Raw genomic sequence first — 57,671 nt, 5'->3', positions numbered from 1 at the left:
ATAATATTTTGTCATACTAAAAGACATCCCGGTTTGCTTTCTATTTACTGCAACTCCAGTAATAATACCTAAATAGTCATGAATTTTATGTCCTTCGATAGTGTTTGTTGTGGTTAGAATCATGGTTTCCTTTTTTATGTGGTTAATAATGTATTTGTAATATCGTGCTATTCTATGAAATCCCTTCCACTACCAATACTTTTTATTAGTTGTTGGTTTGGTTAACATGTTACTTTTTAAAAATAAAAAATGCTATTCTCGTAACAAAACAAGAATAGCATTCGTTAAATTATTTTGGTATTAATTTTATGCTTCCGCTTTACCTAGTAACTCGAAATCTAAGTGACGTTTAATTAAATCTGCTTGTTTTACTTTTACAATAATCTCATCACCAAGTTGGTACATGGTTTTTGTATCGCGACCAACCAGTGCAAATTGTTCTTGATCAAACTCATAGTAATCGCCTTTAATATCGCGAGTTCTAATCATACCTTCACATTTATTATCGATAATTTCTACATAAATTCCCCAATCGGTAACCCCAGAAATAACCCCTTTAAATGGTTCGTCTAAATGATCTTGCATAAAACGAATTTGCATGTATTTAATAGAATCTCTTTCGGCTTTTGTAGCTAAATATTCCATATTACTAGAATGTTTACAACGTTCTTCGTACACTTCTGCATTTGCAGATTTTTCGCCATCTAAATAGCGTTGTAATAATCGGTGTGCCATGACATCTGGATACCTACGAATTGGTGATGTAAAGTGACTATAATAGTCGAATGCTAAACCATAGTGCCCAATATTCTTAGTGGTATATTCTGCTTTAGACATGGTACGTATTGCTAAAGTATCTACTAAGTTTTGTTCTTTTTTACCTTGTACATCACTTAATAACTTATTTAAAGAAGATGCTATACCTTCTTTACTGTTGAAGTTAAGCTTGTGTCCAAATTTAGATACAATGCCTTGTAAAGCCATTAATTTTTCTTCATTTGGCTCATCATGCACTCTATATATAAAAGTTTTTTCTGGTTTTTGTTTTCCTACAAATTCCGAAACCTTTCGGTTAGCTAATAACATGAATTCTTCAATTAGTTTATTCGCATCTTTACTCGTTTTAAAGAATACGCCAACTGGATTTGAATCCTTATCTAATTCGAATTTTACTTCTACTTTATCAAAGCTAATTGCTCCAGATCGCATGCGTTGTCCACGCATAATTTTTGCAAGTTCATCCATTTTTAAAACAGCGTCTGCAATTGCTTGATCTGTTTGATATGCTTCACCAGTTAAAGAAACTTCAGCAGGAATTAAATTTGTTTTACTTTCAATAATAGCTTGCGCTTCTTCGTATGCAAAACGCGCATCGGAATAGGTCACCGTTCTTCCAAACCATTCGTTTTTAATTTCGGCTTTATTATTTATTTCAAAAACTGCAGAAAAGGTATATTTTTCTTCATGTGGTCTAAGAGAACATGCGCCATTACTTAATACTTCAGGAAGCATTGGTACTACTCTATCTACTAAATACACAGAGGTTGCACGCTCATACGCTTCATCATCTAAAATAGTTCCTTCTTGTAAATAATGGGAAACATCTGCAATATGAATTCCTATTTCATAATTACCATTTTCTAAAACGGTAAATGATAAGGCATCATCAAAATCTTTTGCATCTTTTGGATCAATGGTAAAGGTTAAATCTTTACGCATGTCTCGACGTTTTGCAATTTCTTCTGGCTTAATTTGTAAGTCTATTTTGTTTGCGTAGTCTTCTACTTCTGGTGGAAATTCATATGGTAAACCATAATCTGCTAGAATAGCATGGATTTCGGTATTATGTTCTCCGGCTTTACCAAGTACTTTAATTACTCGTCCGTTAGGAGAATCGGCTTTTTCCGGCCATTCTTCCATCGTTACTAATACCTTATCACCATCGTTGGCATTCATGGTTTTACCAATTGGCACAAAAATGTCTGTTTTCATTTTGTTACCATCCACTACTACAAATGCAAAGTTCTTTTTTGCGTGAATTTGTATAATTCCTACATATTCGGTTTTTGCACGCTTAATAATTTTAGTTATTTCCCCTTCATGTTTACCATTTTTTCTACGTTTATACACATAAAGTTCTACTTCATCTCCATTTAATGCTTTGTTAACATTATTGGAAGCAATGTAGATATCCTCATCAAAATCATCACAAATTACATAGCCATTACCACGTTGTGCGGCATCAAAAATTCCGGTATGATATTCTGTATTACTATTTATTTGAAACTTACCACGATCGATTTCTTTAATTTCTTCTTTCGCTTTAAGTTGTTGTAGTTTTTTTATAATCTGATTTCGGCTACTAGCGTCATTAACACCAATTATAGCACCAATTTGTTTATAGTTGAATGTTTTGTTTCTGTCTTTTTTTAAAATACTTAATATAGTATCTGTAAGGTTGGAAATCTTGTTATGTGAAGGTTTCCTGTGTTTCTTTTTTGTCATTTAATTTAATTGTAATCTTTTGAATTTCTAAGTTATGCGAAATTCTGTTATTATCTAGCGTTTTAAGTGGAGAAATTTCGCTAATTATTTTCACAAAGTTACAATTTTAATATTAAATGGATATTAAGAGAATATTAATAACTAAAAAAGGAAAGTAAATTTTATAAAAGGGAAAAGGGATAAATGAGTTTAAAAAAGGAAAATTAGTAGTTATAAACATATATATACATATTCATCTTTTTCTTTTAAAAATTTAAAAAAATAATAATGGTTATTATAGCTTGTTAATAACGGTATAACTTTTTCAGGTTTTAGTTTGATTGCTTTAATAAGTAACTCTATTAACAAGTTGTTAGTTACTTAAAAGCTTCATTTTTAAAGGATTTAATTTCGCTATTAACAGTTGTTAATAACTACTATTCACATATAAACTTTAATAAGTATTTCATTTTTTAATGTTGGTATGTACACTTTTTGGTCTGAAAACTTCTCTGTAAAAAAGGGCTAACTTTTTTGGTGGTTCACTTTACGTTTTGGTTTGGAAAATTAACTGGATAATCCTAATTAAAGTTTTAAAAAACAATAAGAAGATATGAACAAGTTATCCTTATTATTTTGGAAGTTATTAAGATGCTTCGCTACTACTTTTTTTTATTAACAAAAGAAATATAACTATCATTAAATCAGTAGTTTAAATATTATTTTGTATATTTACAGTTCTCTCCCAGTTTTTAGAATATCAGTTAATAGTTTCCGTTTCAAAACGGAATATAAATTACGTCTAATTTAAACTATTAACGCATGAAAAAAATGTACCAACTTTTATTTTGTTTGCTATTTATTCACCAAATACATGCACAATACACATTAATTCCTGACCCTGCGTTTGAACAACATCTAATAGATCAAGGGATGGACAGCGAGGGGACACACGACGGACAAGTATTAACAATAGATATAGCAGTTGTTAATAACTTAGATATTTCTTATTCTAATATATCTAATTTAACTGGTATTCAAGATTTTACCGCATTAACATCTTTAAAATCGGTAAATAATACCAATTTAATATCTTTAGATGTCAGTGGTTTAACTGCTTTACAAGATTTAGATCTCGCTTTAAATTATACTTTGGTAAGCTTAAATGTTACTGGTTGTAGCGGATTAGTAGATCTAGATATTAAAATATCTGGATTGCATAGTTTAGATTTAAGTACTTGTTCTTCGTTAGCTACTATAGATATGTATAAAAGTTATTTAACAGATTTAGATGTTCATGGTTTAACGACTTTAACATCTATTAGAGCGAATGAATCGTATTTACAAACCTTAAATGTAGCTGGTTGTACTTCTTTAAGTAGTATTAATATTGATGAAACTTTAGTTTCTACTTTAGATTTAAGTAATAATCAAGCATTAATAGGTTTAGGTTTTTATGATTCTGGTATTCAAAATTTAAACTTGTCTAATTGTAATAATTTAGAAAGTTTATTTGTAAACCAAAGCGGTAGTTTAAGTAATCTAGATTTAACAAATTGTACTAGTATTAAAAATATTACTTTTTTAGATTCCTTTAGTAATCAGATTACAAGTTTTGATACAAGTAATTTTCCTGATTTAGAAAGAATAGATTTAGAAGGAGTTTCTTTTACAGATCTAGATCTTACTTCTAATGTAAACTTAAGTTATATAGGTATTAGTAATTCGGCAGTAAGTAGTTTAGATTTAAGAAATGGAAACAATACCAATATCACTAATTTTTATGTGTATAGTACCAATTTAAGCTGTATTAGTGTAGATGATGAAAATTATGCTACCGCAAATTGGGATATTGATATCAATTCTTCTTATGTTTTTAGTAATGATTGTCAAAATTTAAGTACCATTGAAAACCAAATAAATAGCATAAGTATCTACCCAAACCCTGTTGTTAATAACTTGCATATTGGTTTAAAAAATAATCAAATATTACAGGAAGTTACTATAGTAGACCTACAAGGAAAGCAGTTGTTAACAACTACTGAAACTACTATAGATTTATCGCATTTAAGTACTGGCTATTATTTTGCTATGATACTTACAGATCAAGGAAGAAGTGTTAAAAAGATATTGAAAAAGTAATTCAAGTCACTACATTCTTTTATTATTATAAAACATAACTATCCATATATCAGTATTTTAAATATTTTTTATATATTTACAATTCTCTCTATATTTTATAATACCTGTTAATAGTTTTCGCTGTACAGCGGAAAATAAATTACGTCTAATTTAAACTATTAACTCATGAAAAAAATTTACATTCTTTTATTTAGTATTGTATGTATTCACCAAATAAATGCGCAATACACATTAATTCCAAACTCTGCTTTTGAACAATATCTAATAGATCAAGGGATGGACAGCGAAGGAATCCATGACGGACAAGTATTAACAAGTGATATAGCAATTGTTAATAGCTTAGATATTCCATATACGATATCCGATATTACAGGGATTCGAGATTTTACTGCATTAACCTATTTAAAAACATCTGATATTACAGCGCTTGATGTAAGTGGTTTAACAGCTTTACAAGAATTAGATCTATCCATAAATACTGGTTTACAAACATTAAATGTTACTGGTTGTACAGGATTAGTAGATCTAAATATTAAACTTACTTCTTTAGATACTTTAGATTTAAGCACGTGTACTTCGCTTGAAACTATAAACATGTATAAATGTACTATACGCCACTTAGATCTTCAAGGTTTAACTTCTTTAAGATCTATTAATGCAGATGAATCCTATTTAAGTACTCTAAATGTTACTGGTTGTACTTCTTTAAGTGGTATTAATATTGACGAAACCAGTATTCGTAGTTTAGATTTAAGTAATAAACCAGCATTAATAAATTTTGGTGTATTTGATGCTAATCTGCAAGAATTAAATGTAACCAATTGTATCAATTTAGAAAGATTAAGTTTTAGGTGGAATAGTAGTTTAAATGCTATAGATTTAACTAATTGTACTAAAGTTAATACTATTATTTCCGATGGTAGGATTACATTAACAAATTTAGACACAAGTAATTTAATAGACATAGAGAGTTTCTATTTAGAAGGTGTTTCCGTTAACCATCTAGATCTTTCTAATAGTAACAATTTAACTTCTGTTGGTTTTAATAATTCTACTATTGGTAGCGTAGATTTAAGAAACGGAAACAATACTAATATTACTAGTTTTAGTCTATATAATGTAAATATAGATTGTGCTAATGTAGATGATGAAGTGTTTTCTACTGCTAATTGGACAAATATTAATTATTCTTCTGTGGTTTTTAGTAATGATTGTCAAACTTTAAGTACTAATGAAAATCAATTAAATACTATTAGTATGTACCCAAATCCAGTGGTTAATAACTTGCATATTGGTTTAAAAAACAACCAAATTTTAAAGGGAATTACTATAGTAGACCTACAAGGAAAGCAGTTGTTAACAACTACCAAAACTGCTATAGATTTATCGTATTTAAGCTCAGGATATTATTTTGCTTTAATAAACACCGATCAAGGAAAAAGTGTAAAAAAGATATTGAAAAAGTAAATATAATAACGACATAAATTTTTTAAAAGTCTTGTTTCATTTTATAACAAGGCTTTTTTTATTTTAGTACCTTTATAGTGTTAAAAACAACCAACTTTAATACTTAAAAAAATGAAAATTTCTATCGGAAACGATCACGCTGGAACAGATTATAAATTTGCTATAATCAAGCATTTAGAAGCAAAAGGAATTACAATAAAAAACTACGGAACAGATAGTAATGATAGCGTAGATTATCCTGATTTCGTTCATCCTGTAGCAAATGATGTAGAAAACAAAAAAGCAGATTTTGGTATTATTATTTGCGGAAGCGGTAATGGTGCAAACATGACAGCAAATAAACATCAAGGTATTCGTTCTGCATTATGTTGGACCAAAGAAATTACCGCACTAGCAAGACAGCATAATGATGCTAATATTTTAAGTATTCCTGCAAGGTACACAGCATTACAACAAGCTATTGAAATGGTAGATACTTTTTTAGAAACTAAATTTGAAGGAGGTCGTCACCAAAATAGAGTAAATAAAATTCCTGTGAATTGTTAAAATGAGTCATGTACACTCACATAACCATGCGCAGGATACAAAAGATCTAAAAGGGCAAAAGCTGTTAATTACTATATTTTTAAATATAATAATTACTGTAGCACAAGTTATAGGAGGTTTAATTTCTGGAAGTCTATCTTTATTAAGTGATGCATTACATAATTTTAGTGATGTTATATCATTAATAGTAAGTTATATAGCAGCAAAATTATCTAAAAGAAAAGCATCTATACATAGAACTTTTGGTTATAAACGTGCCGAAATTCTTGCTGCTTTTATTAACGCTTCCACCTTAGTTATTGTGGCTATTTTATTAATTATAGAAGCGGTTAAACGTTTTAATAATCCGCAAGAAATAGAATCAAATTTAGTAATATGGTTATCTATTATAGCAATTTTAGGTAACGGATTTAGCGTTTTACTACTTAAAAAAGAGGCTAAAAATAATATAAATATGCGTTCTGCTTATCTGCATTTATTTACAGATATGTTGGCTAGTGTAGCCGTATTAATAGGAGGATTGTTAATGAAATATTTCCAATTATTTTGGGTAGATAGTTTACTAACTTTATTAATTGCTTTGTATTTAATTTGGGTGGGCTATGATTTATTAAAAACATCCACTCGAATGTTAATGCTATTTACACCAGACGATATTAATATAAAAGAGGTAGTAAGAGCTGTTAATAAACTACCTAAAGTCAATAAAATACATCACGTACATATCTGGAATTTAAGTGATCACGAACTACATTTAGAAGCACATTTAGACTTAACAGAAGATATTTCTACAACTGCTTTTAATGATTTACTTATAGATATTGAAAAGGTATTACATGACCAGTTTAATATTAACCATGTCACCATTCAACCAGAGTTTAATAAAGAAGATCCTAAAGAAGTAATTGTACAAGATTAATGTATCTATTCCTTAAAAAAAAGAATCTCATTTAATTAGAGAAGCAATCCAGCTCCAGAAAATAATATAAAACCATGTTAAAAATTATAACCAAAACCTTTAAAGAACTTAACACACAAGAGTTATACGAAATATTGCAATTACGATCCCAAGTTTTTGTAGTAGAACAGGATTGTGTGTATCAAGATATAGACGGAAAAGACCAGAATGCACTACATGTGATAGGTTTTAAAGACGATAAAATAGTTGCATATACGCGTATTTTTAAACCAGGATTATACTTTGATGAAGCTAGTATTGGTAGAGTAGTAGTGTCAGAAAATGAAAGAAAACATAAATATGGTTATACTATTATGGAAGCTTCTATAGCTGCTGTTAAAACGACTTATGACCAAACTATTATTAAGATTTCTGCACAATGCTACTTAAAAAAATTCTATAATAATTTAGGGTTTCATGAAATAGGAGCAGAGTACCTTGAAGATGGAATACCACACATTGCAATGCTGAAAAACTAGCGTTTTTCGGCAACATGTGTAATTAAAATTTCTACGCGTCTATCAAATTTAGGATCGCCACCAAGTGGAAATTTTCTACGCATGCCAATAAAACGCATGCGTCTTTTACTTACTCCTTTTTTAATAAGATAATCGTAAATAAATTTTGCGCGAGCTAACGATAAATTACGCTGATTTGTTTTCCTATTTACTGCATCTCTAGAGTTTTGTGTGCAACAGACATGCCCTTCAATAGAAAAGTAAATATTATCTTCTGCTAACAATATATTCGCAATCTCTTCTAAGGTACCTTTAGAGTCTTTTGCAAGCGTAGCATAACCTGTTTTAAAGTAAATATTTTCTAATCTAATCTTATCTCCTTCCTTTACATTGTGATTGGCAATATCTTGTGTCGTTTTTTGATTTTTAGCTCTAGGAATACTGTCTTTAGCGGTTTCTACAACAATTTCTTCTTTCGCTTTTGGTACTTGTTTTGTTACTATAATTTCTACTTTTCGGTTTAAACCTCGTATTTTATCTACTTGATCTTCCTTTATAATTTTTAGTAAAACTTCGCCTTTTCCATCTACATTACTAATTAGAGATTCGTCTAATTCATTATTAGAAAAAACGGTTTTAATAGCGTTTGCTCTGTTTTGTGATAAGGTTAAATTGTAGTGGGCACTTCCTCTATCATCACAAAAACCATAGATGGAAATCTTTTCAATATCAATGCCATCTAAACCAGAAATAAATAATAATAATCTATTTTCTTCGGTAGATAAAACATGGTAATCATCGGTTTCAAAATAGACTTCGTGTGTTAATTTTTCTTGTGCTAAGACACAAAAAGAACCTATGAAAAGGAATAGATATGTAATTATTTTTTTTATCATAGTGTAACGTTTCTGATCGCTTTCAGAAAAAATCTAGATTTTAAATATACACGTTTTATATTTATTTTAAATAACTCGCATATTTAGAAGGGTTTGCTAAAATTTCGGTAGCTTTTTTAATTTCTAGATTGTGTGTTTTATAGTATTCATATAAACCTTCTCTGTAGCTATGACGTTTTACAATTTCGTCGGTTATCAACCCAAGAATCTGCTCTTTATTTTCGTCAATAGCCTTATTTTTAGATTTGTTTAAATTAGCTAACAACGTGTTGTAATCTTTTTGAATATCATCATCCAACGCTTCTTTTTCTGCTTGTATTAAAACTTCAGATAAAGATTTTTCTGTTTCCGTTTCAAAATTAAAATTATTAGAACTTAAAAAGTTTTTAAAGTCGGAGAAGTCTCCATCTTTCAATAAGAAACTATTAATATCTTCTATATTATTTTTGTAATAATAATCGGTAGCAAAATCAAAAATTAAGAAATTACTACTAATAGCTTTCGTTATTGGTGAGCTTTTAGTGATCGCTAAATCTTCATCTGGAAAAACACCGCCACCATCAAAAACCTTTCTACCGTTTTTCGTTTTAAAGGCATGATAATTTTCTTGTTTTACACGCACAGCATTTCCTTCGTCATCGCGATTCCAATAATCTAATGCCTGTATACAACGTCCGGAAGGCGTGTAATATCTTGAAATAGTAACCTTTAATTGTGTACCATACGTTAGGCTTTTAGGTCGTTGTACTAAGCCTTTACCAAAACTTCTAGAACCTACAATTACCGCTCGGTCTAAATCTTGTAAAGAACCAGAAACAATCTCACTAGCAGAGGCGCTAGAACCGTTTATTAAAACCACTAATGGAATTTCGGTATCTACAGGTTCTGATTTTGTATAGTACGTTTTATTGTATTTTTTCACCTTCGATTTTGTAGTAACTACCAATTGTCCTTTAGGTACAAAAAGGTTTACAATACTTATCGCTTCACGAAGTAATCCTCCAGGATTGTTTCTTAAATCTAGAATAATACGTTCTGCTCCTTGCGTTTTTAAATCTTTTAAAGCATAAGCGGTTTGCGTAGTTGTTTTGGTATTAAACTTACTCAGCACAATATAGCCTGTTTTAGCATCTATCATAGAAAAGTGAGGCACCGCATTAATTTCTATTTCAGAGCGCATAATAGACGCTGTATTTTCTTTTCCTTGACGTACATAAGTAACAGAAACCGATGAATTTGCAGCTCCTTTTAATAAGTTTCCAGCTTCCTCTTTATAGTCTGCAATAGATACGTTGTTAATTTTAATTATTTCGTCTCCAGCTTTTAAACCAGCTTTGTCTGCAGGATAATCTTTATACGGCTCAATAATGATTAACTTATCTTTTAAAGTTCTAACGTTAGCACCAATTCCTGTGTAATCTCCTGTACGTTTAATACGTTCTGCTTCTACATCTTGCTCGTTGTAAAAACGGGTATACGGATCTAAATTAGAAAGCATGCTTTTTATGGCAGCATCCATTAAATCTCCTGGATTGGTTTCATCCACATAATTCATGTTGATCTCTTTAAACAAGGTTGTGAAAATTTCAATCTGTTTAGCGATTTCAAAAAAATCATTTTTAAAAGCAGATCCTGTAAAAAGTATCGTTGCTGCAAATATTGGAATCAGTATTCTCTTTATAAGTCTTGTTTTCATCTGCATTATTGTTTGTTTTTCTTAGTAAGCCATCTTTTAAAGAAAAATATAGCGAAACCTAAAATAAGTATAAAAGGCCATATATGTAATACGCCTAGAAAAAATAAAGATATACCATTAAATCCGGATTTAATAGCGTTAGCCATTTTTGTTCCATACGAAATGGTTACACCGCTTTCTGCTGTTTCTTTGTAGAAGTCAATGTTTATAGTACTTAAGGATACGCGGCTTTGTAAGTATTTTAATCGGCCTTGTTTCGATTCTATTTCTTCTCTAAGGACTGAAAGTTCGCGTTCTATTTCTAAAATTTCTTTTACATTTTTTGCTTTGGAAAGTAATTCTAGATATCTAGTTTCTAGGGTTCTTTTGGCTTGTAAACGCGCTTCAAGGTCTATAAAATCTTCGGTTACGTCTTTGGAAGAAATCCGTTTCGAATCAAAATAAGCAACCTGATTACTTATCGAATCTATTGTTTTTTGAAAACCATTAGATGGCATTCTAATAATTAAACTTCGTGTGATTGTGTTATACGATGTACTAGAATTATCCTCTTGAATAAAACCTTTATTCTGATTTACGAAGCTAAATATTTCCTGATATGTTTTTTCTAAATCTTGGGTTTCAAAACGTAGAAAAGATTCTTTGATAACCTTTTGTTCTATGTTTTCCTTTGAAAGTGAAACGGCTACTTGTGTGTTTGCCCATGTTTCAAAAACCATTTCGTCAACCACAGGAAAACTACCATAAGAAGTTTCTTTACTGCTATTAGAATTAGAACAAGCTAAAGGAAGCGCGAGAATTAATAGAGCAGTTAGAAATTTCATTTTATATGTTATTTGTTTTCGGCGATTTTAATCAAAAACTTGTCAAACATCTTTTTGGTTGCCGTTTCTAATATGGCGTAGGTTGGTTTTTCTTTACCAACATACAAAATCATAAACGCAAAGGATGTTGTAATGTTGTTAAAAACCATGTGTTTATTAAGTCGGTAAGCTTCTCGCATTACACGTTTGATTCTAATTCTATCTACGGCTTTTTTAAAATTCCGTTTAGGAACCGAAACTCCTGTTTTAAGAGGAACCGCTTCCAAAAAGGTTGTTTCTAAATACACAAGACGTAAAGGATATGCCGAGACCGAGTCTCCTTCCGTAAAAAGTTTGGTGATCAGCTTTTCGCTTTTCAGCTTTTCGGATTTGTTATAAGTAAATTTCAAGTATGCTATTTTATGAGTCAAAGGTAATAAAAGGGAATAAAAAGAATGCATCTCATTTTCGTTTAAAAACAAAAAGACGAAATACACGTAATAAAAAAACCACCTGAAGCGATATCAAGTGGTTTTATAAAAGAAGTAAAGGTATTCTTTATTTCTTGTTGTTTTCTTTATTAATGTCAGCCATCATTTCTTTAGGATCTATTAGTACGCTGCTTATTGCTTTAGTACCTTCAAAAGTATAGGTTGGATACGCCCAAGCCCAATCTGCTTTAATAGTAGCAGTGGTTGGTTTTTCGCCACGCATCATTTGTAACGGAATGTAAATGTCTTCGGTGGTACCATCTACATACGTTAGGGTAACGTCTAAAGGCATTGGCATAACACCAATTCTTTCTAGGGTTACTTTGTTTCCATCAATAGTGTTTACCGCGTAATCTATAGTATTTGTAGTTTGCGTAAAATCGATTAAATACCAATCCAGTTCTAATCCAGAAATTTTTTCTGCAGAACGAATAATATCTATTGGTCTTGGGTGTTTGAAAGCAAAATCATTAAAGTATTTTTTAATGGTCTTTTTTAAATTTTCTTCTCCAATAACATAACCTAATTGTGCCATAAAAACCTCTCCTTTACTATAAGCAGAAGCGCTATAGGCTCTGTTATAGTTGTAGCGATCTGCATGTGTACTTAAAGGTTGTTCTTTACCAGATGTTGCTAAACCTAAATAACTTCTATATGCTCCAGAAGTTGGGTTTTCTTTATTGCTATTCATTACAGTGTTCATAGCGTGATCGCTAATATAGCTTGTAAAACCTTCATCCATCCATTCGTGTTTAGACTCGTTTGTTGCCAATAAAAACTGAAACCATGCATGTGCCATTTCGTGAGCTGTTACGCCAATAAGGCTACCAAAGCTACGTTTTCCAGTAATTAAAGTAGACATAGCATATTCCATTCCTCCATCTCCTCCTTGAATAATAGAGTATTGATCATAAGGGTATTTACCGATGTTTTCTGAAAAATATTGCATCAATTCAACAATTTTAGGTTGAAATTCTTTCCAAAATTTAAGGTTTTCTGCTGGTAAATCTTTTTTGTAATAGAAATTTAGCAATGGTCCATTAGGTACTTGCATGGTGTCATGAATGTAATCTGGATCTGCTGCCCAAGTAAAATCATGCACATTAGGTGCTTTAAAACGAAGTGTTTTTTTGTTTCCGTTTACTTCTGGATTTCCTTGTAAATAACCTGTTCCACCAACTACATAATCTTTATCGATAGTTAGATTTACATTGAAATCTCCCCAAACACCGTGAAATTCTCTTCCTATATAAGGATCTGCATGCCAACCTTCAAAATCATATTCTGCAAGTTTAGGATACCATTGTGTCATGGATAAGGCAACTCCTTCTTTATTATTTCTTCCAGAACGACGGATTTGCGCAGGAACTTGTGCGTTAAAAATCATATCGAAAGTTACTTTTTCTCCTGGTTGAATTGGTTTAGCTAAATCTACTTCTAAAACGGTACCAACGGTTTCATAACTTAAAGATGTTCCGTTTTGTTTTAAGGAAGAAACCTTAATATATCCAATTTCATTTGGACTTAATTTACTAATTCGGTCTCCTACACGAGGATCTGGATCTGTAATGGTACGGGAACGTACATCCATTTCACTTCCTGGTTGAAATGCATTAAAGAATAAATGATAGTATACTTTGGTTAAAACATCTGGAGAGTTGTTGGTATATACTAAGTTTTGTTTCCCTTGGTATTGAAAGTTGTTTACATCCATATCAATATCCATTTTGTAATCTACATGTTGTTGCCAATATGTGGATTGCGTAATAGAAGTTGTTGGAGTCGTTGGTGTTTCTGGTATGGAAGAAACAGAATTAGTAGAACCACAAGAAACAAGTGAGATACCAAGTGCGACAAGAAATAATTTTTTCATCTGTATAAATTATTAAATAAAAAAGGCATCAATTATCTTGATGCCTTTTTTGTTAGTTTGTATTATTTAGATAATTGCTGTGCCATAATTAAGGCGTTATATACATTTACCATTTTTCCGGATTTGGATAAGGTACCAAAATCTCTTACGTCACTAGCGTCTCCACCAACAACTACTTTTTGATTAATCGGTAAACCAGAATCCATAATGATTTGTTTTACTTGTGCAGCAGTTAATTTTGGATATTGAGACCAAATTAAAGCAGCAACACCAGCAACAGCAGGAGAAGCCATAGACGTTCCGCTTATCGCTTTATATTCATTATTTGGGAATGTAGAATAGATTTGAGATCCTGGAGCAAAAACATCTACGTTTTTATTTCCGTAATTAGAAAAACCAGAAACCATAGAAGAACCATATTTAGATGCTAATGAACCAACACGAATGTAAGTGTTACTAATTTCTACATAGTTTACGTTATCATCTGGAAAATTAGCTTCCGTATCTACATTTTTGCCATCGTTTCCTGCAGCGTGTACAAAAACAACATTATTATCACTAGCATATTTAATAGCATCTCTTACCCAGTCACTATGTGGAGAAAAGCTTTTACCAAAACTTCCGTTAATAACTTTTGCTCCATTATCTACTGCATAACGAATTGCTTTTGCTACATCTTTATCATACTCATCCCCATTAGGTACGGCACGAATACTCATGATTTTAACATTATTAGCAACACCATTTGCTCCTTTACCATTGTTGCGTACTGCTGCTATAATTCCAGTAACGTGCGTTCCATGAATTTCGTCATCTGCAATAGGTAAAACATTTGCATTTCCATAACCAGGCTTATCGTTAAAGTCATCTGGATTATCACTAGTTTTTCTTCCTTTAAAGTCTACGTTATAGTTGGTGTTTAATCTTCCGACTAAACCGTCTAAGGCACCTTTTAATTCTTTTTTAGCTACTTGTATACTTGGTAAACCAAAACCTACCATTTGTGCAGCAACACCTTTGTGTTCTGTTAACTTTTCGTCTGTAGTTTCTAAATTTTTAACTTGATCACTTGTGTAATCAGCAGTTTTAAAATGTGCAGTAAAATCTTTATCTGCTTCTACTAATGACGCATAAATTTGTTCATAACGTGTTTTTGTTGGAACCATTCCTGCAATTCCTTCTTCTAAACCAGCTTTAGCTTCCGCAAAATGAGGCACACTTGTATCTCCTTTTGCCACTATTCTTGTCATTTCTAATTGCTCATCATAACCATCACCTAGAAAATTCCAACCATGGATATCATCTATATAACCGTTTTTATCATCATCAATTCCGTTTCCAGCAATTTCTTTAGTATTCGTCCAAATTACACCATTTAAATCTTCATGATTAATATCAATTCCAGAATCTATAACAGCAACAATTACTGTTTTTCCAGATTTTCCTTTTATAATTTCAGCGTACGCTTTATCTACGCTCATTCCTGGAATAGTATCTTTTACAAGATCCAAATGACTCCAGTTATTTTTTTCGTTTTCGGTTAAGTCTGCTTCTTTTAAAGAAACAGTATCAATGTTTTCAAGAGGTGTAGATAAAATTTCTGCTCCACCACCACAGCTAGTTAAAACAAGCGCTAAGCTTCCTACTAGTAAAAAAGGTTTAATAATTTTCATAATTAGGTTTTAGTTTTTAAAATATATCATTACAGGTAAAAAGGCTGTCTAGTCGTACTCCTTTTTCTGTATGTTTTACTGTAATAATTTCGTTGTTTGCATCGTGTTCCAAAAATAGGTAATAATTATTATCTGCCGCTAAATTGAGGAAATTTTCTTTTTCGTCTAAAGTCAATAAAGGTCTCGTGTCATAACCCATTACAAACGGAATTGGTAAATGACCAACGGTAGGTAATAAATCTGCCATAAAACAAATGGTTTTTCCTTTATACTGAATCATAGGAATCATTTGTTTGTCGGTATGACCGTTAGCGAAAAAGATATCAAAACCTAAAGCAGAATTTTTTAGAATTTCTTTTTGCGGAAGTGCAGTAAATTTTAGTTGACCACTTTCTTCCATAGGAAGAATATTTTCTTTTAAAAAGGAAGCGACCTCTCTTTTATTAGGCTGTGTTGCCCATTTCCAATGGTCTTGATTACTCCAAAAATGCGCATTTTTAAAAGCAGGCTCATAACCTGTTTTGTATTTATTCCATTGTACACTTCCGCCACAATGGTCAAAGTGTAAATGCGTCATAAAAACATCTGTAATATCATCACGATGAAAACCATGAGATTTTAAGGATTTGTCAATAGAGTCATTTCCCCAAAGGTGGTAGTAACCGTAAAATTTTTCACTTTGCTTGTTTCCCATTCCTGTATCAATGAGAATTAGGCGATTTCCGTCTTCAATTAATAAACAGCGTGCTGCAATATCAATCATATTGTTGGCATCTGCAGGATTGGTTCTGGTCCATAAAGATTTTGGAACAACACCAAACATGGCACCACCATCTAGCTTAAAATTTCCGGAATTTATAGGATATAGTTTCATGTGTTTATGTTTATTGTTTTTCAATGGTCACATGTAGCATCCATTAAACATTATTCTTGGGTATCCAATTTTAGTTATGGATGTTTCCATAAGTATGCAAATTACTAAATAGGAATCGTTATTTATAAAACGTTAAGAATTTATTAAGAAATAACTTGTTTTAAACGTTTACCAAAATCGAAAAGGGCTTTAATTTCTTTGATACTTGCGTGTCTTTCTTTACTAAAAACGAGCAATGCTTTTCCGTTAGATTCCACGTGATAATACGGATTGCTTTCAAAAAAATGGGTAATGTCATCATTAAAATACTGTTTAATTGCTTGTTCGTCTTCGCCAAGCAGATAAAATCGTTTTGAAAAATCGTCATGATCTTGAATAGGAATATCCTTAAAACCAGCAAAAGCATATACTTTTTCAAGAAAGCCTTCTCTATCTAAAGTAAACTCCGGAATGTTGGTATCTAATTGGATATGAAGCATGGTCGATCTAACGACTTCTTTTGCTATAAATTCTCCTTCAGAAAATTCGATATCAAACATGGTTAATTCTTTGTTTTTAGAACAAAGTTGGTTGTTTATATGATTGACATGCTTTGTTTTAAAAAATAGAAAATGATCTAAATAGGAAACATTTTTTTCTTTTTTAGACACATAACTTAGCGCATAATCTTCGGCTAAAGTTTCAATACTCGTTTGTCTTTTTGTTAAACTTTTTTTAATAACATTTGGCACAGGAAGTAAACGTCTTAATGCAAATGGGTGCTTAGAATCGGTATCGTGAAGATCTAAACCTACAACTTCAAAATGGCCTCCTCTTTTTGAAAAAAGTTCTTGATAGTTATTCAAGTTTTCCATAACCGTATGATCTACAAAATCACAAAGTGAAAAGTCTACAATAATATCTTGGTTTTCAGGAACTGCATTTAGTTTTTCTTTTAATCGGTAATAATTTAAGAAGCTGCAAAAATGCTTTACACTTACGTAATAATTACCTGCGCTATCTTCCTCTTTATACATTAAAACATTCGGTTTTAATACGTTTCTTGCGAATAAAGAAAAACTTTTATTGATAAATATATGTATTAAAAAGGTGACTAAAACACCAGAAAGAATTCCTGTTATTAAGCCAACTTTAAGTGTTAAAATAAGCGTTACAAAAAAGATGATTAGTTGCTCTCTACCAATAGAAAATATTTTCTTAATGTTTTCTGGCGAAGCTAATTTGTAACCGGTATATACTAAAATAGCCATTAAAGCAGGCAGCGGTATTCTGGTTAACTGTGTGCTAAAAAGAAGAATGAATATTACTAAAAAAGTAGCATGAAAAAAGTTAGAAGAACGGTTAGTACCACCGTTATTAACGTTTACAGAGCTTCTTGCTATTACAGTTACCACGTTTAAACCACCAAGAAAACCAGAACCAATAGTTGCTAAACCTAGCGCTTTTAAATCTCTATTCACATTAGATCGTCTTTTTTCTGGATCTAATTTATCTACCGCTTTAATACTTAAAAGGGATTCTATACTAGAAATAAGCGTTAATGCTAAAACACTAGACCAAAATGGCAGACTTCCTATTTTACTAAAGTTAACCGTTGGTAATTGTGAAATGATTTCTTGAAAGGAAGGAATGCCAGAAATCATGTATTCTGAAGCAATAGGATTGTTTTCAAGTGCAACCAATTCAAAATAATAACTAAAGCCAATAGACAAAATAACGATCCACATGGGAGCAGGAATGAGTTGAAAATATTTATTTCTAATTTTTCCGTAAAAGGCCATTATAATAAGACTTAGTACTCCAGCTAAAGCAGCAAAAATAAGCCCAGTTTTATCATAATGTATAGCATCATTTATGGTAACCGGTATTTCTAATAAGTAATCTATAGTATCATCACGTTTAATTTTATGCGCTAGCATAATATGAAATTGCTTGCCAAGAATAATGAGTCCGATAGCAGCAAGCATCCCTTGAATTGCAGAAGAGGGAAAGAAATCTGCCAGTTTACCTAAACGTAAAAAACCTAGAACCAGTAAAAAGACACCAGAGCATATAATAGCGGCGTATGCACTTTCTAAACCTAAGGTGGTAATCGCTACTAAAAGTACACCAACCAAACCGTTGCCAGGACCAGTAATAGTAACATTACTTCCTCCTAATATAGAAACAAGCAGCCCACCTACAACGGCTGCGATTATTCCTGAAATTGGTGGCGCATCACTAGCCATTGCTAAACCTAAACCTAATGGTAAAGCAATAAGACTTACCACAAAACCAGAAAAAATGTTTTTTGGTAATGCTTTAAAAAAAGACATTATTTTCTTTTCTTTTTTTATCATTGAATGATGAGTACGTCTGTTGGTAATTCGGTTAAAATATGTTCTATATCGTGCGGAAATAATCGATCCCAAAAAGTCATTTTACTTGGCGCATTCATAATCAACAAATCTGCTCTAGCAATTTGTGCATAATGACCAATAGAATATCCTTTGGTTCCAAAAATGGGTTGTGATTTTATAACAATGTCTTTGGTATGATCTACCGGTATATTTTTTATAATACTATTTACTCTAGCAGTTTCACGTAGTTTTAAACGTTCTTTTACAATGTTGGCTTTTCTTAAAGACTTGTCATCATCTACCTTAACCGTTATTTTGTCTTGCGTAATTTCTTCAACTATCGTAATTTTTTCAGAACCTAAACGGTTGGCAACATAAAAAGCGGAAGCAATCGTGTTTTCCGTTTTTGGATCCTTTAAACCATTTACAACGACGTGGTTACAAGGCATTCTTTCTATGGAAGGCTTGATAAGCAACAATACAGAACATTTTGCCTGACGTGTTATTTTTCTAGCAATAGAACCTACATAATATTTTAAAAAGTTTTCTTGTTTTAAAGCGCCCAAAATTAGAAGGTCTATTTTTTTTTCTTCAGCAACAGATAAAATAACATCTACAGGATCTCCCGTTTTAAAAACAATATCATACGTTAAAGACTGCGAAACAAAAGGTTCCAAGAGGTTTTTAAATTTCTTAATTTTTTCTGAAGACTCCGCGCCAACATGAATAAGCGTTAGTTTACTTTGAAAAATTAGCGCTAAACGAGATGCTTCAAAAACATTAGCTTTTAAATTTGGGGAAAAGGTGACGCCAATTCCAATAGTATGAAAAGGTTTTAATAACACTATATTTTCATTCGTTTTAGGACTTGAAAGATAGTATTTTTTTAAAAACTCTAAACTCATATTGTAAATAGATATCCATTATAATTGTAATTATTTAGTATTTTCACGCAAAAAAAACGTAGATGTTAGAATTAGCTGGAATTATTATTTTAGGAATATTGGCGCAATGGGTTGCTTGGAAATTTAAAATACCAGCCATTTTACCTTTAATTCTTATCGGTTTATTGGTAGGGCCAATTGCTGCAGAATTTTTATCTCAAGATGGTACCAAATGGATTGAACCTATTTGGAATGGAGAAGAAGGCTTATTTCCTGGTGAAAGCTTATTCTACTTTGTGTCGTTAGCGATTAGTATTATCCTTTTTGAAGGAGGTTTAACGCTTAAAACTAACGAAATTAAAAACGTCGGACCTGTTATTACTAAATTGATAACCATAGGATCTTTAGTTACTTTCTTTGGGGCAGCAGTTGCAGCACATTATATCTTTTACTTGAGTTGGGAATTATGTTTCTTGTTTTCGGGATTAATAATAGTTACGGGACCAACTGTAATTACACCAATTTTAAGAAACATACCATTAAAGAAAGATGTTTCGGCAGTTTTAAAATGGGAAGGCATTCTTATCGACCCAATTGGAGCCTTGGTTGCGGTATTGGTTTTTGAATTTATTACCGTAGAAGGTGGTGGAGAATTCACCAAAACAGCATTTATTGAATTTGGAAAAATTGTTCTTTTCGGATTTACCTTCGGATTTACCTTTGCACACGCATTAAATTTTATCATCAATAAAAAATGGGTGCCACATTACCTGTTAAATGTATTTGCATTAGCTGCTGTTTTAGGGGTTTTTGTATTAGCCGATACTTTTGCACATGAATCAGGTTTATTAGCGGTTGTGGTCATGGGAATGGTTCTAGGAAACTCGAATTCGCCGTACTTAAAGGAACTTCTTTATTTTAAAGAATCTTTAAGCGTTTTGCTAATTTCTATTCTTTTCATATTACTCGCTGCAAATATTAATATGACCGATTTATATTTAATTTATAATTGGAATACAGCAGTACTATTTGCTGTTGTGGTATTTATTATAAGACCTATTGGTGTGTTTTTAAGCACTAGAGGTTCTACGTTAAAAACGAATGAAAAATTATTTATTAGTTGGGTTGGTCCTCGCGGAATTGTAGCTGCTGGTATTGCGTCTTTATTCGGATTAAAACTAGCAAAAGAAGGTGTTCCCGGAGCAGAGTATATTACACCTTTGGTTTTTATGATTGTACTTGGAACCGTTTTACTAAATGCAACAACAGCACGTTTGTTTGCAAAACTAGTTGGTGTTTTTTTAACAAAATCGGATGGAATTTTAATTGTTGGTGCTGCTAGAGTTTCTAGATTATTAGGACATTATTTAGAATCTCACGGAAGACATGTCGTGTTAATTGATAGTAATCAAAACAATATTAATAAAGCAAAAGAACTCGGTTTAGAAGCGATAAGCACTAATATTTATTCCGATTCTTTAATGGATAATATAGAACTGAATGATGTTGGATACTTAATGGCATTAACAGGAAACACAGAGATTAACAAATATGCTATCGATAAGTTTAGCAAAGAATTTGGAGAAAATGGCTCGTTTAGATTAGTAACGCAAGAGGAAATGAATGATGGTAATAACAACCCGAAAGAAGGCTTATTTAGTCATACAGACGATTATAACAATTTAGTTACCGTTGCAAAGAACTTTCCTTCTATTCAAGAAATCGATATTGAAAATAAAGAGCACTATAAAAACTTAATAGAAATTACAAATAGTAACAAAAACATCATTCCTTTATTCTTTAAAGATGATGATGGCGAATTGCATATTATATCTTCTTATAATACAGAAATACAAGATATAGGTGAAAATTGCCAATTGGTGTATTTAGGAAAACCTTTTGATGTGGAAAATATTGCATTAGTTCCGGAGAAGGTTAACATTTCTTAAACATAAATCGATCTAAACACAGAACTACTTTGAACACTTTTTGCGGTATTTAACCGTTACCAATTAGACATAAAAAATCCCTTTGAAAAAAGGGATTTTTTATTTTATAAAAGAAAAGGTTGTGTTTTAGCTTTAATCATTCAGCTTTAAAACAGCCATAAATGCTTCTTGTGGTATTTCTACATTACCAACTTGACGCATACGCTTTTTACCTTTCTTTTGTTTCTCTAAAAGTTTACGTTTACGTGAAATATCTCCACCATAACATTTTGCAGTTACATCTTTACGTAACGCTTTTACTGTTTCTCTAGCAATAATTTTTGCTCCAATTGCTGCTTGAATTGGAATATCAAATTGTTGTCTCGGAATTAATTCCTTCAGTTTTTCACACATTTTCTTACCAATATTATGTGCATTATCTGCGTGTATAAGTGCAGAAAGTGCATCTACTGGTTGTGCATTTAATAAAACATCTAATCGTACTAGTTTCGATACTTTCATTCCAATTGGATGGTAATCAAAAGAAGCATATCCTTTAGATACTGTTTTTAAACGATCATAAAAATCGAAAACAATTTCTGCCAAAGGCATTTCAAAAGTTAACTCCACACGTACAGAGGTTAAATACGTTTGATTTATAATCATACCACGCTTTTCGATACAAAGCGACATCACGTTACCAACAAAGTCCGATTTTGTAATTATGGTTGCTTTAATAAAAGGTTCTTCCACACGATTTACGGTAGAAGGATCTGGTAAATCGGAAGGGTTGTTTACTATAAACGGTTTGTCTGGATGTTTGTTTGTAAACGCGTTGTAAGATACATTGGGAACCGTTGTAATAACCGTCATATCAAACTCACGCTCTAAACGTTCTTGAATAATTTCCATGTGTAGCATTCCTAAGAATCCACAACGGAAACCAAAACCTAATGCCGCAGAACTTTCTGGAGCAAAAACTAAAGAAGCATCGTTTAATTGTAATTTTTCCATAGAGTTTCTAAGCTCTTCGTAATCTTCGGTGTCTACCGGATAGATTCCTGCAAATACCATTGGTTTTACATCTTCAAAACCTTCTACAATATTGGTTGTTGGGTTTGCAAAATCAGTAATTGTATCTCCTACTTTTACTTCTTTTGCTGTTTTAATACCGGTAATTAGATAACCTACATCCCCCGTTTTTACACTTTGTTTTGCAACTTGTGTTAGTTTTAAGGTACCAACTTCATCGGCATTATATTCTTTATCTGTAGCAACAAATTTTATTTTTTGTCCTTTTTTAATTTCGCCATTAAAAACTCTAAAATAGGTTTCAATACCTCTAAATGTATTGTAAACAGAATCAAAAATTAAGGCTTGTAAAGGTGCGTCTGGATCTCCTTTGGGAGCAGGAATACGCTCTATAATTGCTTTTAAAATATTCTCTACACCAAAACCTGTTTTTCCACTTGCGTGAATAACGTCTTCTGGATCACAACCTAAAAGATCTACAATATCATCGGTTACTTCCTCAGGGTTTGCACTAGGTAAATCTACTTTGTTCAGTACAGGAATAATTTCTAAATCATTCTCCAGTGCTAAATATAAATTTGAAATGGTTTGTGCTTGAATACTTTGTGCGGCATCTACAATTAGCAAAGCGCCTTCACAGGCAGCAATAGATCGAGAAACCTCGTAAGAGAAATCTACGTGACCAGGAGTATCAATAAGGTTTAATATGTATTCTTGTCCTTCGTATGTATATTCCATTTGTATGGCATGCGACTTGATGGTAATTCCACGTTCGCGCTCTAAATCCATACTATCTAAAAGTTGCGCTTGTTGTTCACGAGCAGTAACAGAACCTGTTGCATCGAGTAAACGATCGGCAAGTGTACTTTTTCCGTGATCAATATGTGCAATAATGCAAAAATTTCTAATGTGCTTCATAATCGTATTCTCTGCTGTAAAAGATTTGCAAATATAGTGCATTTATTACGCTTTTTCACACTTTTGTTTTGTAGGAAAAATAACCATAAATTTATGGATAAACCGTAAAAAAAAGTGCGAAACTATTGGTATATTGCATTTTAAATTCTAATATTATTTTGAATCTAAAAAAAAGTGTTTTATTATTTTTGATTATAATTCCATTAAGTGTATTTAGTCAAGACTTTTCTGTAAAAGGAAAAATCTATGACGCACAAAATACACCTATTTCTTATGCTAATATTGTTCTCTTAAATAAACAAGACTCTACTATTGTCTCTGGATCTAGTAGTAATGATTTAGGGGCCTTTTCTTTAAACAACATTAAACCAAACAACTACCTTTTAAAAGTTTCTTTTATTGGTTTTAATACCTATACAAAAGAAATTCAAATAGATAAAAACGTACATCTTGCTACTATTGCTTTAATAGAAACTAAAGAAAATTTAGACGAAGTAGCTGTAGTTGTAAAAAAACCAACAGTAATAAAAGAAGCCGATCGTTTAATTTTTAATGTAGCAAATACAGCTTTAAGTGAAGGTAATATGATGGAGGTTTTAAGAAGCACTCCTGGCGTTTTGGTTATCGATAATAATATTCGAATAAAAAGCGCATCTCCAACGGTTTATATTAATGATAAAAAAGTACATCTTTCTGGAGATGAGTTAGCGCAATTATTAGAAGGCTCTCCGGCAAATAGTATTAAATCTATTGAAGTGATTACAAATCCACCTTCAAAATATGATGCTTCTAGTGGTGCTGTTTTAAATATTGTAATGGACAAGAATTTAATAACAGGCTATAGAGGTTCTGTTTTTACAAATTACACACAAGGTGTTTTTCCAAGAAGTAATGTAGGAACAACAAATTTTTATAAAACAGAAAAAATTAATGTTTTTGCCAATTATAGCTTTACACAAAACAAGATAAATAGAGAGAGCAATGAGAAGATTAATTTTTTAGAAAACGATGCTATTTCTGAAAAATGGAATACGAATATCGATAGAAACACATGGTCTAAGACGCATAATTTTAATTTAAATTTAGACTACTTTTTTGATGTTTCTAATACCTTAAGCTTTTCTGCTAATTTAGTGTTTCTTCCGTATTATAAATATAAAATTAATAGCGAAACGCTAATTGAAGATGACGAGACATCGACGCCTAATAATTTTAAGTCTAGTAATTTATCTAGAGATCAAAAACACAATTTAGGCTTTGATTTAGATTATGTTCATACTTTTAAAAACGAAGCGAAACTATCTGTAAACGCTCATTATACGCTTTATAATTACAATAGAAAACAGGGTGTTTTAAGCAAGTATTTTTATGAGGACAGTGCAAATAACACATCGAATGCATTTAACACGCATGCAAATCAAGGAACAGATATTTATACTTCGCAATTAGACTACAGTGCAACTATAAATGAAACATCTTCATTTTCAGCAGGAATTAAATCCTCTTTTGTTGTAGCAGAAAGCGATATCACTCAGTTTGATATAGTAGGAGGAAACCAAACGTTAAATACCGATAATTCGGATGCTTTTAATTATAATGAAGATATTCTAGCTGCTTATTTTAGTTATGAAAAAAAATGGAAGAAATGGAGCTTATCTACTGGTTTTAGAATCGAGGAAACCAATATTAGGGGAGAATCTCCAATTACAAATGAAGAAAACAAACAAGACTATTTTAAAGGATTTCCTACTTTTAATTTAAGCCATAAAGTTACAGAGAATGTAAATTTGTATGTTAATTATAAACGGTATGTAGATCGACCTAGCTATCAAGATTTAAATCCTTTTAAGTATTATTTAAACGATAATACGATTGTAACAGGAAACCCAAATTTACAACCCGCATTTGTAGATCACTTGGTTCTTGGTACGACGATAAAAGATAGATATACCTTTGAAGCATATTATAACTATACCGATGCTAATTTTTTAGAATTGCCTATTCAAGACAATGCAGAAAATCAAATCATTTACACACCAATAAACCTAGGTAGCACGGTAGAATATGGTTTTGATTTTTCAACCTATTTTAATGTTACCAAAAATTGGTTTGTATACTTTGTAACCTCATTTTATAATGTTCAAGATCAAGCAACATTAAACAATACACATTTAAAAACAGATACTTGGTCTAATTATTCTGAATTAAGTAATAGTTTTTCCTTTTTAAAAGACAAGAGTTTATCTGCTAACTTAGGTTTCGTTTATATAGGAAAAAATCAACAGGGTTTTCAAACAGTAGATGGTAGACTTGCAACAAATTTTGCAATCAAAAAAACGATTTTAAATAAAAAAGCAACCTTATCCTTATCTGCAGCAGATTTGTTTAACACACAAGATTTTACTGTAAATGCGGAATATTTAGATCAAAATAATTCCAGATACTCGAATCAAGATAATCGGTATATAAAGTTTGGCTTTAGTTATAAATTTGGAAACACGACTTTGGAAACTAATGAGCGTACTAAAGCTCGTAAAGAAAGAGATCGTTTAGAGAAGTAAATTCCTGCGAAGGCAGGAATCTCTTATTAGTAAAGTTAGAGAACCTTTTAAAGTATAAAACCATTGCAGACAATTTAGAAAACCTTTTTTGTAAAGTCTTTGATTTCCCTTTGGTTTATTTTAATCAATAAAAAGATTCCTGCCTACGCAGGAATTTATTAGTCCTGCCACTCTGCAACAAACAAGTTCGTATCCGAATTAATATATTTCAGAATATCGCTAATCGCTCCATTCTGCAATAAATAAATTTGTATCATGTCCTCCTCCATTATTTCTATTCGAAGAGAATACCAAGTATTTACCATCATTAGAAAACACCGGAAAAGCATCAAAAGTAGTACTATGCGTAACGCGTTCTAAGTTTTTACCATCGATATCAATTAGGTATAAATTAAAAGGAAATCCGCGAGGGGATTCAAAATTAGAAGAGAATAGAATTTTCTTTCCGCTAGGGTGAAAAAACGGACTCCAATTTGCGTTTCCTAAGTCGGTTAATTGTTTTAAGTCACTCCCATCTGCATTACAAATATAAAGCTCCATTTCTGTTGGTTGTACTAAACCTTCCGTTAACAAATCTTTGTATTCTTTAATCTCTTCTTCCGTTTTTGGTCTAGAAGAACGGAAGATAATTTTTGTCCCATCTGGAGAAAAGAAGGCGCCTCCATCATAACCTAATTCGAAAGTAATTTGCTTTACATCGCTTCCGTCTAAATTCATAGTGTATAAATCAATATCACCATTTCTAGTCGAAGTAAATACAATTTTATCACCTTTAGGAGAAACGGTTGGTTCTGCGTCATAACCAACTTCATGCGTTAATTGTGCGGTTATATTTCCTTTTAAATCTGCTACAAAAATATCATAGGTATCATAAATTGGCCAGATATATTTTCCGTTTTTACGCAAAGGAGTTTCTGGGCAAGCAGCATCTCCCAAATGTGTGGAAGCATAAATAATATGCTCGTTATCTGGTAAAAAATAAGCGCAGGTAGTTCTTCCTTTTCCTGTGCTAATCATTGGTGGGATTTTATCTTTAAAGATTTCGTCCGCATCCATTAAAAACATTTGATCGCATTCTACATTCCAGTCTTTGTTATTGGATTGAAATATTAATTGCTTGTCATCAAAACTCCAATATGCTTCGGCATTATCTCCACCAAAAGTAACTTGACGTATATTTTTAAAATGAATTTCTTCCGGATAGATTAAAGAATCTACCCATTTTGTTGCTCCTGTTGTAGCATCTCCAGTTTTAGAGGTATTCTGTTTACAGGAAACAATAGATAAAACAAGTAATATATAAAGTACGTAGTTTTTAGTCATGATTTTTAACTTAAATTGCATTTAATACCTAATTTTGTGTAAAACTAATATTTATCATAATGAAATACAGCATTCTCGTCATTTTTTTAATTCTATTGAGTTCTTGTAAAAAAGAAATGGTTGCACCAGAAGTGTCTATCCAAGAAGACGTAGCCTTTTTAGCAGATGATGCTTTAGAAGGAAGACAAACAGGAACAGTAGGTGAGCAAAAAGCAGCAGAATACATTGCAAAGCGTTTTCAGGATCTAGGTTTACATGCCAAAGGAACCGATGGTTTTTTCCAAACGTTTTCCTTTAAACCAAAAACAGATCCGCATCAAGAAGTGAATTATACCGTAAAAGATGGAGACAGCACGATTACAGGAACCAATGTCGTTGGGTATATAGATAACAAAGCAGAAAACACCGTTATTATTGGAGCACATTACGATCATTTAGGGTATGGCGCAGAAGGTTCTTTATATAGAGGCGAAAGAGCTATACACAATGGTGCAGATGATAATGCAAGTGGTGTAGCAGTATTGTTAAACTTGGCAAAACGATTAATGAAAGGGAATATCAACAACAACTACCTGTTCATTACTTTTTCTGGTGAAGAAATGGGATTATTAGGTTCTAACTATTTTGTGAAAAACCCAACCATAGATACCAAAAAAGCAAACTATATGATTAATATGGATATGGTTGGTAGATTAAAAAAGGATAGCACTTTAGCGGTTTACGGTGTTGGTACTTCGCCAATATTTAAGCAAACTTTAAAAGCGAATAATAACCGATTTAAATTGGTGCAAAAAGAATCTGGAGTAGGACCAAGTGATCATACTTCGTTTTATAACGCAGATATTCCGGTGTTGCATTTTTTTACGGGGCAGCATGAAGATTACCATAAACCATCTGATGATACAGAGCGTTTACATTTTAACGGCATGCAAGTGATTTCAAATTATATTTTTGAAATTATTACCGACTTAGATAATAACGGGAAACTTCCTTTTAGAAAAACTAAAAACGAAAGCGAAGATGTACCACGTTTTAAAGTGGGACTTGGTGTAATACCAGATTATTTATACGATGGAAAAGGCATGCGAATTGATGGTATTAGTGAAGATAAACCAGCACAAAAAGCAGGATTACAAAGAGGTGATGTGGTTGTAAAACTTGGCGAAATTGCCGTGATAGATATGACAACCTATATGATCGGATTATCCAAGTTTGAAGAAGGAGATACAACTACAGTTATTGTAGAAAGAGCAGGAGAACAGGTGGAAGCTGAAATTCAGTTTTAACTTCTAGTAATCCGATATAATAAAATGAAAATCACCAAAACATCCATCATTACCAAAATACACTTAGTCATTTCGGTGAGTATTGTTGTTCCTGTTGCTTTTGTTTATGGTTTTAATCCAAGTTCTGAGTTTGATATTCATTTAAATACCATAGACGAGTATAATTTTTTTAAGGCTATAATGGGGCTTTATTTAGGTTTTTCAACGCTTTGGGTTTTGGGCGTTTTTAAAAGCAAATACCTAAAATTAGCTTTAGTAACCAACATGATTTTTATGCTTGGTTTAGGTTTCGGAAGAGTTTTAAGTTTCCTACTCGATGGCGAACCAACTTTTGGTTACCTATTTGGAACGATTGCCGAATTATTTTTAGGTTTTTACGGACTTTGGGTGTTATTACGCCATCATACTTCCACAAATACCTAAGCTTACAATAACATAAACAGCAGCAAGAATAAACAATATTTTTGCTGCTTTTTTATTCTTTTTAAATACGGCAGCTCCAATAATAGTAAGTAAAATTGCTGGACCAAACATAATAGAAACAATCATAATTACTAAGCCGTCTAAATTCCCTACTTCAAGCAATACTATTTTCATATGTCTTATTTTATTGTTTTTTAATGGTCATATGTTGTTTGTTATAAACCCTTTATTTGGGTAATAAGCAGATTACATGCTCGTTTCATATTTTATAAAGTACTAAATACAACAACGCCATATATAACAAAACTAGCAACCAAACATACAATAGCTAATTGGTAGTATTGTTTTTGTTTCTCACTACCTTTTTCTGCTTCTTTACCATAAATAGCGAATACTGCTGCAGGCATAAACATAACAAGAATAAGAAGGAACCAGAAACCCATATTACATTTCGTTTCTAAGTTCTTCTAATCTTGCTTTTTTATCATCCCGATAAAACAAATTCATGGTTTCAAAAGGAATTATTTTATTATCCTTATCCACAATATGTACACAAGATTTTTTAATAGCGCGTACATCAAAATTATAGGCATCAATAAATTGCATAATAATCACACGAAACAAATTGTCATATCCTAAATCTGGTGCATCAATATTAGGCAAACAACACATAATAGATTTCAGGTTTTCTTCTGCAACTTCAACAGAATTACCGGTACTAAACAACTCTATCATTTTTTCTTGAAGCAGTGAATCTTGCTCATAAATAATCGTGTTTTTACTATTATCTAATAAGTCATTCGGATTAATATACCGCGTTAACGGAAACACTTCGTCTCCTAGTTTAAGCGCATAACCCATTACCAAAGCATCCGGATTACAAGGCACCGGAAGCAAATCATCTGGGTTAAAAATAGTAGTTTGCTCCATTATTTTTCTACGCACTTCGGTAAGTGTCATTCTATCCGTTTCCGGATTAAAATTCTCCAGCCTTCCAGCAATTTGTGTTGGTTGTAACGTGACACCACGACAACACTTTTGTTGCAGCGCGTATTCTATTATTTTTCCTATTTCGCCATCATTTAACCCTTTTTGAAGGGTAACCACTAAAGTGGTGGAAAGATTTAATTTGTTGAGGTTTTCAATCGCTTGTTTTCTAATATCGTTTAAATCTGCACCACGAAGTTCTCGTAACACGCTATTTTCAAACGAATCAAATTGTAAATAAATCTCAAAATCTGGAGCGTAGGTTTTTAGCCTTTCCGCGAAAGCGAAATCTTTAGCAATTTTAATCCCATTCGTATTTAGCATTAAATGCCTAATTGGTAACGATTTTGCATAATCCATAATTTCCCAAAACTGCGGATGAATAGTGGGTTCTCCACCAGAAATTTGTACCACATCTGGCTCCTTTTCATTCCTAACAATGGTGTCTAACATCGCTTTTACTTCGTCCAGCGTACGATGTCTTCCGTAGGTTGGCGACGAACCAGCATAACAGGTCGGGCAGGTCAAATTACAACGATCTGTAACTTCTACAACCGTCAAACAAGAATGCTGCTCATGGTCTGGACACAAACCACAATCATACGGACAACCATAATCGGTTTTCGTATTAAACGTATACGGTGTTTCGCTTGGCTTGTTGTAATTACGTATGTTTTTATAGTATTCAATATCGTCTGCAATAAGCACTTTAGAATTGCCATGTTCTTTGCAACGTTTCAACATATAAACATTGCCATCTTCAAACACAATCTTGGCATCCACACGCTTTAAACATTCGGGGCATAGGCTCAAAGTAAAATCGTAATAGGTATAGTTTCTAACTGGCATTTTTTCGTTTTTATTATATTTTTGGCGTTACTTTTTGCTCAAAGGATCACAAAAAGTCAGGCTTTACGTTGCAATCTTTTTGCTCGTACCTCACAAAAAGGATTTACACTGCAATCCTTAACGCGCTTTCCTATCCAGTAATATACTAGCCAAAAACGGATAGTAATAGAACCAACAAATTACACATAAAATCTGAATGCTACTTAAACCAAAAACATAAAAAACATTAGGCTTTAAGAATTCGATAAAAAATCGAAACCCAAAATAGCTAAGCATGAAAATCTTGAATAATTCGCCATTTTTTAAAACGGTCTTGTTTTTAATTTGTTTTAATAGGAAGAATAATAAAACCAAAAACACCAATTCATAAAGAGAAGTCGCATGACGCAGTATGCCATCGCCCAAATCCATGCCTAAAAACGATGCTGTTTCTTTACCATAAGTAAACTCATTAATGCCAGAAAGAAAGCATCCAACACGACCAATAAATATTCCTAAAAGTATAGGAAAGGTGAACAAATCACCAGAAGACGTTTTTTCTCCAATAATTTTTTTCGCCAACTCTACACCAAGTAAACCTCCAAATAATCCTCCCATGATGGTTTTGGTGTTTAATATCTCAATAATATTTGCTTGCGTCAACGCAATGAAAGGGTTTTCTAAAAAACCAACCAATCGCGAACCAATTAAAGCACCAAGAGCAGCACCAAGAATGATAGATAATCGGTTGTTGGTGTTAATCGTATCGGTACTATTTCGTCTTAAAAAAACATAATACCTAAAGGCAATAAAAAATGCTAAATATTCTAAAACAAGATGAATATTTATAGGGAAACCAAATACAACGGGTTCAAAAGGGATATGCAAATTATGGGATTAAATAAAGAGAATTAGACACCTAAAATTTTAGCATCTACTCTAAATTTTGTGTCAATGCTAATGTCGTGTGTTTCACTAATGGTTTCGTCTGTAATCGTTTTAACACGTAAACTAAAAGTATCCTTTTTAATAAACTCTTTTAACTCTTGATCGGTAACCTCTAAGGTAATGGTTTTAGAATTTGTGTCTTCTAAATCAAAAGCATTTGCGATTTCTAATTCTTCAACATCTTCCGCGTTTATATACACATGTATCTCCTTTAAAAAGTTGAAATCCCCATCTTGTGGCGTGTCAATAGTAAGCTTAATCGTTTTTAGTTTAATGCTTTCAATTAAATCTTTGCGTGTGTCGTTGTTTTCAAAAGTAGACTCCGACTCTGTAGTTATATCCGGAGTGATAAAATTAAAAGGAGAATTTATTAAAGTGGTAGGTGTTATAGAATAACTGGTTTGATAATCCAAATCGAATTTGGTTAAATCATCTATAGCGCTACAATTTAAAAATAGGATAACAGGGACAAAAAGTAAAAGTAGGTTCTTTTTCATTTCAATGTTTTTGCAGCAAAGGTACATTTTTACATAGAACTGCTTTTTTGCGTGTATATTTTATAAAAATAAAAGACTTATTTTTGCGCAAAATATTTATACTTGGTAAAAATAGGCAACATAGAACTTCCTGACTTTCCTTTATTGTTAGCACCAATGGAAGATGTGAGTGATCCACCTTTTCGTGCGTTATGCAAAGAACAAGGAGCAGATGTAGTGTACACAGAATTTATTTCTAGTGAAGGTTTAATTAGAGATGCAGCCAAAAGCGTCATGAAATTAGATATCTACGAAAAAGAACGTCCGGTTGGAATTCAGATTTTTGGAGCCAATTTAGATAGCATGCTACAAACGATAGATATTGTAGAAAAATCGAAGCCTGATATTATTGATATTAATTTTGGTTGTCCTGTAAAAAAAGTAGTAAGTAAAGGGGCTGGAGCAGGAATTTTAAAAGATATCTGCTTAATGGAAAGCCTAACTGCCGAAATGGTAAAACGCACCAATTTGCCAGTAACGGTAAAAACACGATTGGGTTGGGATGATGATTCTATTAGAATTGTTGAGGTTGCAGAACGTTTGCAAGATGTGGGTTGTGCGGCTATTTCTATTCATGGAAGAACCAGAGCACAAATGTATAAAGGGAACGCAGATTGGAAACAAATTGCTGCTGTAAAAAATAACCCAAGAATGCATATTCCTGTTTTTGGAAATGGCGATGTTACTACTCCAGAACGTGCTATGGAAATGCGAGATGTTTACGGTTTAGATGGTTGCATGATTGGTAGAGCTTCTATTGGAAATCCTTGGTTTTTTAAGCAAGTAAAGCACTTTTTTGAAACCGGAGAGCACTTAGCCCCAATTAGTTTAGAAGAACGCGTAGATGCCGCTAGAAGACATTTACAAATGGCAATTGACTGGAAGGGAGAAACACTTGGTGTTTTTGAAACTAGAAGACACTATACCAATTATTTTAAAGGAATTCCACACTTTAAAGAACATAGAATGAAAATGGTTACTAGTGATGCATCTGTAGATGTATTTGCTGCTTTTGATGAGGTTTTAAATAAATTCTCTGGTTATGAATTCACAGAATAAGTAATTCAAGTTCTAAAAAACAATAATATAATCCCAAAACATATTTGTACTTGTTCCTCTCTTTAACTAAAGAGAGGTGGTTTTTAATTTTTAAACACTATTCTAATTAAGACTTATTTACACAAAAATGAAAAAAAGAATAGATTCTACATTTTACTTTTTGCAGTATTTGGTATGGCGGATTGGTGTTTTTAGCGGAATTATTTTTTTTGTTTATAGTTTAATTACGAAAGATATAAGGGGAATAATAGCAAGTTTATTATTTGTTTTTTTTACTACTTATGTTTCAGTAAAAAAGGTACCAAAACCTACAGATCTCACTTTTGATGAAAATTTCTTATATCTAGATAAAGTCTCTTATCCTATTGAATTTGAAAAGATAAAAGCTGTTGAGAATGGTGTTATTTTATATAAAGTAAATGAAAATATTATTAATATAAGAATGCCTCGTTATTATTTTATGGATACAAAGTATAAAGAATTAAAACAGATTATAGAAGAGAAAGCCACAGGATAATTTCTTGCTCTTCTTTGTAGCTAAAGAGAGGTGGTCTTTAATTTTAATTAAAAATCGGAGCGTTTAAACTAAAAATCGGAGTTTTTTTTAAGAACAAAACTCCTCTTCTTCCTGTTTTTTTGGAAAACGGCAATGCATTCTCCTCTTAAACTTAAGCGGAGCCCTTTTTTCGAGTATATCGTTATAAAACAAAGCTGTATGTATTCAAAACACCTCATTATTACCGCCAAAATTATAATTTGCACTTGCTCCTCTCTTTAGTTAAAGAGAGGTGGTTTTTACTTTAGTGAAAAACGGAGCGTTTGCAAATTGTGCGAAGCTGCAATAAAACAGAATTTTTCAAGTATTTACTTTCCTTTTATTAAATCTAAACGATAGCAAATACATGCAAGAAGGATTGTAGTGACATCCTTTTTTACGTCGGTTCGAGTGTTTTGCAAAGCATGAGCAAAATGTATCGAGAACAAGTAAAAAAGATATAACAGAAAGCCTGTTTGCCTTCTTCAGGCAACTTGCCAAAAAACTAATTCGATACTAAACTTTTCGTAATTCTGGTGGATGCAATCATAGAAGCTAATACACCTAAAATAGTTATAGTTAAAAACACGATAAGCACGTTAATTGCTTTTAAAGCAACAGGATAAGGTAGCGATGGGGTTATCATGACGAATGAAAATGCTTGTTGTAGTAAAATGAGAGCGATACCAATAATCAAACCTATAATGCCGCCTAGAAGTGTCATTAAAACGCCTTGATAAAAGAATATTTTACGAATATCTTTTTGTGTTGCTCCTAAATTAAATAAGGTGTTTAGGTTTTTCTTTTTGTCTAGAATCATCATTATAATGGAACCAATAACATTAAATAGTGCAATGATTAAAACTAAGGTGAAGATGAGGTAGACTGCTAAATATTCGGTGTTTAGCATTTTATAAAGCGCATCGTTTAATTGTGCTCTATTTTTTAATAGGACTTTGTTTCCTAATATGTTTTGAATATTTTCTCGTGCTTGGTCTTCGTCAAAACCTTCTTTTAGCTTGAATTCTATTGCAGAAATTTGATGGTCTTGATACCCTAATAGTTCTTTGGCAAAGGCAAAAGGAGCATACACGTATTTGTCGTTTAGCTCTTCGTTAATATCAAAAATACCGACGTTTATCGCTTGAAAGGTGTTGTATATTTGTTTTTCTGAAGTTATTTGTCCTTTTCCAGGTTTAATCACATACAAACTTACACGCTTTCCGTAATCTAAAACACCAAAAGAGAGATTGCTTGAAATTCCCCAGCCTACTACAATTTGGTTGGTGTTTTGTGTCAGCCAACTGCCTAAAGGAATTACAGAATCTATTATGTTTACTTTTTCATAATTTTCATCTACTCCTTTTATGTATGCATTTGGATAGTTTTTTTCATCAAAAGCGATAAAAACACGGTCTTCAATTATTTTAGAATAGGAAACGATATCTTCTAGATTATCTAGTTTTTCTAATTCGTCATCCGTAATAAAAAAAGATTTTCCTATTGCCGTTTCGGCTTTTAAATCGGGGTCTACAATAGACGTGAATTGTAAGGTAAAGTCTTTTAAACCAGCAAATCCAGATAGTACAACAAATAAAGAGGCAGCCCCAAGAACAATCCCGATAGCTGCAATTATGGTAATAAAGTTTATAGCATTGTTACTGCTTTTAGAATGCAAATAACGTTTCGCTATGTATAAAGGGAAATGCATGTTTATTTTACAATAACAAAATGAGTTTTAAGTAGTAGAAATAATGTAAAGGTTTTATAAAAACAATTACTGTTTTTTACGTTTTCCTAAAAGTTCAGGATCGTTAATAGGGTCTTCTTTTCCTTTTAAAGATTGTTCAATCTTATCAATATACTCTAAAGAATCATCTATAAAAAATTCTAAATTAGGCATACGTCTTAGTTGGTGTCTTGTACGTTGTGCTAATTCATGTCTTATTAATGGTGTGTTCGATTTAATGCCATCCAGTAGTTCTTTACCTTTATTATTAGGAAAAATACTTAAATACACTTTAGCAACAGAAAGATCAACAGTTACTTTTACTTTACTAACCGATATAAGTATTCCTTTCATACCACCTTGCGATGCTGCTTTTTGTAATACATCTACTATATCACGTTGTAATACGGAACCTATCTTTTTTTGTCTTTGTGTTTCTTCCACTTTAATTTTATTTTAGATCCAGATTAATCTGAAATCTTATTTTTACATAAAAGATACACTTTATCTTCTACGATGCAAAAATAGTTGATATTTAAAGATTATTGTATTTTTGAAGGTATTAAATTTTTTTAAGTAAGAATTAGTTAGTTAACCTAAAAGAGATTTCCGCTTTCGCGGAAAGTAAGCATGAATAAAATAGAACACATAGGTATTGCGGTAAAAGACTTAGATAAAGCGAATAAATTATACGCACAACTTTTCGGAAAACCGCATTATAAAGTAGAAGAAGTAGCAAGTGAAGGCGTAAACACCTCTTTTTTTAAAGTAGGCGAAAATAAAATTGAATTATTGGAAGCTACGAACAATAATAGCGCTATTGCGAAGTTTATTGAGAAGAAAGGAGAAGGAATTCATCACATTGCTTTTGATGTGGATGATATTGAAAAAGAAATTTTAAGATTAAAATCGGAAGGATTTAAAATAATTAACGAAATACCTAAACAAGGAGCAGACAACAAGTTAGTGGCTTTTTTACATCCAAAAAGTACCAACGGAGTGTTAATAGAATTATGTCAAGAAATTATTTAGAAAAAAATTGCTTGTAGAGTCTTAAAAATAATATTAGATTTGCAGCTTAATTGGTCCCATAGCTCAGTTGGTTAGAGCACCTGACTCATAATCAGGTGGTCCTTGGTTCGAGCCCAAGTGGGACCACTTTTTTTATACAAGCATAGAAAAAGTGTAAGAATTAGCAGTTCATCGATGTTTTTTGCAATTTAAGGAGTTTTTTTAACTAAAAAGATTAAGATATTTTTTGTTAAGTCGCTTTTTTTTATACATTTACAACTGAATGATACAAAACAAAACAAAAATTGCCTCAATCTTATTTTTATTAATAAGTTTTGTTAATGTAGCGCAAACAGCGAGTGGTCCACCACCACCTGCGCCACCACCACCACCAGGTCTTCCTATAGACGCTGGGATATATATCCTATTAGCTATTGGCTTAATTTATGGAATAGTAAAAACGATTCGCGCTAAAGCTTAAAGTTTATTCATGCTTACTAGTCTAGCTACGTATTTACCAATTACATCAAATTCTAAATTTACTTCAGTCCCAATTTTAAAGTGATTAAAATTTGTGTGCTCAAAAGTAAACGGAATTATAGCCACACTAAATTCGTCTTTTTTAGAATTTACAACCGTTAGACTTACACCATTAATGGTGATAGATCCTTTTTCAATGGTTATGTTATTTAAGGCGCTATCATATTTAAAAGTAAAAGCCCAACTTCCAGAAGTATTTTCAATATGGGTGCAGATTGCAGTTTGATCTACATGACCTTGCACAATATGTCCATCTAGTCTTTCGCCAAGCTTCATCGCTCTTTCTAGATTTACTAAATCATTAACCTTAATAGTATTCAAATTTGTTTTTTCTAGCGTTTCTTTAATCGCTGTTACTTTATACGTATTATTCGTAATAGCAACAACGGTTAAACACACACCATTATGGGCAACACTTTGATCTATTTGTAGTTCTTGTGTGAAATTACTTTCCACTGTAATATGCAAATTATCAAGCTCTTGATCTAGTTGTTTAACCACTCCTAATTCCTCAATGATTCCAGTAAACATTATTGTCGATTATTTAGTTAAATTTGTAGCAGTAAAATTACAAACAAAAGTTAGCATTACTAATGAAGAAAGAAGAAAATATAATAGTAGGTATCTCTATAGGAGACTTAAATGGTATAGGAGCAGAGATAGTACTTAAAACTTTTGAAGATCCTAGAACCCTAGAATTTTGTACTCCAGTGATTTTTGCATCCGTGAAAACAATGAATTTTTTAAAAAATCATTTCAAAATGGATATGAACTTGAACGGAATAAATAGTATGAATCAAATCATTCCGCAAAAAATCAATGTGCTTAATGTTTGGAACGATCATGTGAAAATAGAATTTGGGAAAGAGGACTTTAAAATAGGCGAGTACGCCATAAAATCTTTAGAGGCAGCAACCAAAGCATTAAAAGAAGGAACTATTGATGTATTAGTTACCGCACCAATAAACAAACACAATATACAGTCGGACAGCTTTAAGTTTCCTGGACACACTAATTATTTAGAGCAGGAGTTAGAAGGGAACAGTTTAATGTTAATGGTTTCAAATAAATTACGTGTTGGTTTATTAACAGACCATGTACCCGTTAAGGATATAGCGACACAAATTACACCCAAGCGTATTAAAGAGAAAATTGAAACTATTTATAATTCGCTTCAAAAAGATTTTAAAATTAGAAAACCAAAAATAGCGGTATTAGGTATTAATCCGCATAATGGAGATAATGGTGTTATTGGTACAGAAGATGATACCGTATTAAGACCAACATTAGAAGAAATCAAAAAAACAGGGAAGTTAGTTTATGGTCCTTATGCTGCAGACAGCTTTTTTGGTTCTAATAATTATACCAATTTTGATGCTATTATTGCTTCGTATCACGATCAAGGATTAATTCCTTTTAAAACACTTTCTTTTGGTCAAGGTGTAAATTATACTGCAGGTTTAAATAAAATTAGAACATCGCCAGATCATGGTACCGCTTTTGAAATAGCAGGAAAGAACCTAGCAGACAACAGTTCTTTTAAGGAAGCTGTATTTAAAGCGATTGAAATATTTAAGAATAGATTGGAATATGAGGAAATCAATGAAAACCCTTTAAAATTCAATCAAAAAAAGATATAAACAAAAAAATGTTTATAACTGTGCTTAGTTAATAAAAAATTGTATATTTGCAGGCTCAAAATAGATGTGAAAAATGAAGTCTTTGAAAGCATTTACAATACCGTTTGTAGGTTTAAAAGTTGGAGAACACCTTTTTGAGTATGATATTAAACAATCGTTCTTTGAACATTTTGAGTATGAAGATTTTAATGATTCAAACATTAAAGTAGATCTTGTTTTAAATAAAAAAGCAACTTTACTAGAATTGAATTTTAAAATTTATGGAACTTTAAACGTTAATTGTGATTTAACTAATGAGCCTTTCGATCAAGATATTAGTACAGATTTTGATTTGGTTGTTCAGTTTGGAGAAGAGTACAATGACGACAATATAGACATATTGATTATTTCGCATGGTGAATATGAAATTAATATACAACAGTATATCTATGAGCTTATTGTTTTAGCAGTTCCTAATAAATTAATCCATCCAGGAGTTGAGGATGGAACATTAGATTCTGAAATACTTAATAAATTAGAAGAACTTAGCCCTAAAACGGCAGAAGAAAAAGAAAACAAAGAGGATATAGATCCTCGTTGGAATACACTTAAGAAACTATTAACGGATAAATAATATAAAAAATGGCACATCCTAAAAGAAAAATCTCGAAAACAAGAAGAGATAAAAGAAGAACACATTATAAAGCAGTTGCGCCACAAGTTGCTACATGCCCAACAACTGGTGAAGCTCACCTATACCATAGAGCACATTGGTTTGAAGGAAAATTATACCATAGAGGACAAGTTTTAATAGACAACTCGAAAGTAGAAGAAAATTTAGCATAGGTACTATGCGTGCATACAATAAAACGCTCCACTGTGAGCGTTTTTTTTGTTATATATTTTTCTTTACGTTAAAAACAACTTAATTTGCATCAGAATAAGCAAAACACATCAGATTTATAAAATTTGTATTCGTTTTTGCTATTTTTCAACGATTTTAGGTCAAATTAACACCAAAATTATGAGCAAAATCTCAGCAGCGATAACAGCTGTAGGTAAATATGTTCCAGAATATGTATTGACTAACCAAATATTAGAAACTTTGGTAGATACAAATGATGAATGGATAACTTCTAGAACAGGAATCAAGGAACGTAGAATATTAAAAGAAAAAGGCAAAGGCACCTCTTTTTTAGCAACGGAAGCAGCCAAAGATTTGATGAAAAAATCAAATCTAGATCCAAAAGAAATAGATTTAGTTATTGTAGCAACAGCTACAAGAGATATGCAAGCATCTGCAACAGCAGTATTTGTAGCTTCACAAATAGGAGCAACAAATGCTTTTGCTTATGATTTGGATGCAGCATGTTCTGGTTTCTTATATGCAGCTTCTACAGCTTCTAGTTTTATAGAATCTGGAAAGTATAAAAAAGTGCTAGTTATAGGAGCAGATATGAACTCTTCTATGATAGACTATACCGATAGAGCAACATGTATCATTTTTGGAGATGGCGCTGGAGCTGTACTTTTCGAGCCTAATACAGAAGGATTAGGTATTCAAGATGAATATTTAAGAAGCGATGGCACCGGAAGAGAATTTCTTCAAGTACCTGCCGGAGGCTCTATAGAACCAGCAACCTTAGAAACAGTACAAGCTAAAAAACATTTCGTTTTTCAAGATGGAAAGACCGTGTTTAAATGGGCCGTATCTAATATGGCAGATGCCTGTGTAAAAGTCTTAAAAAGAAACAACCTTACCAATGATGATATCGATTGGTTAGGAGCACATCAAGCCAATAAAAGAATTATTGATGCTACTGCAAGCCGAATGGATTTAGATCCTAATAAGGTAATGATGAATATTGAAAAATATGGAAACACTACCTCTGCAACCATACCTTTACTACTAAACGATTACGAATCTAAACTTAAAAAAGGAGACAAAGTAATACTTGTTGCTTTTGGAGGCGGATTTACTTGGGGCGCTATTTATTTAAAATGGGCCTATAACTCTTAAACTAACTAACAATCATAATTAAAACTTGAATATTATGGATATAAAAGACATTCAAAACCTAATTAAATTTGTAGCCAAATCTGGTGCAAGTGAGGTTAAATTAGAAACTGACGATATCAAAATCACCATAAAAACTGGTGGAGACGACAAAGCAGAAACGCAAACATTTGTACAACAAATACCAATGGGAGCTATGGCACAAGCACCAGTTGCTGCACCAATAGTAGTAGACGCTGCTCCTGCAAAAGCTGCAGCTGCAGAAGATGACAATTCAAAATATATTACCATTAAGTCGCCAATCATTGGAACTTTATATAGAAAACCTTCTCCTGACAAACCTGTTTTTGTAGAAGTAGGACAAACTATTAATGAAGGAGATGTTTTATGTATCATTGAAGCAATGAAACTTTTTAACGAAATCGAATCGGAAGTATCCGGTAAAATCGTGAAAGTTTTAGTAGATGATTCATCGCCAGTAGAGTTCGATCAACCATTATTTTTAGTAGATCCATCATAATCTAAAGTTTAAAGTTTAAAATTTAAAGTTCCAAGTTTTTCCACTAGAACGATAAACGAATAAACGTATAAACTTCTAAACTCAATAGAATTATGTTCAAAAAAATACTAATTGCCAATAGAGGTGAAATTGCACTGCGTGTAATTAGAACCTGTAAAGAAATGGGCATTAAAACAGTTGCTGTATATTCTACAGCAGATGCAGATAGCCTTCACGTTAAATTTGCAGACGAAGCAGTATGTATTGGTCCAGCTGCAAGTAGCGAATCGTACTTAAAAATGTCCAATATAATTGCGGCAGCAGAAATTACGAATGCGGATGCAATACACCCAGGATATGGTTTCTTATCTGAAAACGCTAAATTTTCTAAAATTTGTGAAGAACACCAAATAAAATTCATTGGTGCATCCGAAGAAATGATTAACCGAATGGGAGACAAGGCAAACGCTAAAGCAACCATGATAGAAGCTGGAGTACCATGTGTACCAGGAAGCGAAGGAGTCATTGAAGATTTTGCAGATTGCGAAAAAGTAGCCAAAGAAACTGGCTATCCAGTGATGCTTAAAGCATCTGCTGGTGGTGGTGGAAAAGGAATGCGTGCCGTTTGGAAAGCCGAAGACCTTAAAGAAGCTTGGGATTCTGCAAGACAAGAATCTAAAGCAGCTTTTGGAAATGATGATATGTATATGGAAAAGCTTATTGAAGAGCCTCGCCATATCGAAATTCAAATTGTAGGAGATTCTACAGGTCGTGCATGTCACTTATCGGAAAGAGATTGTTCTATTCAACGTCGTCATCAAAAACTAACAGAAGAAGTGCCTTCTCCTTTTATGACTAACGCTTTACGTAAAAAAATGGGTGATGCAGCAGTAAAAGCAGCAGAATACATTAAATACGAAGGCGCAGGAACTGTAGAATTTCTAGTAGATAAAAATAGAAATTTCTACTTCATGGAAATGAATACACGTATCCAAGTAGAACACCCAATTACAGAACAAGTAATAGATTTTGACCTGATACGCGAACAAATTATGGTCGCTGCAGGAGTGCCAATTTCAGGTAAAAATTATTTACCACAATTACACTCTATAGAATGTCGTATTAACGCCGAAGATCCATATAATAACTTTAGACCTTCGCCAGGAAAAATAACAACATTACATGCTCCAGGTGGACACGGAGTTCGTTTAGATACGCACGTGTATGCTGGTTATAGCATTCCGCCAAACTACGATTCTATGATTGCAAAGTTAATTACAACAGCGCAAACTAGAGAAGAAGCTATTAATAAAATGAAACGTGCTTTAGACGAGTTTGTTATCGAAGGAATAAAAACAACCATTCCTTTTCACAGACAGTTAATGGATCATCCAGATTATTTAGCAGGAAATTACACGACTAAATTTATGGAAGATTTTGTAATGAAACCAAAAGAAGAAGAAGACTAATTAAAAAGTCTATTTCTAGACATTCGACTAGAAGTTTCAAAATATATTATCATGCCCATAAAAATGGGAAACAAAAAACTCCGAAAGCGATTTCGGAGTTTTTTTATACCTTAGTTTAGGGAAAAGGTCGTATCTATTAAGGTAATGATTTGTGGTACTTCATCTATTTTAAAATGAAGCTTAAAATTAAAAGTGCCATCTTCCTTTTTCTGAATTTCTAATTTTCCGTTAGATACTTTATAATAACCTGTTTGCCCTCTGCAGAAACATAGTCTTCCAAATAATAATTTTACCGTACTTAAATCCGCATCGTTACGTTCGATGTTTTTTATATTTTGAGGCAATTCAGCATATATCAACTCGCTATACTGGCCATCTTGTGTATTTGCAATTTCATTCCTTTTATACTCAAATTTTAAAATATTAGATTCTCCTGCATGCAAAACGGGGTATAATGCACCAATAGCATCTTGTTTTATCTCTAAAGATTTGTTTTTAATCACTTCCAAAGAACAAAAACCATCATCTGGACAAGTAGAATCCATTGTTTTTAAATTAGTTTGTAAGTTGCTTTCTTTACTGGTTTTACAAGATGTTGTAAGGAACAGAACAAAGAATAATATGTTAAATAAATACATTTTTTTCATTTCCGGATAAGGTATTTTACGAATTAACTTTATTTTTTTTGTGTTTTAGAAATATCAGACTAACTTTAAAAGATTAAAATAAGACTTTTTATTATGAGAAAAAAATACTTGAGAAATGTTTGCTTACTTTTTGCTGTTGCAATGATTTCAATAAGTGCATTTGCACAAAAAAAATCTTCCATCTGGTCGCCAACAAGTGCGGCAAAAATGGATGTCAGCGAGGTTCAATTTTATAAACAAATTCCGCGAAAATCGACCTTATTTAATGTAGATGTAAGCGGGTTATCTAGTATTCTACGAAATGCTTCAAAGAAAGAATCCTACGATAAAACGTCTACTATCATTATTCCATTTCCAAATGCCGATGGTAGTTTTGAATCTTTCAGAATTAGTGAAGTATCCATTATGGAACCAAGCTTAGCTGCTAAATTTCCTGAAATTAAGACGTATGTTGGTGTTGGTGTAGAAAATCCTGCAGCACAACTTCGTTTAACAATCACGCCTCAAAAAGGATTAAGTGGTATGATTTTATCTGAAAAGAAAACGATATTTATAGAACCATATTCTAACGATTTAAAAACATACATCACATTTGTTAATTCAGAAGGAGATGTAAATTCGGATACATTTCTTTGTGAAACAGAATCTGTATTAGAAAAAAGTGGTATTTCTAACCAAGAATATATGGCACTTCGAAATGCAGATGATGGCCAATTAAGAACCTATAGATTAGCATTAGCTTGTACTGCCGAATATGCACAATATCATGGAGGAACATTAGGAGGTGTTATGGCTGCCATGACAACGACTATGAACCGTGTTAATGGGGTTTACGTTAGAGATCTTGGTTTAACCATGACTATGGTAGATAATACATCTATTATCTTTTTTGATGCTGTTACAGATGGATATACAAACAATAGTGGAAGTGCTATGTTAGGCGAAAACCAAACTATTGTAGACGCTAATATAGGAACTGCCAATTACGATATAGGACATGTTTTTAGTACTGGAGGCGGTGGAGTTGCTTATTTAAACTCTCCTTGTACCGGAAGTAAAGCAGGAGGTGTAACGGGTTCTGGAGCACCGGTAGGAGATGCTTTTGATATTGATTATGTAGCGCACGAAATGGGACACCAGTTTGGTGGTAACCATACGCAAAATAATAGTTGTAATAGAAGCTCTGTTTCTGTAGAACCAGGAAGTGCTTCCTCGATAATGGGATATGCCGGTATTTGTGCGCCAAATGTTCAAAGCAATAGTGATGATTATTTTCACGGTGAAAATATTAAAGAAATGTGGATAAACATTTCTGCTGGATCTGGTAGTACTTGTGGCACTTCTATTGCAAGCGGAAATACGGCACCAACAGCAGCTGCTGGAATAGATTATGCTATTCCTCCTTCTACCGCTTTCAAACTTACTGGAGTTGGAACAGATGGAGACGGTGATACACTAACCTATTCATGGGAACAAAATGATACGGCACCAGCACCAATGCCACCAGAAGCAACTAATACTGGCGGACCAACGTTTAGATCACTAGATCCTAAAACAGTTCCTGTTAGATATTTTCCAGACTTTAGCACCGTAATATCTGGTTCATTAGCATCTACGTGGGAAGTAATTCCGTCTGTTGCTAGAACCATGGGCTTCTTGTTTACCGTAAGAGATAATGCACCAATTGCGGGGAGTACAAAATCAGATGAAATGACAGTAACAGTAGAAAATGTAGCTCCGTTTACAGTTGCTACACCACCAACATGGGCACCAGGTAGTACACAAACAGTAAATTGGGTCGTAGGTCAATCCAACAATGCAACCATTAATTGCCAAACCGTAAATATATTATTCTCCTCAGATGGAGGCGCAAACTTTAATACCACATTAGCATCCGGCGTAGCAAATAATGGAGCTGCCTCTATTACTGTTCCAAATATTACAGCGAATAATAATTCAAGAATTTTAATAGAAGCTGCAGACAATGTTTTTTATGCAATTACAGATGTTTTCTCCCTTTCTAATGATTCCGATTTTAGTATAAGTAGCACCACTGGCGGACAATCTGCATGTAATATAGATGCTGTAAGTTATGGTTTTAACTATGTTACTTCTAATGGTTTTTCAGAAAACACCACGTTTTCAGCTTCTGTAACACCAGTATTACCAGGAGCAAGTTTCGCTTTTACACCTACATCTTTAAATGCAGATGCTACATTTACAATGGATGTAACTGGTCTTGTTGGCGAAACACCTGGAAATTATACCATAACGGTTACAGCAACCGCTCCATCTATTGTTAAAACAGTAACAGCAATGTTGACGGTGTCCGATGGCGTTTGTGCGTCTGCTGCCACTAGTACGGACGCGGACAGAATTACTGGCGTATTCTTTAATACGATTAATAATATTACTATAGCAGCAAGTGCAGATGATCCGTATCAAGATTTTACTTCTATTTCTACAGATATCCAAAGAAATTCGAGCCACGAGATTACCGTAAATGTGAATTCTAATGGGGATTTTTTCTATGTGAATAAAGTGTGGATCGATTGGAATCAGAATTGTAGTTTTGGTGATGCAGGAGAGGAATATGATTTAGGAACAGCAAGTAATGTTGTAGATCAGCCAACTTCAGGATCTGGATTATCTATAACGGTACCTGTAGATGCGGTATTAGGAGCTACTAGAATGCGAGTAGGTATGAAAAATACAGATGGCGTTAGTAACGATTTTGGACCTTGCGAAACTGCTTTTTGGGGACAAATAGAAGATTACACGGTAAATGTTTTAACAGAATTAAGCGTAGATGATTTTAAAACAAACACATTCCTTGTCTATCCTAACCCAACAGAAGGAACACTTTATATTAAATCAAACCATACAGACGATCTTAATATTTCAATATACGACATTAGAGGAAGACGTGTTTATAACCAGGTTAACAACAGTAAAACAGCAATAAGAACACTAGATGTTAATGCTTTATCTTCTGGAATATATTTGTTAAATATAGAAAGTAACGGAAGCAAAACCACTAAGAAAATAATCATTAAATAATTTATTTTCCCTTTTATAAAAGCTCTGAAAGTAATTTTCGGAGCTTTTTTTTTGGTGTTACTTTTGCTCCAAAAAACAAAAGTCAGGCTATTCGCTATATCTTTTTGCAAAAAAACAAAAAGGATGTCGCTGCTATCCTTAACACAGTTTAGAACTTCCAATTAAAACCCTAACTTAGCATCATGAACTTATCGTATTGGGAAATAAAAACATGGCTCACCAACATAGACTACACCATCGTTGGTAGCGGAATCGTTGGACTTAATTGCGCATTACAGCTAAAAACAAAATTCCCGAAAGCAAAAATTTTAATCTTAGAAAAAGGAACTTTACCGCAAGGAGCAAGTACTAAAAATGCAGGATTTGCATGCTTTGGTAGTCTGAGCGAAATTCTAGACGATTTAAACACGCATACCCAAGAAGAAGTTATAGAGCTTGTAAAAAAACGTGTACATGGCTTACAGCTTTTAAGAAACACTTTAGGAGATAAAACGATTAACTACCAGCAATTAGGAGGTTACGAATTGTTTACCAAAACAGATGCTCCTTTATTTCAAGAATGTCTTTCTAAAAAAGAAGTCGTAAACAAACTTCTAAAACCTGTTTTTAACGCCGATGTTTTTAGTTTAAAAGACAATGTTTTCGGTTTTAAAAATATACAAGAAAATTACATTTTCAACCAGTTTGAAGGACAAATAGATACCGGTAAAATGATGGATGCTTTGCTTCAAAAAGCACTTTCCAAAGGCATTAAAATTTTAAATAATGTGTCGGTAGAAGCATTTTCAGAAGACATAAATTTGGTTAAAATACAAACCAATTCCTTTACATTTTCCTCTTCTAAACTTTTAATAGCGACTAATGGCTTTGCTTCACAATTAGATATTCCAGAAGTAAAACCGGCAAGAGCACAAGTTTTAATTACGAAACCAATTAAAGACTTACACATAAAAGGAACCTTTCATTTAGATAAAGGCTATTATTATTTTCGAAATATAGATAACAGAGTTTTATTTGGAGGCGGAAGAAATCTAGATTTTAAAACCGAAGAAACCACAGAATTAAACCAAACAGAAATCATTCAAAGTAAACTAGAAGCACTTTTAAAAACCACTATTTTACCAAACACACCTTTTGAGGTAGATCATAGATGGAGCGGCATAATGGGCGTTGGTGCTCAAAAAAAAGCGATTGTAAAACAAATAAGTAATAACGTGTTTTGCGGCGTAAGACTTGGCGGTATGGGTGTTGCCATTGGTAGTTTGGTTGGTAAAGAATTAGCAGATCAAATTTCTACGTAGGAAGGAATCTCATTTAAAGAAATATTTAATTATTAAGACTCCCGTTTTCACGAGAAATAAATATGATACAACGCTTTTTTAGATTTATTTTAAAAACCATTTTTTGGATGGTTGTAGCTTCTGTTTCTATGGTTTTTTTATATAAAAAAGTTCCAGTTCCTGCTACGCCATTAATGGTTATTAGAAGTGTAGAGCAATATCAAGAAGGTAAAGATATAGTGTGGAAACACGATTGGGTTGCTTTAGATAATATCTCTAAAAACATGCAACTTGCAGTAATTTGTAATGAAGATCAAAACTTTTTAAACCATGCAGGTTTTGATTTTAAAGCGATTGAAAAAGCATTCCAACATAACAAAAAAGGAAAACGCATTAAAGGAGGAAGCACGATTAGCCAACAAACTGCAAAAAATGTTTTTCTTTGGCCAGCACGCAGTTGGTTACGTAAAGGCTTAGAAACCTATTTTACTTTTTTAATCGAGAAAATATGGTCTAAAGAGCGTATTATGGAAGTGTATTTAAATAGCATTGAAATGGGTAATGGTATTTATGGTATTGAAGCAGCTTCGCAATATTGGTTTAAAAAAACGGCAGCAAAATTATCACAGCAAGAAGCAGCAGCGATAGCTTCTATTTTACCAAACCCAAGAAGATATAAAGCGAATCCAGCTTCCAATTATATTCAATCCCGTAAAAACTGGACCGTAAATCAAATGCGTTATTTTGGTATATTACATTATAATTTAAAAGAATAGAATAGATTGAAAGTAAAACAACAACTATATAAGCAATGTCAGGAATTTGTAGAAAGCAAACTACAAACTATAAGAAACACGATTTTAGAAATTCAAGAATCTCTAACTACAGAAACCAAAAGTAGTGCAGGAGATAAGCATGAAACGGGTCGTGCGATGTTGCAACTAGAACGAGAAAAAATAGGGCAGCAATTGGCCGAAACGCAAAAACTAAAAGAAATACTTTCTAAAGTAGATGCTTTAAAAGAATCTAAAATTATAAGCTTGGGCTCTGTTGTTTACACTACTCAAAATAATTATTTTATTGCTATTAGTGCTGGAGAGTTAAAAATAGACGACACCTCTTTTTATGCTATTTCTGCAAATACACCTATTGCGCAATTATTACTAGGCAAAAAAAAGGAAGATCTAATTAATTTTAGAGAACAACAATTTACGGTAACAAATGTGAACTAATTTCCTAATAAGCAATTTTCGGCTTATCTTTAGTCCAATTGATTTAAAAAAAGAAATTGAACACAATTCCTTCAGATTTTGATGTCCTTATTATAGGTGGTGGTTTAGCGGGTTTAAGTAGCGCTATTCATTTATCAAAAAATAATCTTCGTGTTTTGGTTATCGAAAAAAACAGCTATCCAAAGCATAAGGTTTGCGGTGAATATATTTCAAATGAAGTCCTACCATACCTTAATTTTTTAGGAATCGATGTTTTTAAGTTAGGCGCAAAAAAAATTAATCGATTTGAATTATCAACGGTAAAAAACAAGTTGGTTAAAGCGGAATTACCACTTGGAGGCTTCGGGATTAGTCGATTTTGTTTAGACCAGGAACTCGCAAAAAAAGCTATTCAAAATAATACAACCATTATTCAAGATACGGTAGAAAACGTAGCGTTTCATGACGATTCTTTTTCCATCGAAACAAAATTAACAAACTATCGTGCAAAAATAGTCATTGGTGCTTATGGTAAACGTGCTAATTTAGATGTAAAACTTAATCGTAGTTTTATAAAAAACAAATCTCCTTTTTTAGCAGTTAAAACACATGTAAAAGGAAATTTTCCAGATGATGTAGTAGCGCTTCATAATTTTAAAGGTGGTTATTGTGGCGTTTCCAAAGTAGAGGACAATAGTATAAATTTGTGTTACATTACTAATTTCGAAGCCTTTAAAAAATATAGCGATATTAACGAGTTTCAGGAAAAAGTAGTCTTTAAAAATACCGCTTTAAAAAGCATTTTTAAAAACTCTAAATCCGTTTTTGATGCACCAATAACGATTAGTCAAATTTCTTTTGAAACCAAAAACCCCATCGAAAAACACATACTTATGTGTGGGGATACAGCAGGAATGATTCATCCATTATGCGGTAATGGTATGAGCATGGCAATTCGCAGTGGGCAAATGGCATCGCTACTTATTCTTAAGTTCTTTAATGGCGAAATAAAAGATAGACAGGCATTAGAAAAGCAGTATCTTAGAGAATGGAATACCGCGTTTAAATCGCGTTTAGCAACAGGTCACCTAGTTGCAAGCCTATTGAATAAAAATAAATTAGCTGAGGTTTTAATTAGAATCGTAAAATGGGTTCCAAGTATTTTACCACTTGTAATTAAACGAACCCATGGTAAAATAATGACAATAGAATGAGCTTATTAGTCCGTACAAAAAACAGAAGTAATGAAAAAGAAATTATGGATGATTTGGATTATAAGGGTCCAATATTACAGGATTCATTAGACAAGTTAGCTAAAATTAATCAGTGGTTAGGTGGATATATCGTTAACATAAACGGATTAAGAAAAGCACTTAAGAATCAACCAAAAGAGACAACAATAACCATTATCGATTTAGGTTGTGGTGGTGGAGATATTTTAAGAGAAGTAGCCAAATTTGGAAAGAAGAACCATTACAATTTTAAATTATTAGGTGTCGACGCTAATCGGCATACAATCCATTATGCGAGAGCATTATCGGAAGAATATGAAAATATAGAGTTTAAAGCGATGAATGTTTTTTCTGAAGAATTTCAAACGCTAGAATACGATTTGGTGTTAACTACATTATTTCTGCATCATTTTGAAGAAGACCAATTAGTTTCGTTTTTAAAACCAGTATTAGAAAAAGCGAAATTAGGAGTAATAGTTAATGATTTGCACAGAAATAGATTAGCCTATTATTTATTCAAATTGTTAAGTATAACGATTAATAATGAAACAATATCACAAGACGGCTTAACCTCTGTTTTAAGAGGGTTTAAAAGAAAAGAACTGATAGATATTTCAGAAAAAATAAATGTAAATTATCAAATACAATGGAAATGGGCTTTTCGTTTTCAATGGATTTTGAAAAATAAAAAAACCGTACAGCAGCAGGAAATACTATGAGTGTAAAAATAACAGCAGTAGCAAAACAATTGCCTAAGTATGCCAGAGAAACCAAGGATATTATTCCTTACTTAAATCTTTGGATGAATGGTCAAGACGAACGTTTTCAGCGTAAAGTCATCAAGCTTTTTGAAAACGCAGGAGTAGACAAGCGCTATTCTATTATGGACGCGGAAGAAGTATTTAATAACACCTCTTTTGAAGCGAAAAATGATATTTACTCGCGTGAAGTGGTACAACTTGCAGAGCAATCTTTAAGCAAAGCATTAGATAAAGCAGCGCTAAAACCAACAGATATTGATTTTATTATAACCGTAAGTTGTACAGGAATTATGATTCCTTCCATGGATGCGTATCTTATCAATAATCTAAAAATGAAACAAGATATTGTGCGATTACCTGTTACCGAAATGGGGTGTGCCGCAGGAGTTTCAGGGATTATTTATGCCAAGAATTTTTTAAAAGCTAATCCTAACAAACGCGCAGTAGTAATAGCTGTAGAGTCGCCAACCGCCACTTTTCAGTTGAATGATTTTTCTATGGTCAATATTGTAAGTGCTGCTATTTTTGGCGATGGCGCAGCAGCCGTTATTTTATCGTCTTACGAAAAGGAAGAAGGCCCGAAAATAGTTGACGAAGCCATGTATCATTTTTATGATTCCGAAACCATGATGGGGTTTAAATTGGTGAATACAGGTTTGCAAATGATTTTAGACAAGGCAGTGCCAGAAACAATCTCAGAACATTTTCCTAAAATCGTCCATCCTTTTTTAGAGCACAATAATATGACTATTGAAGATATTGACCACCTTATTTTTCATCCAGGAGGAAAAAAAATAGTACAAACAGTGGAAGATTTATTTGGCGCTTTAGGAAAGAATATTGACGACACAAAGGAGGTTTTAAGACGATACGGAAACATGAGTAGTGCAACCGTTTTGTATGTTTTAGAACGCTTTATGGATAAACAATTACCAAAAGGTGACAAAGGTTTAATGCTTAGTTTTGGGCCAGGTTTTTCGGCACAACGGATATTATTAGAATGGTAGTACTACATACAAAATGTAGTGAATATGTCCTGCTGAGCTTGTCGAAGCATTTTAACAATGAATAGATGAAGATCAATTTACACGGAGTGCTGTCGAAGCGGCTTCAAAAGATAAATTTAAATTAATGATTAAAGAATTTCAACATAAAAATTATTGGGCGCTCCTAATTGGGGGCTCTAGCGGATTAGGTTTAGCTACAGCAAAAAAGCTAGCAAAACACGGCATGCATATTTGTATCCTTCATAGAAATGCTAGAGCACAGGAAGATGCAATTAATATAGAATTCGACAAGATTAAAGCGGAAGGTGTTCAATTTAAATCCTTTAATGTAGATGCTTTTAAAGAAGAAAAAAGAAATATTATTATTTCTGAATTAGTCGCCATTTTAGGAACAGAAGGTAAAATAAGAACTTTGGTGCACAGCGTAGCAAAAGGAAACTTAAAACCTATGTTAGATGACGAAAAACCAACCTTAAAAAACGATGATTTTAATCTCACTATAAACGCAATGGCTATTAGTTTATACGATTGGACAAAAGGAGTTTTTGATGCTAAACTATTTGCTGAAGATGCTAGAATTATAAGTTTTACCAGTGAAGGTAATACCAAAGCTTGGAAAAACTACGCCGCAGTTTCTGCTGCTAAAGTAACTCTAGAAGCAATCAGCAGAAACATAGCTTTAGAATTTGCACCTTTTGGTATTAGAGCCAATTGCATTCAAGCAGGAGTTACAGACACTGCCTCTTTACGCATGATTCCTGGAAGCGAAAAAATTAAAGAACACAGTTTACAACGTAATCCATTTAAGCGATTAACACAACCAGAAGATGTAGCCAATGCAGTCTATTTGCTAAGTAAAGCGGAAGCCAGTTGGATAAATGGCTGCGTAATTCCTGTAGATGGAGGTGAGCATATTTCTTAATTAAAAGAGACCTGTCAGGTTTTCAAAACCTGACAGGTCTGAAACTAAAACATGAATAGTAAAGACATCATAAACCTTTTACCATACCAAAAACCATTTTTATTTGTGGATGAATTAACTGCTATTTCTTCCGAAGGAATAACAGGAAACTACACGTTCAAAAAAGAGGAATATTTTTATAAAGGACATTTTAAAAATAACCCAATTACACCAGGTGTTATTTTAACCGAATGTATGGCACAAATTGGACTGGTGTGTTTAGGTATTTATTTATGGAAAGATGCTATTTCAGAAGAAAAAAAACCGCAAATCGCTTTAACCTCTTGTCAGATCGATTTTTTTTTACCAGTATTTCCAGGAGAAAAAGTGACTGTAATTTCAGAAAAAGAAGTCTTCCGATTTCATAAATTGAAATGTAAAGTGAAGCTTTTAAATGAGAAAGGAGAATTGGTTTGTCGTGGTAAAATTTCGGGAATGGTAACGTCGAATTGAGTTGTCCTGCAAGGTTTTTAAAACCTTGTGGGTTTAATTAGAAAACTTTAATATTTTCTATAATAATAAAATGGAACTTAATAATTTATAAGATTCCTGCCTACGAAAGAATTGAACATGAAAAATAGAGTAGTTATAACCGGTTTAGGCGTTGTAGCACCAAATGGTGTTGGACTCGACGCATTTACAAAAGCAATAAAAAAAGGCGAATCTGGAATCACGTTTCATCCGCAATTGGCCGACTTGAATTTTTCGTGTTGCATTGGTGGAATTCCATCTATTTCCGAAGAAAAAAAACTAGAATACCTCACGCCTTTACAACTTAGAGGTTTTAATAGTTCTGGCATTTTATATGGTTGTATTGCAGGATTGGATGCTTGGAAAGATGCAGGATTTACAATAGATGAGAATAGCGATTTAGACTTGGATAGTGGAACTATTTTTGGAACAGGAACCTCCGGAGTTGAAAAATTTAGAGAAGCCATTTATAAATTAGATGCTGGCGAAGTAAAACGATTAGGAAGCACAGTGGTTGTGCAAACTATGGCAAGCGGGATAAGCGCTTTTTTAGGAGGGATTTTAGGTTTAGGAAATCAAGTAACCACCAACTCATCTGCATGTACTACAGGAACGGAAGCGATTTTAATGGGCTACGAGCGTATAAAAAACGGACAAGCAAAACGGATGTTGGTAGGCAGTTGTAGTGATGATGGCCCTTATATTTGGGGAGGATTTGATGCTATGCGAGTAATGACTTACAAGCATAACGAGTTTCCAGAAGAAGGTTCACGACCTATGAGCGCTAGTGCTTCTGGATTTGTTCCTGGTGCTGGAGCTGGCGCTTTGGTTTTAGAGTCTTTAGAAAGTGCTTTGGCACGAAATGCAACTATTTACGCCGAGGTTTTAGGCGGAAACGTCAACTCTGGAGGACAACGAAATGGCGGAACAATGACTGCTCCGAACCCAGAAGCTGTGCAACGCTGTATTACAGATGCACTGGTAAATGCAAATATTGCTGCCGAAGAAATTGATGTGATTAATGGTCATTTAACAGCCACTTCAAAAGATAGTTTGGAAATTGAAAATTGGACGAAAGCCTTACATAGAAGCGGAAAAAATTTCCCATATATCAACTCTTTAAAATCTATGGTTGGCCATTGCTTGGCTGCTGCAGGAAGCATAGAAAGTGTTGCGACTGTGCTTCAGCTAAAAGAGCAGTTTGTATTCCCTAATATTAATTGTGAAGATGTACATCGGGAGATTGCTGCATTAATTTCAGAAGAGAAAATTGTGAAACAACTACTAGAAACAGAACTAGAAATTGCGGTAAAAGCCAGTTTTGGTTTTGGTGATGTTAATGGTTGTGTTATCTTTAAAAAGTATTCTGAATAAGTTAGTCTATACTAAATATAAGATTATGATTACTTTAGAAAGTCTAGCATTTTAAGATATTGCCAAATAGAATCGAGAATGTCAGACTGAGCTTGTCGAAGTGCTCACGATACTAAAAGAAACACGCCATATGAAATTCTATTATGTTTATATCCTTTTTTGTAACGATAAAACAGACTATACAGGAATGACTAATGACTTAGAAAGAAGATTATCTCAACATAAATCTGGTCACAAAAAAGAATCTTATACAGCATCTAGATTACCTGTTAAGCTACTTTGGTATTTACAATGTGAAAATCCAAAAGAAGCTATTAAAATCCAAAAGCAAATAAAAGGATGGTCTCAAAGAAAGAAAAAAGCATTGATTGAAGAGAATTGGCAAGACCTCATTGAGTTCTCTAAAAATTACACTCAAAACAATAACCGTATTTAATTGATTATGGTCTTCGACAAGCTCAGACTGACATTTAGTTCCCAATTTGTCTTTATAACTAAATCAAGTTAATGTTCCAAATAAAAAAAAGATGTGACACTAAGCTTGTCGAAGTGTTTTATTAAATTTACTAAAACGTTAAATGAAAAAATAATGATGAATAAAGAAGAATTAATCGCGAAACTAAAAGCCATTGTAGAACCTTATATTCAAAATGAAGAAGCCTTTAATAACCTTTCTGAAGACACCGATTTTATAAACGACTTAAAAATTAATTCGGCAAATTTAGTAGACGTGATTTTAGATGTTGAAGACGCATTTGATATTAGAATCGAAAATGACGATATGGAAAAAATGGTCTCTGTAAAAGCTGCAATGGCTATTGTAAACGAAAAATTAGCAGCAAAATGATAGGCAATGATATTGTCGATTTAAAAAAAGCTGCTAAAGATAGTCCCGATAGTTATCGGGATGGCAAAAGATACCAACGTTTTTTAGACAAAATTTTTACAGAAAAGGAACAAGAACTCATTTTTTATACGGAAGACAAACCCCAAATGCTTTGGTTGCTTTGGAGTATGAAAGAGGCCGCGTATAAAGTACATGTACAGCAGTTTGGAAAACGATTTTTTAATCCGAAACGCTTGGAGTGTGAGTTGCTCACAGATAACAAAGGACAAGTTACTATTGCTGGTAATTTATATTTTACCAAATCTATTATTACAGACGCTTTTATTCACTCCGTTGCGACTTTAGATGCTGCATCTAATTTTGATAGTAAGTGGTTCCAAATTGAAAACTCAGATTATAAGACGCAAAGTCAAACGGTAAAGCAGTTTTTTTTAAAGTGCCTTTCTAAAACGAAAAGACTGGATATGCAAACATTAAACATCCAAAAAACGGAAGTTGGTGTTCCTAAAGTATATAATAAATCTGAAAAATTACCGATTGCATTTTCGTTGTCGCATTGTGGAAATTATACCGCATTTTCAATTCTTAAAAACAATTCGGAGTTTGTTTCTAATGGACTTTTGTGTTGAAAAAACACGTTGCTCCCATCCAAATCCGCTTCCACCAAATAATAATTTCCTTTAAAGTAGCTTTTAATAACTGTTACTTTTAAACCCGATTTATCAACTACTTGTAATTGATGTGCATAAATAATTTGATCATTTATCACATTAAACTCTCCAAAAAAAGAAGCTATTAAAGAGGTTTTAGGGTTTTTATATAAATTTTCAGGAGTATCATTAACCGCTATTTTATGGTTGTTTAAAACGATCATTTTATCAGCATGACCCAACACATCTTCTTTATCATGAGTGGCAACAATACACGCAATATTCTTTTCTTTTAAATATTTAAAAACGTTTCTACGAAGCGATTGTTTTGCAAAATTATCGATATGACTAAAAGGTTCATCCAATAAAATGACTTCCGGTTCTTTGGCTAACGCTCTAGCAAGTGCCACGCGTTGTTTTTGTCCACCACTAAGTAGTTTCACTTTAGTTTTAGCGACATTGGTTAGCGCTACTACTTCTAATAATTCGGAAACACGTTTTTGTTTTTCTTCCGGATAAAAACGAGAAAGAAACTTACCAATGTTTTCTTCCACCGAAATAAAAGGCATCAAGTCAAATTCTTGCGCTACGTATTTCATGAAATCATAGCCAATAACTAGGTTGTATTCAGGGCCAAGAATTTCCTTGTCTTTCCAGAAAATGCTTCCTTTTAAAACATCATATTCGCCGTATATAACTTTTAGTAAAGTGCTTTTTCCAGAACCGCTTTCACCAATAATAGAAAGGTGTTCTCCTGGTTTTACCGAAAAGGAAATATCCTTTAAAACAGGCGTTTTGTTATAGGAAAAAGTTAGTTTATTTACGGTAAGCATATTTTTTTTTTACAAAAGTGGGTGTTTTGTTTAATTACAAGACCTGTGCCGTTATTAAAACGGGACAGGTCTAATTTATCAAAAGAATAAAACTATCCTTTTATTTTTTCGTTGGATTTACTAGGCAATACATCAAATCCCATATTATAGAGTATGAAACCAAATGTATCTGCATATTGTTCTATGGTTTTACTAACAGGTGTTCCTGCGCCATGTCCTGCATCTGTTTCGATTCGTATTAAAGTTGGGTTGCTTCCTGTTTGCTTGTCTTGTAATTCGGCAGCAAATTTAAAACTGTGTGCTGGCACCACTCTATCATCATGATCACCTGTGGTTATCATCGTTGCTGGATATTGTACGCCTTCTTTTACGTTGTGTACAGGTGAATAGTTTTTAAGATATTCAAACATTTCTTTGTTATCTTCTGCTGTTCCGTAATCATAAGCCCATCCAGCTCCTGCTGTAAAGGTATGGTAACGCAACATGTCTAATACACCAACTGCAG

Annotated in this window: 56 protein-coding genes and 1 tRNA gene (2 of these 57 cut by a window edge); 33 read left to right on the top strand and 24 right to left on the bottom strand. The window is 32.6% G+C overall.

What is annotated here, in order from left to right; genetic code table 11:
• Together ACVCXO_RS15720 and rnr are read right to left on the bottom strand one after the other, a co-directional pair.
• Positions 1 to 123, bottom strand: the beginning of a protein-coding gene (locus ACVCXO_RS15720) for a YbjQ family protein (RefSeq protein WP_452230542.1). 177 nt of this gene lie to the left of the window's left edge; only the first 123 of its 300 coding nucleotides appear in the window; it begins with the start codon at positions 121 to 123; the stop codon falls past the left edge of the window.
• Positions 124 to 306: 183 nt separating this feature from the next.
• Positions 307 to 2,505 (bottom strand): ribonuclease R, encoded by a 2,199-nt coding sequence (gene rnr, locus ACVCXO_RS15715; protein WP_452230541.1) that lies wholly within the window; start codon positions 2,503 to 2,505, stop codon positions 307 to 309.
• Between the two features lie 801 nt (positions 2,506 to 3,306).
• Here rnr and ACVCXO_RS15710 point away from each other — a divergent pair.
• From ACVCXO_RS15710 to ACVCXO_RS15690, 5 genes are all read left to right on the top strand, one after another.
• Positions 3,307 to 4,626, top strand: coding sequence for a T9SS type A sorting domain-containing protein (locus tag ACVCXO_RS15710; protein WP_452230540.1), 1,320 nt, complete (start codon positions 3,307 to 3,309; stop codon positions 4,624 to 4,626).
• Positions 4,627 to 4,791: 165 nt separating this feature from the next.
• Positions 4,792 to 6,093: a T9SS type A sorting domain-containing protein gene (locus ACVCXO_RS15705; RefSeq protein ID WP_452230539.1), complete on the top strand. Its 1,302-nt coding sequence runs from the start codon at positions 4,792 to 4,794 to the stop codon at positions 6,091 to 6,093.
• A gap of 111 nt (positions 6,094 to 6,204) precedes the next feature.
• On the top strand, positions 6,205 to 6,639 hold the full coding sequence (gene rpiB, locus ACVCXO_RS15700; RefSeq protein WP_452230538.1) for a ribose 5-phosphate isomerase B: 435 nt from the start codon (positions 6,205 to 6,207) through the stop codon (positions 6,637 to 6,639).
• Position 6,640: 1 nt separating this feature from the next.
• Positions 6,641 to 7,558 (top strand): cation diffusion facilitator family transporter, encoded by a 918-nt coding sequence (locus ACVCXO_RS15695; RefSeq protein WP_452230537.1) that lies wholly within the window; start codon positions 6,641 to 6,643, stop codon positions 7,556 to 7,558.
• 74 nt (positions 7,559 to 7,632) lie between these two features.
• Positions 7,633 to 8,076: a GNAT family N-acetyltransferase gene (locus tag ACVCXO_RS15690; RefSeq protein WP_452230536.1), complete on the top strand. Its 444-nt coding sequence runs from the start codon at positions 7,633 to 7,635 to the stop codon at positions 8,074 to 8,076.
• On the opposite strand, the gene ACVCXO_RS15685 is transcribed toward ACVCXO_RS15690, so the two are convergent.
• The 9 genes from ACVCXO_RS15685 to ACVCXO_RS15645 all read right to left on the bottom strand — a co-directional run bounded on the left by ACVCXO_RS15685 (position 8,073) and on the right by ACVCXO_RS15645 (position 19,605).
• On the bottom strand, positions 8,073 to 8,948 hold the full coding sequence (locus tag ACVCXO_RS15685) for an OmpA family protein (RefSeq protein WP_452231163.1): 876 nt from the start codon (positions 8,946 to 8,948) through the stop codon (positions 8,073 to 8,075). The genes ACVCXO_RS15690 and ACVCXO_RS15685 overlap by 4 nt on opposite strands.
• 64 nt (positions 8,949 to 9,012) lie before the next feature.
• Positions 9,013 to 10,647: a S41 family peptidase gene (locus ACVCXO_RS15680; protein ID WP_452230535.1), complete on the bottom strand. Its 1,635-nt coding sequence runs from the start codon at positions 10,645 to 10,647 to the stop codon at positions 9,013 to 9,015.
• Positions 10,648 to 10,652: 5 nt separating this feature from the next.
• Positions 10,653 to 11,471, bottom strand: coding sequence for a DUF4349 domain-containing protein (locus ACVCXO_RS15675; protein ID WP_452230534.1), 819 nt, complete (start codon positions 11,469 to 11,471; stop codon positions 10,653 to 10,655).
• A gap of 8 nt (positions 11,472 to 11,479) precedes the next feature.
• Complete coding sequence (locus ACVCXO_RS15670; RefSeq protein ID WP_452230533.1) at positions 11,480 to 11,860, bottom strand: ribonuclease P protein component; 381 nt, start codon at positions 11,858 to 11,860, stop codon at positions 11,480 to 11,482.
• A gap of 148 nt (positions 11,861 to 12,008) precedes the next feature.
• Positions 12,009 to 13,814, bottom strand: a complete 1,806-nt coding sequence (locus tag ACVCXO_RS15665) for a M1 family metallopeptidase (RefSeq protein WP_452230532.1) — start codon at positions 13,812 to 13,814, stop codon at positions 12,009 to 12,011.
• A 62-nt stretch (positions 13,815 to 13,876) separates the two neighbouring features.
• The gene (locus ACVCXO_RS15660) at positions 13,877 to 15,487 is read right to left on the bottom strand and encodes a S8 family peptidase (RefSeq protein ID WP_452230531.1); all 1,611 of its coding nucleotides are present in this window, start codon (positions 15,485 to 15,487) and stop codon (positions 13,877 to 13,879) included.
• 16 nt (positions 15,488 to 15,503) lie between these two features.
• A complete protein-coding gene (locus tag ACVCXO_RS15655) occupies positions 15,504 to 16,361 on the bottom strand; it encodes an MBL fold metallo-hydrolase (protein WP_452230530.1) in 858 nt (285 codons plus the stop codon).
• A 143-nt stretch (positions 16,362 to 16,504) separates the two neighbouring features.
• On the bottom strand, positions 16,505 to 18,700 hold the full coding sequence (locus tag ACVCXO_RS15650; protein WP_452230529.1) for a SulP family inorganic anion transporter: 2,196 nt from the start codon (positions 18,698 to 18,700) through the stop codon (positions 16,505 to 16,507).
• The gene (locus tag ACVCXO_RS15645) at positions 18,697 to 19,605 is read right to left on the bottom strand and encodes a universal stress protein (protein ID WP_452230528.1); all 909 of its coding nucleotides are present in this window, start codon (positions 19,603 to 19,605) and stop codon (positions 18,697 to 18,699) included. The genes ACVCXO_RS15650 and ACVCXO_RS15645 overlap by 4 nt, the downstream gene beginning before the upstream one ends.
• 62 nt (positions 19,606 to 19,667) lie before the next feature.
• Between ACVCXO_RS15645 and ACVCXO_RS15640 the strand changes: the two genes are divergently transcribed.
• The gene (locus ACVCXO_RS15640; protein WP_452230527.1) at positions 19,668 to 21,533 is read left to right on the top strand and encodes a cation:proton antiporter; all 1,866 of its coding nucleotides are present in this window, start codon (positions 19,668 to 19,670) and stop codon (positions 21,531 to 21,533) included.
• 132 nt (positions 21,534 to 21,665) lie between these two features.
• Here the strand turns inward: ACVCXO_RS15640 and lepA are convergent, their stop codons facing one another.
• The gene (gene lepA, locus ACVCXO_RS15635; protein ID WP_452231162.1) at positions 21,666 to 23,462 is read right to left on the bottom strand and encodes a translation elongation factor 4; all 1,797 of its coding nucleotides are present in this window, start codon (positions 23,460 to 23,462) and stop codon (positions 21,666 to 21,668) included.
• Between the two features lie 158 nt (positions 23,463 to 23,620).
• Here lepA and ACVCXO_RS15630 point away from each other — a divergent pair, with 158 nt between their 5' ends.
• Positions 23,621 to 26,023, top strand: a complete 2,403-nt coding sequence (locus tag ACVCXO_RS15630) for a TonB-dependent receptor domain-containing protein (RefSeq protein ID WP_452230526.1) — start codon at positions 23,621 to 23,623, stop codon at positions 26,021 to 26,023.
• A 219-nt stretch (positions 26,024 to 26,242) separates the two neighbouring features.
• On the opposite strand, the gene ACVCXO_RS15625 is transcribed toward ACVCXO_RS15630, so the two are convergent.
• Positions 26,243 to 27,367: a TolB family protein gene (locus tag ACVCXO_RS15625; protein ID WP_452230525.1), complete on the bottom strand. Its 1,125-nt coding sequence runs from the start codon at positions 27,365 to 27,367 to the stop codon at positions 26,243 to 26,245.
• 38 nt (positions 27,368 to 27,405) lie between these two features.
• On the opposite strand from ACVCXO_RS15625, the gene ACVCXO_RS15620 reads away from it, so the two are divergent.
• Positions 27,406 to 28,632 carry a M28 family peptidase gene (locus ACVCXO_RS15620; RefSeq protein WP_452230524.1) on the top strand — a complete coding sequence of 409 codons (1,227 nt, stop codon included), beginning with the start codon at positions 27,406 to 27,408 and terminating at the stop codon, positions 28,630 to 28,632.
• Positions 28,633 to 28,656: 24 nt separating this feature from the next.
• A complete protein-coding gene (locus tag ACVCXO_RS15615) occupies positions 28,657 to 29,055 on the top strand; it encodes a DUF4345 domain-containing protein (protein WP_452230523.1) in 399 nt (132 codons plus the stop codon).
• Here ACVCXO_RS15615 and ACVCXO_RS15610 read toward each other — a convergent pair.
• The 5 genes from ACVCXO_RS15610 to ACVCXO_RS15590 form a co-directional block, all read right to left on the bottom strand.
• Complete coding sequence (locus ACVCXO_RS15610; protein ID WP_452230522.1) at positions 29,026 to 29,229, bottom strand: hypothetical protein; 204 nt, start codon at positions 29,227 to 29,229, stop codon at positions 29,026 to 29,028. The genes ACVCXO_RS15615 and ACVCXO_RS15610 overlap by 30 nt on opposite strands.
• Positions 29,230 to 29,321: 92 nt before the next feature.
• Positions 29,322 to 29,498 carry a hypothetical protein gene (locus ACVCXO_RS15605; protein ID WP_452230521.1) on the bottom strand — a complete coding sequence of 59 codons (177 nt, stop codon included), beginning with the start codon at positions 29,496 to 29,498 and terminating at the stop codon, positions 29,322 to 29,324.
• 1 nt (position 29,499) lies between these two features.
• Positions 29,500 to 30,891: a radical SAM protein gene (locus tag ACVCXO_RS15600; RefSeq protein WP_452230520.1), complete on the bottom strand. Its 1,392-nt coding sequence runs from the start codon at positions 30,889 to 30,891 to the stop codon at positions 29,500 to 29,502.
• Positions 30,892 to 31,008: 117 nt separating this feature from the next.
• Positions 31,009 to 31,758: a prolipoprotein diacylglyceryl transferase gene (locus ACVCXO_RS15595; RefSeq protein ID WP_452230519.1), complete on the bottom strand. Its 750-nt coding sequence runs from the start codon at positions 31,756 to 31,758 to the stop codon at positions 31,009 to 31,011.
• Positions 31,759 to 31,781: 23 nt separating this feature from the next.
• Positions 31,782 to 32,315 carry a hypothetical protein gene (locus ACVCXO_RS15590; protein ID WP_452230518.1) on the bottom strand — a complete coding sequence of 178 codons (534 nt, stop codon included), beginning with the start codon at positions 32,313 to 32,315 and terminating at the stop codon, positions 31,782 to 31,784.
• 102 nt (positions 32,316 to 32,417) lie between these two features.
• Between ACVCXO_RS15590 and dusB the strand changes: the two genes are divergently transcribed.
• Together dusB and ACVCXO_RS15580 are read left to right on the top strand one after the other, a co-directional pair.
• On the top strand, positions 32,418 to 33,413 hold the full coding sequence (dusB, locus tag ACVCXO_RS15585) for a tRNA dihydrouridine synthase DusB (protein WP_452230517.1): 996 nt from the start codon (positions 32,418 to 32,420) through the stop codon (positions 33,411 to 33,413).
• Positions 33,414 to 33,540: 127 nt separating this feature from the next.
• Complete coding sequence (locus ACVCXO_RS15580) at positions 33,541 to 33,930, top strand: hypothetical protein (protein WP_452230516.1); 390 nt, start codon at positions 33,541 to 33,543, stop codon at positions 33,928 to 33,930.
• A gap of 523 nt (positions 33,931 to 34,453) precedes the next feature.
• Here the strand turns inward: ACVCXO_RS15580 and ACVCXO_RS15575 are convergent.
• Together ACVCXO_RS15575 and rbfA are read right to left on the bottom strand one after the other, a co-directional pair.
• On the bottom strand, positions 34,454 to 35,659 hold the full coding sequence (locus tag ACVCXO_RS15575) for an ABC transporter permease (protein WP_452230515.1): 1,206 nt from the start codon (positions 35,657 to 35,659) through the stop codon (positions 34,454 to 34,456).
• Between the two features lie 66 nt (positions 35,660 to 35,725).
• Positions 35,726 to 36,121 carry a 30S ribosome-binding factor RbfA gene (gene rbfA, locus ACVCXO_RS15570; RefSeq protein ID WP_452230514.1) on the bottom strand — a complete coding sequence of 132 codons (396 nt, stop codon included), beginning with the start codon at positions 36,119 to 36,121 and terminating at the stop codon, positions 35,726 to 35,728.
• 186 nt (positions 36,122 to 36,307) lie between these two features.
• Here rbfA and mce point away from each other — a divergent pair, with 186 nt between their 5' ends.
• From mce to ACVCXO_RS15555, 3 genes are all read left to right on the top strand, one after another.
• The gene (mce, locus tag ACVCXO_RS15565; RefSeq protein ID WP_452230513.1) at positions 36,308 to 36,709 is read left to right on the top strand and encodes a methylmalonyl-CoA epimerase; all 402 of its coding nucleotides are present in this window, start codon (positions 36,308 to 36,310) and stop codon (positions 36,707 to 36,709) included.
• A gap of 52 nt (positions 36,710 to 36,761) precedes the next feature.
• A tRNA-Ile gene (locus ACVCXO_RS15560) sits at positions 36,762 to 36,835 on the top strand.
• 136 nt (positions 36,836 to 36,971) lie between these two features.
• Positions 36,972 to 37,169, top strand: a complete 198-nt coding sequence (locus tag ACVCXO_RS15555; protein ID WP_452230512.1) for a PID-CTERM protein-sorting domain-containing protein — start codon at positions 36,972 to 36,974, stop codon at positions 37,167 to 37,169.
• On the opposite strand, the gene ACVCXO_RS15550 is transcribed toward ACVCXO_RS15555, so the two are convergent.
• Entirely contained in the window at positions 37,166 to 37,759 is a 594-nt protein-coding gene (locus tag ACVCXO_RS15550) for a riboflavin synthase (protein ID WP_452230511.1), read from the bottom strand. The two genes, ACVCXO_RS15555 and ACVCXO_RS15550, sit on opposite strands and share 4 nt — an antisense overlap.
• A gap of 62 nt (positions 37,760 to 37,821) precedes the next feature.
• Here ACVCXO_RS15550 and pdxA point away from each other — a divergent pair, with 62 nt between their 5' ends.
• From pdxA to accC, 6 genes are all read left to right on the top strand, one after another.
• The gene (gene pdxA, locus ACVCXO_RS15545) at positions 37,822 to 38,868 is read left to right on the top strand and encodes a 4-hydroxythreonine-4-phosphate dehydrogenase PdxA (protein ID WP_452230510.1); all 1,047 of its coding nucleotides are present in this window, start codon (positions 37,822 to 37,824) and stop codon (positions 38,866 to 38,868) included.
• 73 nt (positions 38,869 to 38,941) lie between these two features.
• Entirely contained in the window at positions 38,942 to 39,481 is a 540-nt protein-coding gene (locus ACVCXO_RS15540; RefSeq protein WP_452230509.1) for a YceD family protein, read from the top strand.
• A gap of 8 nt (positions 39,482 to 39,489) precedes the next feature.
• Positions 39,490 to 39,693 (top strand): 50S ribosomal protein L32, encoded by a 204-nt coding sequence (gene rpmF / locus ACVCXO_RS15535; protein WP_452230508.1) that lies wholly within the window; start codon positions 39,490 to 39,492, stop codon positions 39,691 to 39,693.
• Positions 39,694 to 39,871: 178 nt separating this feature from the next.
• Complete coding sequence (locus tag ACVCXO_RS15530; RefSeq protein WP_452230507.1) at positions 39,872 to 40,867, top strand: beta-ketoacyl-ACP synthase III; 996 nt, start codon at positions 39,872 to 39,874, stop codon at positions 40,865 to 40,867.
• Between the two features lie 34 nt (positions 40,868 to 40,901).
• The gene (gene accB / locus ACVCXO_RS15525; protein ID WP_452230506.1) at positions 40,902 to 41,384 is read left to right on the top strand and encodes an acetyl-CoA carboxylase biotin carboxyl carrier protein; all 483 of its coding nucleotides are present in this window, start codon (positions 40,902 to 40,904) and stop codon (positions 41,382 to 41,384) included.
• Positions 41,385 to 41,476: 92 nt separating this feature from the next.
• Entirely contained in the window at positions 41,477 to 42,832 is a 1,356-nt protein-coding gene (accC, locus tag ACVCXO_RS15520) for an acetyl-CoA carboxylase biotin carboxylase subunit (RefSeq protein ID WP_452230505.1), read from the top strand.
• 110 nt (positions 42,833 to 42,942) lie between these two features.
• Here the strand turns inward: accC and ACVCXO_RS15515 are convergent, their stop codons facing one another.
• Positions 42,943 to 43,479, bottom strand: coding sequence for a hypothetical protein (locus ACVCXO_RS15515; RefSeq protein WP_452230504.1), 537 nt, complete (start codon positions 43,477 to 43,479; stop codon positions 42,943 to 42,945).
• Between the two features lie 93 nt (positions 43,480 to 43,572).
• Here ACVCXO_RS15515 and ACVCXO_RS15510 point away from each other — a divergent pair, with 93 nt between their 5' ends.
• From ACVCXO_RS15510 to ACVCXO_RS15450, 13 genes are all read left to right on the top strand, one after another.
• A complete protein-coding gene (locus ACVCXO_RS15510; RefSeq protein ID WP_452230503.1) occupies positions 43,573 to 46,539 on the top strand; it encodes a reprolysin-like metallopeptidase in 2,967 nt (988 codons plus the stop codon).
• A 182-nt stretch (positions 46,540 to 46,721) separates the two neighbouring features.
• Positions 46,722 to 47,840 carry an NAD(P)/FAD-dependent oxidoreductase gene (locus ACVCXO_RS15505; protein ID WP_452230502.1) on the top strand — a complete coding sequence of 373 codons (1,119 nt, stop codon included), beginning with the start codon at positions 46,722 to 46,724 and terminating at the stop codon, positions 47,838 to 47,840.
• A gap of 62 nt (positions 47,841 to 47,902) precedes the next feature.
• Positions 47,903 to 48,595: a monofunctional biosynthetic peptidoglycan transglycosylase gene (gene mtgA, locus ACVCXO_RS15500; protein WP_452230501.1), complete on the top strand. Its 693-nt coding sequence runs from the start codon at positions 47,903 to 47,905 to the stop codon at positions 48,593 to 48,595.
• A 6-nt stretch (positions 48,596 to 48,601) separates the two neighbouring features.
• Positions 48,602 to 49,051: a 3-oxoacyl-ACP synthase gene (locus tag ACVCXO_RS15495; protein WP_452230500.1), complete on the top strand. Its 450-nt coding sequence runs from the start codon at positions 48,602 to 48,604 to the stop codon at positions 49,049 to 49,051.
• Between the two features lie 56 nt (positions 49,052 to 49,107).
• Positions 49,108 to 50,244: an NAD(P)/FAD-dependent oxidoreductase gene (locus ACVCXO_RS15490; RefSeq protein WP_452230499.1), complete on the top strand. Its 1,137-nt coding sequence runs from the start codon at positions 49,108 to 49,110 to the stop codon at positions 50,242 to 50,244.
• A complete protein-coding gene (locus ACVCXO_RS15485; RefSeq protein WP_452230498.1) occupies positions 50,241 to 50,981 on the top strand; it encodes a methyltransferase domain-containing protein in 741 nt (246 codons plus the stop codon). Before ACVCXO_RS15490 ends, ACVCXO_RS15485 begins: the two co-directional genes overlap by 4 nt.
• Positions 50,978 to 52,030: a type III polyketide synthase gene (locus tag ACVCXO_RS15480; RefSeq protein WP_452230497.1), complete on the top strand. Its 1,053-nt coding sequence runs from the start codon at positions 50,978 to 50,980 to the stop codon at positions 52,028 to 52,030. The genes ACVCXO_RS15485 and ACVCXO_RS15480 overlap by 4 nt, the downstream gene beginning before the upstream one ends.
• A 124-nt stretch (positions 52,031 to 52,154) precedes the next feature.
• Positions 52,155 to 52,952: an SDR family NAD(P)-dependent oxidoreductase gene (locus ACVCXO_RS15475; RefSeq protein WP_452230496.1), complete on the top strand. Its 798-nt coding sequence runs from the start codon at positions 52,155 to 52,157 to the stop codon at positions 52,950 to 52,952.
• Between the two features lie 51 nt (positions 52,953 to 53,003).
• A complete protein-coding gene (locus tag ACVCXO_RS15470; protein WP_452230495.1) occupies positions 53,004 to 53,444 on the top strand; it encodes a 3-hydroxyacyl-ACP dehydratase FabZ family protein in 441 nt (146 codons plus the stop codon).
• Positions 53,445 to 53,561: 117 nt separating this feature from the next.
• A complete protein-coding gene (locus ACVCXO_RS15465) occupies positions 53,562 to 54,836 on the top strand; it encodes a beta-ketoacyl-[acyl-carrier-protein] synthase family protein (RefSeq protein ID WP_452230494.1) in 1,275 nt (424 codons plus the stop codon).
• A gap of 130 nt (positions 54,837 to 54,966) precedes the next feature.
• On the top strand, positions 54,967 to 55,272 hold the full coding sequence (locus ACVCXO_RS15460) for a GIY-YIG nuclease family protein (protein ID WP_452230493.1): 306 nt from the start codon (positions 54,967 to 54,969) through the stop codon (positions 55,270 to 55,272).
• Positions 55,273 to 55,428: 156 nt separating this feature from the next.
• On the top strand, positions 55,429 to 55,683 hold the full coding sequence (locus ACVCXO_RS15455; RefSeq protein WP_452231161.1) for an acyl carrier protein: 255 nt from the start codon (positions 55,429 to 55,431) through the stop codon (positions 55,681 to 55,683).
• The gene (locus tag ACVCXO_RS15450; RefSeq protein WP_452230492.1) at positions 55,680 to 56,312 is read left to right on the top strand and encodes a 4'-phosphopantetheinyl transferase family protein; all 633 of its coding nucleotides are present in this window, start codon (positions 55,680 to 55,682) and stop codon (positions 56,310 to 56,312) included. The genes ACVCXO_RS15455 and ACVCXO_RS15450 overlap by 4 nt, the downstream gene beginning before the upstream one ends.
• Here the strand turns inward: ACVCXO_RS15450 and ACVCXO_RS15445 are convergent.
• Both ACVCXO_RS15445 and ACVCXO_RS15440 read right to left on the bottom strand, forming a co-directional pair.
• Entirely contained in the window at positions 56,249 to 57,166 is a 918-nt protein-coding gene (locus tag ACVCXO_RS15445) for an ABC transporter ATP-binding protein (protein ID WP_452230491.1), read from the bottom strand. The two genes, ACVCXO_RS15450 and ACVCXO_RS15445, sit on opposite strands and share 64 nt — an antisense overlap.
• A gap of 92 nt (positions 57,167 to 57,258) precedes the next feature.
• Positions 57,259 to 57,671: the 3' end of a prolyl oligopeptidase family serine peptidase gene (locus ACVCXO_RS15440; RefSeq protein WP_452230490.1), read on the bottom strand. Its footprint extends 1,756 nt past the window's final position; 413 of the gene's 2,169 nt are visible here — the last part of the coding sequence; its start codon lies off the right edge, out of view; it ends in the stop codon at positions 57,259 to 57,261.

This window comes from Lacinutrix sp. MEBiC02404, from assembly GCF_053601575.1.
Note: the sequence above shows the minus strand (reverse complement) of the source record. Positions and strands in the feature narration are given on the sequence as shown.

Excerpts from the sequence above, each read along its gene's own strand:
- ACVCXO_RS15610 (WP_452230522.1), bottom strand. The coding sequence starts at position 29,229 with ATGAAAATAGTATTGCTTGAAGTAGGGAATTTAGACGGCTTAGTAATT.
- ACVCXO_RS15555 (WP_452230512.1), top strand. The coding sequence starts at position 36,972 with ATGATACAAAACAAAACAAAAATTGCCTCAATCTTATTTTTATTAATA.
- ACVCXO_RS15705 (WP_452230539.1), top strand. The coding sequence starts at position 4,792 with ATGAAAAAAATTTACATTCTTTTATTTAGTATTGTATGTATTCACCAA.
- ACVCXO_RS15665 (WP_452230532.1), bottom strand. The coding sequence starts at position 13,814 with ATGAAAAAATTATTTCTTGTCGCACTTGGTATCTCACTTGTTTCTTGT.
- rpmF (WP_452230508.1), top strand. The coding sequence starts at position 39,490 with ATGGCACATCCTAAAAGAAAAATCTCGAAAACAAGAAGAGATAAAAGA.
- ACVCXO_RS15530 (WP_452230507.1), top strand. The coding sequence starts at position 39,872 with ATGAGCAAAATCTCAGCAGCGATAACAGCTGTAGGTAAATATGTTCCA.
- ACVCXO_RS15540 (WP_452230509.1), top strand. The coding sequence starts at position 38,942 with ATGAAGTCTTTGAAAGCATTTACAATACCGTTTGTAGGTTTAAAAGTT.
- ACVCXO_RS15450 (WP_452230492.1), top strand. The coding sequence starts at position 55,680 with ATGATAGGCAATGATATTGTCGATTTAAAAAAAGCTGCTAAAGATAGT.
- ACVCXO_RS15445 (WP_452230491.1), bottom strand. The coding sequence starts at position 57,166 with ATGCTTACCGTAAATAAACTAACTTTTTCCTATAACAAAACGCCTGTT.
- ACVCXO_RS15620 (WP_452230524.1), top strand. The coding sequence starts at position 27,406 with ATGAAATACAGCATTCTCGTCATTTTTTTAATTCTATTGAGTTCTTGT.
- ACVCXO_RS15605 (WP_452230521.1), bottom strand. The coding sequence starts at position 29,498 with ATGGGTTTCTGGTTCCTTCTTATTCTTGTTATGTTTATGCCTGCAGCA.
- ACVCXO_RS15480 (WP_452230497.1), top strand. The coding sequence starts at position 50,978 with ATGAGTGTAAAAATAACAGCAGTAGCAAAACAATTGCCTAAGTATGCC.
- ACVCXO_RS15550 (WP_452230511.1), bottom strand. The coding sequence starts at position 37,759 with ATGTTTACTGGAATCATTGAGGAATTAGGAGTGGTTAAACAACTAGAT.
- ACVCXO_RS15640 (WP_452230527.1), top strand. The coding sequence starts at position 19,668 with ATGTTAGAATTAGCTGGAATTATTATTTTAGGAATATTGGCGCAATGG.
- ACVCXO_RS15590 (WP_452230518.1), bottom strand. The coding sequence starts at position 32,315 with ATGAAAAAGAACCTACTTTTACTTTTTGTCCCTGTTATCCTATTTTTA.
- ACVCXO_RS15465 (WP_452230494.1), top strand. The coding sequence starts at position 53,562 with ATGAAAAATAGAGTAGTTATAACCGGTTTAGGCGTTGTAGCACCAAAT.
- ACVCXO_RS15710 (WP_452230540.1), top strand. The coding sequence starts at position 3,307 with ATGAAAAAAATGTACCAACTTTTATTTTGTTTGCTATTTATTCACCAA.
- ACVCXO_RS15695 (WP_452230537.1), top strand. The coding sequence starts at position 6,641 with ATGAGTCATGTACACTCACATAACCATGCGCAGGATACAAAAGATCTA.
- accC (WP_452230505.1), top strand. The coding sequence starts at position 41,477 with ATGTTCAAAAAAATACTAATTGCCAATAGAGGTGAAATTGCACTGCGT.
- ACVCXO_RS15655 (WP_452230530.1), bottom strand. The coding sequence starts at position 16,361 with ATGAAACTATATCCTATAAATTCCGGAAATTTTAAGCTAGATGGTGGT.
- ACVCXO_RS15690 (WP_452230536.1), top strand. The coding sequence starts at position 7,633 with ATGTTAAAAATTATAACCAAAACCTTTAAAGAACTTAACACACAAGAG.
- ACVCXO_RS15650 (WP_452230529.1), bottom strand. The coding sequence starts at position 18,700 with ATGATAAAAAAAGAAAAGAAAATAATGTCTTTTTTTAAAGCATTACCA.
- pdxA (WP_452230510.1), top strand. The coding sequence starts at position 37,822 with ATGAAGAAAGAAGAAAATATAATAGTAGGTATCTCTATAGGAGACTTA.
- ACVCXO_RS15600 (WP_452230520.1), bottom strand. The coding sequence starts at position 30,891 with ATGCCAGTTAGAAACTATACCTATTACGATTTTACTTTGAGCCTATGC.
- lepA (WP_452231162.1), bottom strand. The coding sequence starts at position 23,462 with ATGAAGCACATTAGAAATTTTTGCATTATTGCACATATTGATCACGGA.
- ACVCXO_RS15680 (WP_452230535.1), bottom strand. The coding sequence starts at position 10,647 with ATGAAAACAAGACTTATAAAGAGAATACTGATTCCAATATTTGCAGCA.
- ACVCXO_RS15460 (WP_452230493.1), top strand. The coding sequence starts at position 54,967 with ATGAAATTCTATTATGTTTATATCCTTTTTTGTAACGATAAAACAGAC.
- accB (WP_452230506.1), top strand. The coding sequence starts at position 40,902 with ATGGATATAAAAGACATTCAAAACCTAATTAAATTTGTAGCCAAATCT.
- mce (WP_452230513.1), top strand. The coding sequence starts at position 36,308 with ATGAATAAAATAGAACACATAGGTATTGCGGTAAAAGACTTAGATAAA.
- ACVCXO_RS15660 (WP_452230531.1), bottom strand. The coding sequence starts at position 15,487 with ATGAAAATTATTAAACCTTTTTTACTAGTAGGAAGCTTAGCGCTTGTT.
- rpiB (WP_452230538.1), top strand. The coding sequence starts at position 6,205 with ATGAAAATTTCTATCGGAAACGATCACGCTGGAACAGATTATAAATTT.
- ACVCXO_RS15455 (WP_452231161.1), top strand. The coding sequence starts at position 55,429 with ATGAATAAAGAAGAATTAATCGCGAAACTAAAAGCCATTGTAGAACCT.
- ACVCXO_RS15470 (WP_452230495.1), top strand. The coding sequence starts at position 53,004 with ATGAATAGTAAAGACATCATAAACCTTTTACCATACCAAAAACCATTT.
- ACVCXO_RS15475 (WP_452230496.1), top strand. The coding sequence starts at position 52,155 with ATGATTAAAGAATTTCAACATAAAAATTATTGGGCGCTCCTAATTGGG.
- ACVCXO_RS15645 (WP_452230528.1), bottom strand. The coding sequence starts at position 19,605 with ATGAGTTTAGAGTTTTTAAAAAAATACTATCTTTCAAGTCCTAAAACG.
- mtgA (WP_452230501.1), top strand. The coding sequence starts at position 47,903 with ATGATACAACGCTTTTTTAGATTTATTTTAAAAACCATTTTTTGGATG.
- ACVCXO_RS15515 (WP_452230504.1), bottom strand. The coding sequence starts at position 43,479 with ATGAAAAAAATGTATTTATTTAACATATTATTCTTTGTTCTGTTCCTT.
- ACVCXO_RS15615 (WP_452230523.1), top strand. The coding sequence starts at position 28,657 with ATGAAAATCACCAAAACATCCATCATTACCAAAATACACTTAGTCATT.
- rnr (WP_452230541.1), bottom strand. The coding sequence starts at position 2,505 with ATGACAAAAAAGAAACACAGGAAACCTTCACATAACAAGATTTCCAAC.
- ACVCXO_RS15485 (WP_452230498.1), top strand. The coding sequence starts at position 50,241 with ATGAGCTTATTAGTCCGTACAAAAAACAGAAGTAATGAAAAAGAAATT.
- ACVCXO_RS15505 (WP_452230502.1), top strand. The coding sequence starts at position 46,722 with ATGAACTTATCGTATTGGGAAATAAAAACATGGCTCACCAACATAGAC.
- ACVCXO_RS15675 (WP_452230534.1), bottom strand. The coding sequence starts at position 11,471 with ATGAAATTTCTAACTGCTCTATTAATTCTCGCGCTTCCTTTAGCTTGT.
- ACVCXO_RS15575 (WP_452230515.1), bottom strand. The coding sequence starts at position 35,659 with ATGCATTTCCCTTTATACATAGCGAAACGTTATTTGCATTCTAAAAGC.
- ACVCXO_RS15625 (WP_452230525.1), bottom strand. The coding sequence starts at position 27,367 with ATGCAATTTAAGTTAAAAATCATGACTAAAAACTACGTACTTTATATA.
- ACVCXO_RS15510 (WP_452230503.1), top strand. The coding sequence starts at position 43,573 with ATGAGAAAAAAATACTTGAGAAATGTTTGCTTACTTTTTGCTGTTGCA.
- ACVCXO_RS15580 (WP_452230516.1), top strand. The coding sequence starts at position 33,541 with ATGAAAAAAAGAATAGATTCTACATTTTACTTTTTGCAGTATTTGGTA.